Raw genomic sequence first — 55,984 nt, 5'->3', positions numbered from 1 at the left:
GAATACAGAATCGCAACACCTAGCTTTGGGTTACGGTGTCTACATGATTGCGCTGCACGGGATTTGGTTTTCTATGGTTGCCATCTTGTTTACCTCACCGCGATTACAGAGCTTATTACTGCGCATGAAACATAGGTTGAATCAAGCTTGTGGCGCTGGCTTACTGGTGTTTGGTACCATGTTAGGATTGAAGTCATAACACGCTGAATTACGACATTTCGACCAATGCCACATCGAAGTTTGATAATCACACGTATAATTCTCGTCAATACTGTTTAGGGTAATTGACCTTGAGGAAAGGAACTCAATGAAAAAACTACTACCGATTGTATTCACTTGTTTAAGCTTAGCTTTCACCGCGCCATCGGTATTGGCTTCTGAACGTGCAGAGCAGGGTTGGCAATGGATTGAGCAAGGCGCAATGGTTGTCGATGTGCGCACACCACAAGAGTTTGCCGATGATCACTTGGACAATGCGATTAACTTTCCGCTTTCTGAGTTGGATAAACACTTTGCTAATGTCGATAAAGATACGCAAATCGTGCTCTACTGCCGCAGTGGTAATCGCTCAGGGCAAGCGTATCAGTACCTACAATCGCAAGGATTTACCAACCTTCATAACGCAGGTGGCTTGATTGAGATGCAACAAGCGAAGTAATGCCACTTAGCACCTGCCTAGACTATGGAATGGAAAAGCACACCTCTCGTGTGCTTTTTTTGTTTTCTCGACGCCGAAAACTAAAGTTGGTACTGCAGCACCAATTCGTGTTTCTCTTGGTAGGTTTGAATCAGTTCGGCTTTACTCTTAGCGGCATTTTGATAAAACAACGCACCACCTTCAACCAACAAACCATAATGTTGCTGCAGCATATCTAAAACAAACTGCACACGTTTAATTGTGGTTGGCGTGCAACTTTTACCATCCAAATCATCTTCAATATCGAGCACATGCGAACGAAACATCTCAAGCGTAAAAAGATGTTCCAACTCAGCATCAGACTTTAGCGCTGTTTGTATCTTTTCCATAGACGTTTGCACTCGCTCTACGATTTCTGGCACGGCATCGTTTTGAACTAAGCAGTCCCGCTTGTATTCAAGCATCTTAAAGCCTTGTTGTTTCACGTTTTTGAATAGCTGCATTGCCTCTTTTCGGGAATAATCTTGCTCCAATAACCAACCAGAGAGGAAGCGTGTTTCAAACCGCTCACAAGCATCAAACATAGGGTCATGCATACCATTGCTGTTGAACTCTCTTAACGGGTCAAACCGATACATATAACCAAAATCGAACAACTTTAGCTGACCTTGTTTATCCACCAGCAAGTTCCCTGAACACAAATCCCACTCAAACAACCCACTTCGCTCACAGACAAATAGAGTCGAGAATAACTGCCTTAGTAAGTCCTCAGTTAGGGCTTGAATTGGCGAACCTTCAATCCAATCTGAAACAATGATTCCTAAACGATAATCAGCATAAACAGTCTCAACAATGTGTTTAAAATCCTCAGTTAAATTCGGATTGTCTTTTTGAGTTTGAAAATCAAGACGGCGTTGAACTTCATTCAGAAAGGAGTACTGACCATCAGGGTTTTGCACTTTCGCCTGTGGGCGTTTTTTCTTGAGCGTATAGTCTCGTCCGCCGACACGAATATGAAATACCTGCGCCGTCAAACCACTTTCAAACGTTTCGACAACATACTCTGAGTTCGCTGTCGTAAACGCCAAGATTTCTGGTGGCAATGGACATTGATCCACATTGCCGACAATTAAGTTTTGATCACTTAAGTCAAATACTTGCTGCTGTAATTGGCGTTGGTTCATGAAGTGCTCCCTGCTAACGATTCAGACATTGTTTACTTTATCGACAATGAAGCACATGACCTCCCCCTTTCTAACCAAAGTCATGGTTGAGTACTTGGGTGGAGTCCCGTTTAAATCGATGAATTGATTCAGATGTTGTCTTCTTCAGAGAGCTTGCGAAAGTAGTCTTCCAGTCGATGATGACCATAAGTCGGTGCGATATTGTCACCGCCTAACATGGTCAGGAAGAACTCAGCAGAACCGCCCCATTTCTCCGGCAAGTGACGTACTATCAATAACCCTGCTGCGCGCAGGAAGTCTGGTAGGTGCGTATTTTTCTCCACTTTGTTTTGAGATTTGAACGCGAGCCAAGCAATATTATTGACTGACAAAACATCTGGACCACCGACATCTAATTCTGTGTCATTTCGTTCAATCGCTTCTAAGCAAAATCTCGCCAAGTCTTTTCCGTGAATGGGGTTAAGCAAGTTTTCACCATCGCCAAAAGTAAACACTCGACCCGACTTCGCCATGTTGTACACCTCGGTAATATCAGAGAAAAAGCCGTTCGGGCGAATCACACAAGGGGTTAATTTTGTTGATTTTAGAAGCCGGCTCGCAAAGCGCTCTTTCGCCTCTAGCAGACGAACTTGAGGATATTTCTGAGCATTAAACGCAGAGATGTAGATGAATTTACCGACACCAGCTCGCTCTGCTTCTTCAAGCAAGTTCAAATTTGCTTGGTAGTCGACATCCAAATAACCTAATCCATCTTGCTGACGAGTAATGCCCAAGCATGAGATAACAACGTCCACACCTTCGCAAACGCCTTTAAGCTCATCGGGCTGAGTTACTTGAACTTCTATTACCTGCGACTCTTGTAGACCCATCGCAAGGAGCTTGGTTTTGTTTCTTGCCAACGCTTTAAATTCGGCTTGCTGCTCCATCAGGGATTCAACAATATTCGAGCCTAAGTACCCCGTTGAGCCCGCAATTAAAATTCGAGGGTGCGTTTTCATAATATGATGTCCTATTCTTGTTCTGGTCGGTATGGTTCTTCACGCAATACGTGGCTCACCAATAACTTTAGGTAGAACAGTGGTAAAAACCATTCCAAACCTTGTGGTGCTTGTGCCCAGTAAATCGAAATAATCACACTCAGAGAATACAGAGTTAGCGCCACAGGGCGTTGTAAATACAACGGTGTTTTCATGACTAGGCTACATGCCAGAACCATGTAACCACCGATCACAACAATCCACATGATATCGAAGTTCAAGAACGCCCAGCTGTAGAGAGAAAGCTGCACGAAATGAGTCAGAATAAAGCTCATGTGCTGCTTAAAGCCTTGCCCTTCACGATGAAACCAGCGCTTTGCCGTAGACGTCGCATTGGTAATAATGCCGCCGATAATATCCACTGTGAGCAAACCCGCGATGACATATTGAGTCGCAGACCAACCTAGTTGTGCAAAGTACGCATAAACCACCATGAAAAAGCCAGCAGCATAAGGCACATACAGCTGCAAATTCTTTTCTGCTTTCGTTGCGCCCGGGCCAATCAGCTTGTCAACTCCACCCCAGAAACCCGCTCTTGCTTGAGGAACACTCCAATCAATTTTCATACTAAAACCTTATTTCGACCATCCGGTCTTTTTAAATTAGTACGCTTTGAGCACCAGGTAAAGATCTTTTTTGTCCAGTTGGTCTAAATAAAAGATCTTGTGTTATACTGCGAGGCATTGCGGTAACAAAAACTGAGAAGAAAACCATGCCGAAGATCGTCGATCATGAAAGCAGACGTAGAGAAATTGCCTTAAAAGCAACCGAAGTGTTCCTTGAGTTCGGTTACAAAAATATTGGTATGAGACAGCTGTGCGAACAGTTAGGAATGAGCAAAAGTGCAGTTTATCACTATTACAAAAGTAAGGATGAACTGTTCAAAGCCGCAACAGAGGCCATCGTCAACTTTGACGCAGAAGTGCTCGCAGACAGACCAAACTCAAGTGAAGCGAGTACAGAGCAACAAGTCGAAAACTTCGTATTGATCTTCCAACAAATGGCTCCGCGTTTCTTCCAAGAGATGAAGCTTGTCTCTGATTACATTGATGTGATTGGACAAGAAAACATTGCCACCGACCCATGCATGTTGCTTGCGAATCAAAAGTACATAACGATGCTAGAAAACTACGTTTCAGCGAAGCACAAAGAATCGCTTTATACCCTAATACTAGGGCTGCTGAACCATCAGTTGATGTTGGGTAAAGCGCTAGAAGTGGCTTATGTTATTGAGCAGGTCGAACGTATCTTACACTAGCTCTCTGGCAAGAGTATTCCTTGATACATTTTGATTATCATGTGCCTAGCTTAACACTTCCGTCCAGCACTAGAAACTGCCCGCCCCCCCTCTCCTACATTAATAACCCAAGGTTATGACTTGAATAACAACTGGTGCTTAGATAAGCGCCAGTTGATTCGATATATTTTCCCCATCGAATAGTGTCACGCTCTCCCACAGACTTACGGATCAGACTAGCGCGAGAACGGTCATGTAAACCTTATTCCAGAGGAAAAACTGATGAAAAAATATATCGCAATTGCTATCTCTTCCGCTCTGCTCATGGGGTGCTCCTCTTCGGGCTCGTCAGGAGGAAACTCGCCAGAAGCTAGCATCCCAGATAATGAATTACCCATCGTTGATGGCGAATGGGGAATAATGCCACCACCAGATAACGATCTACCTATCGTAGATGGTGGCTGGGACAACCCTATCTGCATTCAATGTGACAACCCAAATGTAAAGTGGGAAGTCCAAGTTGTAGCTGATAACTATGTCATCATCAGTGAAATCAATGGTGAAGCCATGTATCAAATTAGCTATGTCGAAGGCAGCGAACGTAATTCAGTCCAGATTCAAGGCCCTGATGGCAACATTATTCAAGTACCCGATGTGAAATGGGGTAATGGTGCGGCAGCCGTTCCAATGAGAGATAAAGTACGATCTCTGAGTAAAGAACAACGTCAGAATATACGCCAAGCGATTAAAACTCGCCGTAATGGGTAAAGTTGATTATTGAGCAGTTCAGCGGATACATGGACAGTGTTCTCCGATCTAATCCATGTCGCTTGTGAATTAGCTAGAAGAGCGTCGCATATTCAGATTTGTTGCTGGTAAATACGCCTCACTTCATCTACCAATAGAGTTTTATAAATTCTTAAGGAAGGGTGATTATGAGATGTATTGTCGTTCTTTTGGCTCTGTTTTCATTTTTCTCTAACTCTGCAACAAAAGAGTCTTTCATTGATAAAGGACAGTTTAAGTATGTGCTTTATTCTGGCGTAGATGATTCCATTGTCGAACATATTAATCATCAACTTACGAGTAAAACTCCTCAGCTGATTACTGATTTTAAAGTAAAAGAAATGCCACCGATTACGGTAAGGATTTGGAAAGACCGAAACCAATATTTAGCCTATCAAAAACACCTTTTAGGTCAGAGTTACCCTTGGTCTACGGGCTATATAAGCGAGAATGAAATATTACTCCGCGATACAGGTTCCCAAAGTACAATGGACACCGCATACCATGAATATGTACATCTAGTAACGACTGCAATAAACCCTAATATTATCAACAATCCAAGATGGCTCTGGGAAGCGATCGCTTGTTATGAAGCCGAAAAAGAATATGGCTGGCGTAAACCATCAACAAAAGAGGAATTTAGACAATACGCAAAAATTCTTAAAGAAGGTAACGGTTGGGATAGCCAAGGAGCCGTGTACCGTATCGGTTATAGCATTGGTGAGTTTATCCAGCAAAGTTATGGTTCGGATGGGTTAATCACCCTTATTCAAACCAATGGTGACATCTCTAAAGTGACCGATAAACCGCTGGAACAAGTGTTTGATGAGTGGATTGAGTTTACCGAGAATAAGTACTACTAATGCTCTCTACTTCCCTCGCCCGTACATCTTGTCGAAGTTTGGGATGTTCTTCTCCCAAATGGGCGTCTCTTCTCCCACAATGGATTTGAGTGTGTCGATAAATAACTTAGTTTTGATCGGCGCATCACGGTGTGGATAGACTGCATAGAAGGTGCCGAAATCATCAATGTTCAAGTGCGTCATGATTGGCACTAGCTTGCCTTGCTTGATTTCGTCTTGAACCATTTGTGCAGTCACCACAGCAAGGGTATTTCCTCCTGCTGCGCTTCTTGCCAACATTTCCACATCATTCACTTTATAAGCGACATTAAGCTGAAAGTGCTGTTGTTTGCCTTGGTCATCGTGATAGCCGAATTTATCGAATAACAGACCTGGGGCGGCGTAAATAGTGGCGGGTAAAGATTCCAATTTCTCTAAACTGTTCACCTCACCATGCTTTTCTAAAAACGCTGGGGCGGCAACAATCAACAGGCGACTTCGCGCAATCTTTCGAGTAATCAAGCTCGAGTTTTTAGGTCGTCCGATGCGGAAGCCAATATCAAACCCCTCTTGCACCATATCAACCATGCGATCTTCTAAGCGCAGTTCAAACTCCACATCTGGGTATTGTTGTTGAAACACCGAAATCGCATCTTGAACATATTGACGTCCGAACATGGTCGAACTGGTAATGCGCAAGACACCACGAGGCTCTTCGTGATAATTCTGCGCCAAACGGTGAGTATCACTGAGAAGTGACCGAAGAGATTTGGCTTGGTTGACCATTTCATTCCCAGCAGCCGTTAACGATAAAGAGCGCGTGGTTCGGTTGAGCAATCGAACGCCCAACTCCTCTTCCAGACGGCTGATCTGTTTTGAGATCACCGAACGATCCACATTCTTCTGTTCTGATACCTTGGTGAACGAGCCAAGCTCGACCACTTCAAGTAACAGCAATAAACGACTAGAGAAATCCATAACGCCTTACCTAAAAAACCATTGTTGCTATTAAAGCACCAATTATGTGCCATTTAGCTTATTTTTCTCATCTTATAACAAATCTATAGTAGCTGTACACAACGGGAGAGAGACAAACCTCCTCAATACCAAACCAATAAATTCGCGTTACTGAGGTCTGCTGATCTTACTAACGCTGAGGAAACAGTTATGAAAACTCTATCAATCACACAACAAAACGGCATCGCTACTGTTGAAATCAACAACCCACCGGTGAACGTACTGACGATCGATTTGATTAATGAAATCAACGAATTTGTCCTATCACTTAAAGATGACCGCGATACGAAAGTGGTGGTCTTCAAATCGCTTCATGAGTCTTTCTTCTTGGCGCATTTAGATTTGAACGTTATTAACGGCACACAAGGTGGTCAGGCAGCATCAATTGAATTCAATCACATGATTGCCAATATCAAAGCGATGAAACAAGTATCGGTTGCTGTGGTTGATGGTGTGGCTCGTGGCGGCGGTAATGAGTTTGTGATGGCGTGTGACTTGGCTTACGGCACTGAAAACGCAGCATTTGCTCAGCCAGAGATTCACGTCAACATCCCAACGGGTGGTCAAGGTGCGGTACAATTCGCTCGTCGCATGGGCAAAAACAAAGCGCTTCAAGCACTGCTACTTGGTAACGACTTTACGGCACAACAAGCAGAGCAGTTAAACATCATTACTCAGTTTGTTCCTAAAGCAGAGTTAGATGGGTTCTTAGCGGCAACATTGGGCGTGATTAGCCAACTAGAAGTGCGTGACATTGTAATGTACAAAGAGATCATCGCAACCTCTATCAAAGATGAAGACGCAGGTGCAGAGCTAGAATTGCGTTACTTCTTAGAGCGCGCAAAAGAGCAAAAAACCGCAGCAATCATCGACGCGTTCCTAAAACACGGTGGTCAAACAGAGCGTGAAGCGAAAGACATCCAAGGCATCTTTGTGGATACCGCGGCTGAGCTAAACAAACAATAGAGCTTGGTTCGCCATAGACCTAAGGCACCGACAATCCGTTGGTGCCTTGTCTATTTGCAAACTCTGAGGAATCTTATTGCATGAAAAACGATTACATCGGTCGTTTATTGCAAATTTAACTTTTCGAAAGCAATGTTAGAAACAAAATTGCGCGTGCGAGGAAATACAATGGAGGCAGTTAAACAATAGCCAGATCATTAGAGAAACGAGGTCCTCCATGAATCAACTTCCCGACGAAAACCAAAAACGATTTGTTGCCGTAATCAGTAAAAAAGTCGAAGTGGGACGCGCCGTTAACGTATTAGGACATTTGAGCGTAAGCCTTGCGAATCAACTTTCTGATGGCGACGCAGTCTACACCGACTATCACGACCTTGATGGTAGTCTTCATCCAAATATCTCCCACTATCCGTTTATCGTCTTGAGAGCGGACAACTCCAACAAAATCAGAAAGCTTCGCCAAGAAGCACTCGACAGAAGCATCCCCTTCTCCGACTTTACTCACACCATGGTAGAAGGCGGCTCTGAAATACAACAGCAAACCACCAAAAACACACCAGAAGCCGAGTTAGAATACTTGGGTATTTGCTTGTTCGGCGAGACTGAAACACTTCGAGAATTGACCAAGAAGTTCAGCTTATATCGTTAAAAGCGCGTGATACATTGGTGATCCTCTCATCATTTTTTCATCAAGCTATCTGTACATTGCCACTTTTAGGGTTAGAATCTAGCGCATCTATCAACCAAAAGTGGCAACACTTACAACGAAATTAAGGAGGAATTTATGTCTTTGTGGTGTTCAATCAACCCACGTTTTTATGGCATGAAGGACCGCTCAAGAGTTTCAGATTTCGCGCTGCGATAATCTCGACTTGAGCGAATAATTACCTTTCGACGAAAACACGTCACCCGAGTACTTTCCCTCAAGCTCGAAGAATTATTGTCAGCTATGACAATGGCGTCTTACGCCCAAAATTCTTGAGAACACTATGAGTACTTTCTTAACTGCACAATCATTAACCCTTTCTCACACAGCAACACCAATCTTCAAAGATCTAACGTTTACGATTCATCGTGGTGACAAAATTGGTCTTATCGGTCATAACGGCTGTGGTAAAAGCTCCCTACTCAAACTGCTTAGCGGTCAATTTAAACCAAACCAAGGCACGGTTGCCAAAGCCAGTTCATGTTTGATGCGTTATGTTGAGCAGCATTTACCTAAGTCTTTAAGTACACATTCCGTATTGGACGCGTTAGCAGAATCCTTATCAGAGGATGAGATTTGGCGCGCCGAACTCTTATTGGATGAACTCGGATTTTCAACCACAGAACGACACATGCCGGTTGAAAATTGCAGTGGTGGTCAGCAAATGCGACTCCTGCTTGCTCGTGCGATTATCCATCAACCTGACTTACTGCTTCTGGATGAACCAAGCAACCACTTGGACTTGCCATCGCTCCTTTGGTTAGAGCAATTCTTATCAAACTGGAAAGGCTCATTCGTATTGGTATCTCACGATCAAACCTTACTCGATCGCGTCACCAACACCACTTGGGTCATGCGAGATCGCTCTCTGCATCATTTCTCTCTGCCTTGTTCTCAAGCAAGACAAGCATTGAAAGAGAAAGATGAAACCGATCAACTTCGCCATGCCAGCGAGCAGAAAGAGATCGACCGAATCGAGAAAAGCGCCAAGCGTTTAGCCACTTGGGGCAAAGTCTACGACAACGAGGATCTTGCTCGAAAAGCCAAGACGATGTTTGCGCGCAAAGAACGTTTGGAGGAAGAACAAACCGAACTGACAGAAGGCACACCGTGGGCGCTACAACTTCAAGGTGAGTCAATGCCAGCAAATCGACTGTTAGAGGTTCTGCCTTTCTCAGTAACGCCGCCAAACAGTAATTATCACTTGTTTGATATGGCAGAAATGCGCGTGAAAAGTGGCGACCGAATTGCCGTTCTAGGCAGTAATGGTTGCGGTAAATCGACTTTGTTGAATCTGCTTTATCGTCAGTATGAAGCCAATCAAACCGACCTAGGCAACCAACATGAGAGTGTAACTTTCCACGATCGCTGTCGCATGGGTTACTACGATCAATCCCTAAAGCAACTCGACGATCATCAATCCATCACAGATGCGTTGCAGTCGTTTGCCAGCATCAGCAGTGAACAGGCAAAACGTTCGCTAATTGGTGCAGGATTCGAGTACGCAAGACACGAGCAGAAAGTCGTCAGTCTAAGTGGTGGGGAACGAGCAAGGCTGCTGTTTGTTGGCTTAACCCTCGCTCGTTATCACATGTTGTTTTTAGATGAACCGACCAACCATTTGGATATGGAAGGCAAAGAAGAGCTGATTGAAACTCTGCAAAACTTCGAAGGTGCCGCCCTATTGGTGAGTCATGACCGAAGCCTGATAGAACAAAGCTGTAATCGATTCTGGTTTATTGAAAATGGCTTACTGACGGAGTATTTAAGCGCGGAAGAGGTGTATCAACGCGTAACTGATACTGCTCCCAAATCTGCCATATCGCATCATTGCAATGAAGTAATATCGATGGAAACAAACACCGCGCCTGATGAGCAATCCGAAGAGCAAATGCTGGAAAGACTGTTGGAGCTAGAAAGCTTGCTGGAAGCTGATTTAGGGCGGAAACCCAAACATCAAAAACCAGCGATGCAAAAGCAATGGCAGCAAGAGATAGAGGAAATTACGGCGCAGCTATAAAAACAAAAGGCACCATTAATTGGTGCCTTTCTTCTATTTTCTATTTTCTATTTTCTATTTTCTATTTTCTATTTTCTATTTTCTAAGAAGGATCTTATTAGTCTTTTTCGAACGTCGCTACGGTCTTAATCACGCCAGACATCATTTCGTTAGCGTCTGATTTCTTAGCCGAACTTTGCATGGTTTGAGTATTTTGACGCAAGCGTTCACGCAATGCTTCTAGTTCCTTTTGTGTATCCGATAATTCCGCAGATTGGTGGTTACTCATCTTATTCTCTACTTGTACTTAACGATTAATGGAGCGATTGTCATCTAAACTTTTTATAAGATATAGTTAGATACCATCTAAAAATTAGATACATCGTTATGTTCAACCTTCAACAACTTGAAACGTTAGTCATGTGCGTGGAGTGTGGTTCGTTTTCTGCGGCGGCAAGAAAACTTGGTAAAGCACAGTCTGCGGTCAGTACTACGATTTCAAACTTGGAAATCGACACAGGACTGACCATCTTTGATCGTACTTCTCGATTGCCTACCTTAACGGCACAAGGCGAGCGACTGCATGCTCAAGCCATCTCCTTGTTAGAGCATGCACAACACATACAAAATATTCTGCAAACGTTCAATGTAGGAGTAGAAGATAGGATCTCGATAGGAATTAATGCGCTTTTACTAACACCGCAGTTTTTTGGCGTCATTGATGAGTTTTATCAGCAATTTCCGCACACCGAGCTCAATCTCAATGTCTTGAAAAACAATGACATTGCTGATGCTGTCGCGAGTAATGAAGTGGATATCGGTTTTATGCTGTGGAGCAGTACACAGCCTAAGAACGTGATTCTAGGTTCGATTGGCTATGTGCCGTTTTCTATCGCTGTACATCAGTCACACCCGTTATTGGCTGAGGAATCCGTTTCTTTTGAAGCGCTTAAGGCGTATCGGCAAATCGTATTAAAAGACCACCCTGCTCACTACAACGCAAACTTATCTAATTCACTAACCAAAGTGAATGATTTAGAAAGCCTAGTAGAGTTGATTAAACTGAATAATAACTGGAGCTTGATACCTGACCACCTGTTTCAAAAGCACTTAGATATCGTTCCCCTTAAGCTACAAGGGGAAGAAAAAGATTGGCTTTTACAAATTGACCGTGTGACAGGCAAAGCAAAAGAATTAGGTCCTGTTATGCAGTGGCTTACAGAGCGTTGTTTGGATTTCTATCCTAGCGTACAGCCCAAGTAACAACATTAGTGATAAAAAGAGAATATCCATAACTAGATATTTACTTCAATAATCACTTTAAAATCGTTACCAATAAAAACTAGTAATTAAAATTGATAGTTGTATTCAATACGATGATCACCATCATTAAAATCAACGTTTTCATTCCAGTTTGCATAATAACGAATATTCGATCTTTTATTTAATTGATAAGAGAGCGTAAACTCATGGGTTAGAATATCCTTCTCTTCTGCATAATAATTATCTTTATACTCACTCGAACCAGATAATGTATGCATGTACATTGGGTTATAATTAATCCAGATTTTATCTGTGATGTCGATTTTAGAGTACATGCCAACCACCATAAACGTGCCCGGAATTTCGTAACCATTATCTTCTCCGCTATAATCGTTCGCGACAGTCACGCCGACACCACCTAGAGGAAAAAGCTGCACTATGCCAAACTTGGGAAGCGATTGAACATAACTGTAAGAAGCGTCAAGTCTGTCGTTATCAACGTCATAATTGATATCAATTTGGCGGCCTCGACCTGTTGTTAAGTCAGATTGAAAGTTACGAAGACGAAGTGAGTCAATGCTATCGTCTACACTTTTGTAGAGTGGTTCATCGTTGTCTCTTATACCTAATAAGTCACCACCGATCCCCTTCACTTCAATAACATTCATAGCAAGCGTATTTGGCTTATTTGAATCATAGGCTTGGCCGACTTTAATATTAATGCCTTTATCACTGATGCCAAAACCAGCTTGTGTATATACCGCAAGTGGATCAGACATATCTTGCAGTTTTTCATCTTTATTTTCTTGAGAGACAGCAGGAAGAGAGGCAAAAACACTTAGCAATAATATGGGATATTTAATAGTACTCATAATATAAACCTTTATATTATTTTTATATTCACAGACAACAAAACACAACTTACTATAAATTTACAGTAAGATTTAATTTCGCAATTAAAAAGCAATAATTGTAAGGAATGACCTAGTTGTTATTAAAAATTAACTAGCAACTAGGTTAGTGATTTAATAGTTTGTATAGAAATATAATCAAACTAATTAATAGCATGTTCGAAAGAGGCCATTAGCTCACTCAATTCCGCCGAGGTCGCTGTATCAAATTCACCCTCTTGGAACTTGTCGTAGAAACCGCCCAAGCTGTAAGTGCCTTTTACATCACCGCCCCACCAAGGCATCAACTCAGCCATGGTTTTGATATTTGTCGCGCCGCCGTTTGCACCTGGAGATGTGCTCACTAGCAGAACTGGTTTCTTAGTGTCGCCAAAGAAAGACGTACCTTGAGGCGCAACGCGTGATAGCCAATCGATCGCATTTTTCAGGAATGCTGGCATTGAGCCGTTGTGCTCTGGTGATGCAATGATGATCGCATCGTATTCGTTTAACGTCGCACGCAGTTTGTGTGCGTTTTCTGGGATGCCCTGACCTTCAACGTCCAAACCGTACATTGGCAATTCAAAGTCGTTTAGGTCAATCGTGTTTACTTCTGTTTGGGTAGCTTGGTTTGCTAATGCTTGAACCAATAGACTGTGGATTGAGTGACTGTTGTTGCTACCAGTAAATGCGACGATCTTTTTCATAGTGGAATCCTAGTTACACTTGCCCCTACTCAGCGGGCACTCATTGAATGAGGTGATATTAATTAACTCCAAACAGTGAATAAACTCTATAATAGTGTCTATATAGTTCACCAATAGTGAACAATAATAAGTTCAAGGTAGCAATTACATGGATAAGATCAGAGCATTAACCGTATTTCGTCGAGTCGTGGAGCTAGGCAGCTTCGTCGCAGCTGCAGAAGATTTAAACCTCTCAAAAGCCGCAATAAGTAAGAACATCAATGAATTAGAGAGCTATTTGAAAAGCCCTTTGATTAACCGCACTACCCGCAATTTACACATTACCGATAATGGTCAGCTCTATTATCAGCAAGTGTGTCAGGTTCTCGATGCACTCAACAATGCCGATCGTTCAGTGATTGAGTCTTCGCACACATTAAAGGGCACGCTAAAAGTCAGCATGCCGATGTCATTAGGGTTGATTGAACTAAACCCTATCATTTGCGAGTTTATGAAGCTGCATCCAGAACTTTCCATAGAGGCAATCATGAGCGACGAGCACCTCGATTTGATTGAACAAGGGGTTGATATCGCCATTCGTGGTGGAGAAGAGCTTGGAAATTCAACTTTACGTTCGAGAAAGCTGTTAGACATTCGGCGTGTGCTTTGTGCCTCTCCTAATTACTTGGAAGCATCTGCGCCCTTCCTCTCGCCTAGTGATGTGGTAAATCATCGCCTACTGAGTTACAGCCTGTCATCGGCATCACGTCGTTGGACTTTTAATAACGGCAATCAGATTTTAGATGTTGCGATTCCGCCTTGTGTTTATATGGTCAACAGTGGTCTTGCGCTTACCCAAGCGGCATGCGCCGGACTCGGTGTCGCATTACTACCAGATTTCTTTGTCGAGCCTCAGTTAGCTTCAGGTGAATTGATCGAGATTACCCCTGAGTGGCAGATGGAAAAGCACGCGCTGTACATCGTTTACCCTTACCACAAAGAGCAATCGCAAAAATTACGAGCCTTTATTGATTATGTGGTGGAGAGCTTCCAAGCGCGATTCAACCGTCAGTCAGATCCGCAGCAGATGTACTCTTCGATTATCAAGCTAGGGTCTTGAGCAAAATATTTAGCCAAAGAAAAGGCAATAAAAAAGCCAAACTAAATAGTTTGGCTTTTCATCAAAATCATTCTTGTACCTGATGACTACAGAACAAGAGAACTGAAAGTTTATCGACGGCGGTTGTTAAAACGAGCGCGATCTGTACGCTGTTTAGACGAACGCTCTTTGTGCGCAGACGCAGCCTTTGCTTGTGAAGCTAGAATCGATTCAACCGTCAGTTCCATTGGTTCACGTGGTTCTAATCCATGACGGAAAGTACGTGCACGTGGCGGTAGATTGTATTCGTATTCAGATGCCTTTGGCATGCGCTTGTAACGGTATAGGTAAAAGTTCTCTACACGCTCGCGAGCCCATTCTGTTTTCTTCAGGTATTTAACACTGCTCGCAATGCTTGGCTTAGTGTTGAAACAGTTCATACGCATTGCTGTGTCGAGGATTTCCCAACCGTAATGGTCAACAAGCTGCTGCAACATGTCTTCTAATTTAAGACCGTGCAGAGGGTTGTTCTTCTGCAGTTCAATACGTTCTTCGTCGGTCATAAATTCATGGCTCATGAACGGCTCCTTAATTGTGGGTGGCGAGCGTAGTACTCACCACCGTACCTCTATTAGGTTTAGATTAAATCACTATTACGAATAATCTGTTGTTTGCTTCGTCTCAAAGACGAACTTTACATCCAAGTATTCGCAATGATCGACGCTGGCGCTTGGTTACGCAGCGCTAAGCACCTTTTGTTGGTGTGCCATGTACTCTTCAAATGTACCTTGGAAATTCACCAACTGTTTGTCTTTTACATCAATGATTGAAGTCGCCAATGACGATACGAACTCACGGTCATGACTGACAAAAATCAAAGTGCCAGTGTAGTCTTTTAATGCGCTATTTAACGCTTCAATCGCTTCCATATCCATGTGGTTGGTTGGCTCATCCATCACCAGAACGTTGATGTCTTGCATCATTAGCTTACCAAACAGCAGGCGGTTCTTCTCACCACCCGAGCAGTTTTTCGCTTTTTTGTTGGCGTCGTCAGCGGTAAATAACAAACGGCCTAGAATGCCACGCACCATTAAGTCATTGTGCTTCACGGTACGCCACTGAGAGATCCACTCAAAGATGGTCAGATCATTATCGAAGTCTGCACTGCTGTCCTGTGGACAGTAACCAATCGAAGCGTTTTCAGACCATTTTACTACGCCCTGAGTTTGCTCTAACTCGTTCACTAGGCAACGCAGCAAGGTCGTTTTACCCACACCGTTTTCACCGATGATCGCAAGGCGAGTGCCCGCTTCAAGTAACAAATTGCCTTTTTCAAACAACAACTCATCACCAAACGAGTGACCAAGGTCTTGCAGTTCCAAGGCTAAACGATGCAGTTTTTTACCCTCACCGAAATCAATCGATGGGCTAACACGGCTACTTGCTTTCACTTCGTCGAGTTGGATTTTATCCATCTTTTTAGCGCGCGAACTGGCTTGTTTCGCCTTCGATGCGTTCGCACCAAAACGGTTTACGAAATCTTGAAGTTCGTTGATTTCAGCGGTTTTCTTCGCGTTAGAAGCCAATAGCTGTTCACGACGAAGACCAGATGCCTCAAGGAAGTATTCATAGTTACCAGGGTAAATTCGCAATTCGCCGTAATCGATATCTGCCATGTGAGTACACACAGAGTTTAGGAAGTGACGGTCGTGCGAGATGATGATCATCGTACACTTACGTTGGTTCAACTCTTCTGCCAACCAGTTGATGGTATGAATGTCCAAGTTGTTGGTTGGTTCGTCGAGCAACAAAATATCCGGGTTAGCAAACAGGGCTTGTGCCAAAAGCACGCGCAGTTTCCAGCCCGGAGCAACTTGTTGCATCAAACCAAAATGCAGCTCTTCTTCAATACCTGCTTGCAGCAAAATATCGCCAGCACGACTTTCTGCTGTATAGCCGTCCATTTCTGCGAACTCGCTTTCAAGCTCAGCGACTTTCATGCCGTCTTCTTCACTCATTTCTGGTAATGAGTAGATGCGGTCACGTTCTTGTTTCACTTCCCACAATTTGCGATCACCCATGATCACGGCGTCAATCACGCTGTATTGTTCAAACGCAAACTGATCTTGGCTCAATACGCCAAGTTTTAATCCTGGAGTAATAGAAACGTTGCCTGAACTTGGCATGAGCGCGCCACTCAGGATTTTCATGAACGTAGATTTGCCACAACCGTTCGCGCCAATCAGGCCATAACGGTTACCGTTGCCAAATTTAGCGGAAATGTTTTCGAACAATGGCTCGGCACCAAATTGCATGGTGATGTTGTTTGTACTAATGATAGCAGTGCCCTCGAAGTAAATTTCTTTTAATAACAAGCTCTTAATTTACTTTCGAGATACTGTTAAAAAAGGTCATATTGAATGTGGCCGCCATTCTATATGATTCATTCATAAGGTGATATAGGTCACATTCATATTGCGCCGAATTTTTCGAAAAACAAAAAGCGCGACATTTGCCGCGCTTTCGTTTTTTCTACTCGTCACTATTAAAAGTCGAGGTGGTAATTATTGTTGGACTGATTTAATGATACGACCCAATTCTTCTCTGATTCATTCGCACTCATGGGTATCCACTGAGCATACAACTGGCTCCAGTTACCATTTACCTCTAACTCCACTTCGCTGGTTCGTGTTGGATAAATGGTGGTGATGCGCGACATTGGATCGGCCACGACCACACCGTTTTCTGTGGTAAATGCCGCTTTGGTGTAAAGGTGTAAAGCACCATCCGCAGAACCTTGATAGTTCATCGATATAGTAATGGTTTCTCCGACATCAAATGAAAAATCACGTTCCGCCACAATATCTTGAGTGTTATCGATGGTTTCAACAGTGGGCGTTGGTGCAGGCGTTGAAGAACCACCACCACCGCCGCCTCCACCACCACAAGCGACAATAAACGCAGGAACGAACATGATGGTCAGCAGTTTTGTTGAAATTTTCATGTGAAGCTCCTTATTATTCCGCTACTGAAATGGTTTTTCCGCTTACTGGCGTGCTATACCAACTGGTATCCGTTTCACCATTGCTCGATACCCACGCTGGAAAACCGGTATAAGCATGGCTGATGTCCATAAGTTCGATAGGATGTTCCCACTCAGCACGAATGTTGATCGCCCAAGGCATATTGTTATCGGTCAGGAAGTATTCCGAACCACCCGTATCGTCATCATGCATATTGAATATTGCATTGTTCATCTCAGCAGTACCGGAGAACGACTTAAAGTGCGTTTGCCATGTCATACCAGGGAATGTCGCCACAAAGTCGCCATGGTAGGTATTTTCAGCCGCAAAAATGAAAGAGTCATAAGGTGGATAGCCAACCAAATCTCTCTCCACAGGAGTGGTTAACTCAACAACAAGTTGGTATGCAAGGAGCTCAGCAGCTTGTTGGTTCAAACAACCGCTTTGCGTTCGGTAATAAGTACAAGTCTCACTGAGCACGCCAAGCGATTCCAACTCTGCTCGTAGATCTTCTGAAACCACAAGAATCGTTTCACTACCAGATTGTAAGACCGTATGTTCAACCGCCTGCCCATTTTTCGTGAGCGTAACAGAAGCAACGTTTGCCGGGTCAACATTCGGCAGTTTTACAGCAAAGCCGTTTGAAAACCCTGCTCCCATTGCCTGTAAGGTGTAATCCACGGTGATGGTTTTCAGTTCACGTTGACCATTCAACAGTTCAGTCACGCGGTAGCGCCACACCACATCGTTAAAATCGTAATCGCCCATTAATGGCCAGCGATCTTCAAAGGCCATGGTCGCATAAGAATTAGAACTTGGATAAACAGAAGTAACGGTAACATCTGGGTCGTTTTCTTGTACCAGCACTTCGTATTTAGAATCCGTCGTTCCATCCGGGTTTACACCGTCTACTGCGGAGAATGGTGAAACATCGACGGTAAACAGTAAGTCGTTAAAGTCATTGTCACCGTAGGGGCGAAGAAGATCCTCGAACCCCAACACAAGAAACTCGTTTTGCGTATCGATAAACGCAACATTATGTCTACGATAGAGCGCTGTTGATTCAGGGTTAAGGTTCGAATAACTATAGAAAGGCGTGTTCCAAGGACCTAAATTCAAAATATTGTTGTAAGTACTGGCTCCCCACCCATTTGGGATAACGAAAAATGCCAGCGTTTGACCTGCTGTCAACTGCACATTAAGGTCAATCGTATCACCTTCAGCCATCTCACCATCTGGTGCCTTGGAAGCATTAGGGAATACAATCACATGTGCGTTAACTTCGTCTTTGTTTGACGGTGGATTATCAGTGTCGTAAACGAAGTACCCCAATGCATTTCTATAACCAGCCCCTTCATTCAGAAACGTAATTGAGGCGGTCGCATAAGGGGCTCCATCGAGTTCATCGTCAATATCGATGTTCGAGTAACGCTCTGGTGCGATAAAGGCATTGTTGACGGCTGTACCCTCTGGCAGCATTGAATAAACATTACTGAGAGTGTCTTGTGGCAATGTCCCGGAAATAGAATACATATTATTCGGCTTGCCTTTTAGCGAGTAGTTTGAGCTATCGCTGCCAGATTCATATGTCAAATCACTGGTAGTAAGTGCGTATGCTGACGCAGATGCACAACAACACGTTAGCACGATCATTTTCCTTGTTTTCATATTATTCCCCTCGTCAACTGAATCGTTGGTTGTAAGGGGGATAACGCAAATATAGTGCCGAGTTTAAACCCTTAAAAAACATAATCTTATTTAGATTTTTTTATCATTATCATTTTGAGAATGAAGCTGATAGGCAAAGTGAAGCGAAATAGGAGAAGAAGAAAGAAATGCAAGAGGCGGACATCTGAAACAAAAAGAGCGCCCCGAAAGACGCTGTTAATATCAATTAGTATGAATCTATGAACGCGAAGCCATTGGGTGGCTTGGGCTCATCTCTAACAAGTCCCACAGGTTGCCATAGAGATCTTCAAATACTGCGACTGTGCCGTAGTCTTGCTCCGCAGGCGGGCGAACAAACTTAATGCCCTGCTCTACCATTCGGTTGTAGTCACGCCAGAAGTCATCGGTATTCAAAAATAGGAACACACGTCCACCGGTTTGGTTACCGATAAAATCATGCTGTTCTGGCTTAGACGCTTTGGCTAGCAATAATGTCACACCATTAGAACCCGGTGGAGAAACCACAACCCAGCGCTTATCTTGCTCTGGTTGGTAAGTATCTTCCACCAGCTCAAACTTCAGCTTATTCACATAAAAATCAATCGCTTCATCGTAATCTTTTACGACCAAAGCAATATGGATAATGGATTGTTTCATCGCGTTATACCTTTAGTTTTCCGCTGATTACCGTCTTTGCAGAGCCAATCAGTTTAATACGTCCGTTTTCAAGCAGTTCGGTTTGTAAATGACCACCGCGGGCTGAGGCTTGATAGGCACGGAACTGATTTTGACCGAGTTTTTGCGACCAAAACTGAGTCAGTGCGCAGTGGGCTGAGCCTGTTACAGGATCTTCGTTCACGCCCACCCAAGGGGCGAAGTAACGCGAGATGAAGTCGAGATCCGGGGAATTCGATTGAGCAGTTACCACCACGCCGCGCCCTTTAATATTTTTTAATGCGTCAAAGTTAGGCTTGAGTTCCAACGCGGTTTGTTCATTGTCGACTTCAATAAAGCCTTTGCTGTCAAACTGAGCGTAAGAAAGCACTTGCTCCGCTTTCAATCCAAGCGCCGCTAACAACGCAGCGTCTTGTTCAACATCCATTTCAAGCTGAGTCGAAGGAAAGTCGAGCTCAATAGTCGACTCATTCACTTTTGCATGAAGCTCACCAGAGAGGGTTTGAAAGGCGATGATATCGCCAACCTTCGCTAACCCTTGCTCTTTTAAGATTTGCGCTGTCGCTAATGTGCCATGACCACATAGCGCCACTTCTACTTTAGGTGTGAACCAGCGCAGTCGCATGTCTTTCAAACAGAGAAAAGCGGTTTCTGATACCGCCATTTCTTCAGCGATAGAAAACATCAATGCTTCTGGTAACGGTTCTTGTGAAAGGCAAACTCCAGCAGGGTTTCCTTTGAAAGGTTCGGTGGTGAAAGAGTCCACTTGGTAAATATCGAGATCCATGATGCACTTCCTAATACTGCTATTTTGGCAAGATGCCAAACAGCTTATCGGTTTCATGCTAAAGCGACAATGCATGCCCTGATTGTTCTTGCAAAACATAAACAAAAGGCACCCTTCGCGGTGCCTTTTTACATTCTGATGCTTGTTCAGCTCAAACCAATAACGTTCAATTTACCTGAACGAAACTTTAAAATTACTAGATATAATTAACCATTCATATTGGATATCTTATTCCCGTGCTTTGACGGACATCAAAAACAAATCGTTTTTCCTGCCTCTTCAACACTTCTTTGGATGCTCACCCAAAGAAAATAAATAAGAAAAATCAAACTCATAGGTATTCAATATGAAACAGCCTTTAAAAGCGTTAGTGCTGGCTCTAGGGTTATCCTTAGGTGCAGCTAACTGTTACGCATTAACTGTCGAACCGCTCGAAAAAGATTTTACTTTGCAGCTACTCGGCTCCGGCGGACCAATCTCTGATGACCTTCGTGCATCGTCTGGTGAACTGGTTTGGTGGAAAGGAAAATCACGCGTGATGATCGATGCCGGTGGCGGTGTTTATCTGCGTTTTGGTCAAGCGGGCGGCAAACTGGAAGACTTAGACTTCCTTGGTTTAAGCCACTTTCACACTGACCACGTCGCTGACGTTCCTGCCTTATTAAAAGGTGGTTACTTCTTTGACCGTCAAGATCCCCTCGATATCGCGGGCCCAGAAGCAGGCTCTGCATTTCCTAGCTTAACCGGTTACATGAAAGCGCTTTTCGACGGTGATGAAGGCGCGTACGCATATCTGAACGGTTTGTTTGATGGCAGCGATGGCTTGTTCCCAGTCACCATTACTGATGTGCCATACAAAACTTCCCAAGGCACCAAGGTGTACGAGCAAGATGGGTTAACCATTTACGCTCTCGGCATCCCACACGGTGACGTACCTTGTCTCGCTTTCCGAATCGAAAGTGCCGAAGGCGTAATGGTGATTTCCGCCGACCAAAACGGCAGTAACCCTGACTTCATCGACTTCGCTAAAGGTGCCGACATTTTATTGATGCCATTGGCAATTCACGAAGAAGCAGACGAAGTCTCGTCATTTATGCACGCTAAGCCATCGGTTGTCGGCAAGATCGCCGCAGAAGTAAATCCAAAACTCTTGGTGCTTAACCACTGGATGGGCTTAGGTCTAAAACTCAAACCCGCTTCCATCAAGATCGTCAAAGAGTACTACCACGGTCAAGTTATCGCTGGTCACGACTTATCTAGCTACCCAATGAGCGCAGCGAAGGAGATGTCTCATGAACAATAAACTCGCTCTATCTATCGCGATGACGTCTGTCATTACTTTGAACTCAGGTATGGCGTTTGCCGATGCACCAACCGAGGCTCCTGTTGAAGCTCAATCCAGCTCTCAACATGGCGGTAAGTGTGCCGCTGGTAAATGTGGTACGGAGAAACGCTTCGAGAAACAAGAGTTAAAAGATGATCCGCAAGGCCGTTTGGTACGCGCCCGAGACGGTAAATGTGGTGTGACAGGTGAAGGCATCAACCCTTCGGCTGAAACCATCAAATTAACCAAAAGCAAAATCACAGGTGGGGTATGCGGACAATAACCGTTACATCAAAAGGGATTGGGCTGCGCAGCGAACACGTTGATTTGCTGTGTCAGTTGCCCGAGCACCCAGATATCGATTTCCTCGAATTGGCACCGGAAAACTGGATGAATATTGGCGGCTTGAAACGTGAACAACTGCAAGACATTGCTCAATATTATCCGCTTGTCGCTCATGGCTTGAGCTTATCGATTGGTGATTGCCAACCGTTAAACGAGTCTTTTGTACGAGACGTCGCACGCTTTCTCGATGAATTTAATATCGACATCTATAGCGAACATCTGAGTTTCTCTAGAGACAATCAGGGCTATTTGTATGAACTGCTTCCGCTCCCTCGACATAAAGAGAACATTCCGTATTTGGTCGAACGCATTCAACGCGTGCAAGACATTATTCAGCGTCCATTGGCGTTAGAGAATATCTCTTACTACCACGATTACGGACATGAAATGCCAGAGGGCGAGTTTATCGCTGAAGTGAGTGACCGCAGTGGATGTGAGCTGCTTATCGACATCAACAATGTGTTCGTCAACAGCCGAAATCATCATTTCTGCCCTTACGACATGCTGAGCACTTTACCAAGCGATGCGATTCGCTATTACCACATTGCGGGTCACTTGAAAGAGCGTGACGACTTCTTGCTCGATACCCATGGTAAACCAGTGCCTGATGAAGTGATTGATCTGGCTCGTTACACCTACTCGGTGCATGGCAGTAAGCCTTTGCTTCTTGAGCGCGACCACAATGTGCCGTCGCTGCTTGTTCTGGCTGAAGAGCTTCGCAGCATTCATGGCGAGATCTTGGATTTCAGCCAAACCCTCGAAGTTTTATGTAAGGAGGTGCTCAATGCTTAATCCTCCGAGCAAAATGCGCGCGCAAACCGAGTCCCTAACGGCTCTGATTCGCACACCTATGAATCAGCATGCGCTGTGTCGATATAGCGAATTTATCCGCGACAACATCTTGGGTGTCGTTGCGAATACGTTCCCTCTATTTTCTTCGCAGTTCGCTGATGAACAACTTGAGCGCATGGTGGATGACTTTGTGGTGATGCATGGTGCATCCGAGCCTGAGTTTCATCATATTGCCACCGAGTTTGTTCAGTTTTTGCAGCAGAAAGCGCATCAAGATTCCAGCTTCATCTCTGCCGATCAGAAGGCGTTGTTGGAATATGAATGGGTGGCGTTCAATGTAGAAATTGACACCTTAGTCGCGGCATTCACTTCTTCACCGAATCCTATATTCGAAGAACACCAAGTGCTGCAACTCAACCCAACATTAAAGCTGCTCGAAGTGCCTTTCTTGTTGCATCAAGACTCCGTGACTTTCCTAACTGACAGGCGTCACCCTGTGTTTTATGGCGTGTTTCGGAACTCACAGCATCATGTGATATCGCAAAAGCTCAGAGAAGTGGATGTCGCATTGATTCAGCTATTACAACAGCAACCAAACCTGACTCTGGCGCAACTACAACAAATGGTTGCTCAGCAACTCGCCAGATTCAGTTTCATGGAGTGGGCTCAACACTTCAGTGAACTAGGACTCGTCAGCGTCCGCCCTTCAGGAGAAAAATTATGATTAAGTCAGCCCTCAATTGGTTCGACGGTCTCGTCGAGAAATGCAAAAGATACGATTACTTAGCGTTACTTGCGATTCGTCTCTACCTCATTCCGGTCATTTTTGTTGGCGCTCGCTCTAAGGTGCTGGGTTTCTCTGGCACCGTCGCGTGGTTTGGCGCGTCCACCGCAGATGGTGGTTTGAACTTACCATTTCCCGAGTTGTTAGCGTTTCTTGCCGCAGGTACGGAAGTGCTTGGCTGTATTTGTATCGCATTGGGTTTGTTTACCCGAGTGATGTCGATTCCGATGATTTTCTTGATGAGTGTTGCGAGCGCAATGGTGCACTGGAAACACGGTTGGGATGCCATCGCCACTGGCGGCATGGAAGCAACGGTACGTTTGAACGGCTTTATTGAATGGTTAGCAACCAACTTCCCAGGTCGATACAACTACATCACCGAATTGGGTGACCCAGTAATGCTCAACAACGGTATGGAGTTCGCTGCCACCTACTTTGTGATGTTGCTGGTGCTGTTCTTCTACGGCGGTGGGCGCTACGTAAGCTTGGATTACTGGTTGAGAAAACCTTTCTCTCGCACACCAGCAAAAGCGTAACTCAAGTGTCTCAAGCTTTAACGCTTAATTAAACAGACTAATAATAACCTTATCTAACCCGCTACTCTGGTAGCGGGAAGGAGTCCTTATGTTTGCAGATGTCGTTGATCTGTCGCGGTTTCAGTTCGCTAGTACCGCACTCTACCACTTTATATTCGTCCCACTGACCATAGGTTTGTCTTTCTTGCTGGCGGTTATGGAGTCTTTGTACGTCATGACGGGAAAAACCATCTACAAAGACATGACCAAGTTCTGGGGTAAGTTATTCGGGATTAACTTCGCCGTAGGCGTCGCGACCGGTCTTACCATGGAGTTTCAATTTGGTACCAACTGGGCGTATTACTCTCACTATGTGGGCGATATTTTCGGGGCGCCGCTTGCCATCGAAGCCTTGATTGCCTTCTTCCTCGAATCCACCTTAGTCGGCATGTTCTTCTTCGGTTGGGATCGATTGTCAAAACGCCAACACTTGTCGGTCACTTGGCTGACAGCGCTAGGTTCTAACTTCTCTGGGTTGTGGATTTTGATGGCGAATGGCTGGATGCAAAACCCAGTCGGCGCAGAATTCAACTACCAAACCATGCGAATGGAGATGATCAACTTTGCTGATGTGGTGTTTAACCCCGTCACGCAAGTGAAGTTTGTTCATACCGTGGCTGCCGGTTACACCACAGGTGCTCTGTTTGTGATGGGCATCAGTGCTTACTACTTACTCAAAGGTCGAGATATCTCTTTCGCTCGCCGTTCGTTTGCGGTGGCGTCTGCATTTGGCATGGCTGCGATTGTGTCGACATTGATGCTGGGTGATGAATCGGGTTACGAGCTTGGTGACGTGCAACAGGTAAAACTGGCGGCAATTGAGTCCGAATGGCACACCGAAGAAGCACCCGCCTCGTTCACGCTATTTGGCTTACCAAACCAAGAAACCATGGAAACCGACTACGCCATTAAGATTCCATATTTAATGGGGATCATCGCAACTCGCTCGCTGGATGAACCAGTGATGGGCTTACGCGATCTGATGGCACAGAACGAAGATCGTATCCGCGATGGTATCCAAGCTTACGGCATGCTAGAGGAACTTCGCGCAGGTAACGACAGCCCTGAAAACATCGCTCAATTCGATGAGATGAAGAAAGACCTCGGCTACGGTTTGCTCTTGAAGAAATACACCGAGAACGTCACCGACGCGACTGAAAGCCAAATAAAGCAAGCGGCGCAAGACACGATTCCTCAAGTGGCACCTCTGTTCTGGAGCTTCCGAATCATGGTGGCTTGTGGGGTATTAATGTTTGCCATTATCGGTTTGTCTTTCGTCCAAGTCTGCCGTAGAAAATTGGGTTCGAGCCCTTGGTTATTGAGAGCGGCACTATGGGCGATTCCATTGCCTTTCATTGCTTGTGAAGCAGGTTGGTTCGTTGCCGAATATGGACGTCAGCCATGGGCAATTGGTGAGGTGCTTCCCGTCAATATGGCGGTATCTAACCTCGCACCAAGTGACATTTGGATTTCGCTCGGCTTTATTTATGTGCTCTACACAGCGTTCTTGATTGTAGAAATGTTCTTGATGGTGAAGTTTGCCAAACGTGGACCAAGCGTGCTTAAAACGGGTCGCTATCACCATGAAGAGAACAACGAAAAAGACAAACAATCCGACACATTCAAACTGATTGATCAGCACTAAGGAGGCACTATGTTTGATTACGAAAACCTACGCCTATTTACTTGGGCGATCGTTGGTGTGCTGTTGATTGGTTTCACCATCACTGACGGATTCGATATGGGGGTGGCCGCGCTGCTCCCAGTTATGGGGAAAAAGAACCTAGAACGTCGTGTAATGCTTAACGCTATCGCACCACACTGGGACGGCAACCAAGTTTGGCTAATTACCGCAGGCGGTGCCATCTTCGCGATATGGCCCTTGGTATACGCCGCAGCGTTCTCCGGATTCTATATTGCCATGCTGTTGGTGCTCGCATCCCTTTGGTTGCGTCCTATTGGTATGGATTACCGAGCTAAAATCGATAATCCGCAATGGCGCAACGCATGTGATATCGCCTTGTTCATCAGCGGTGTGATTCCACCGATTATCTTTGGGGTTGGCTTCGGTAACTTGTTAGTCGGTGTACAGTTCGAGTTAAACAACTTGCTGATGCTCGATTATCAAGGTGGGTTCTTTGACTTGCTTACTCCATTCCCAATTCTGTGTGGCTTGGTGAGCTTGACCATGGTGGTGACACAAGGTGCTGCTTTCCTTCAAATGAAAACCAAACATGAGCTACGCACTCGAGCACAAAACATCACGCTGTGGGGCGCGGGTGCAACCATGTTGCTGTTTATGTTTGGCGGTTTGTTCGCGGCATCTCAATCTGGTTACATCATCATCGGCGCGATGCTTAAAGATGGCATTTCAAACCCACTCAACAAACAAGTGGTGAGCATCGCGGGTGATTTATTGCATAACTTCAGCGAAATGCCGCAACTTTGGCTGATTCCATTCACTGCGGTAACGAGCTTACTCGTGTGCTTTTGGGCAACGGTCTCTCGCCGTGCTGGGGTGGCGTTTACTATGTCGAGCATTGCGATTGCTTGCATCATCTTAACCGCGGGCGTCACCTTGTTCCCGATGATCATGCCATCAAGCATCAACCCATCGCACAGCTTAACGCTATGGGACGCGACATCGAGTGAGAAAACGCTCGGCATTATCTCTATCGTTGCCATCATCGTTGTACCTGTGATTCTGGGCTACACCGCATGGTGTTACTACAAAATGTTCGGACGTTTGGATAACAACTACATCCGCAGCAACAGCTCATCGCTCTATTAAGGAGGCAAGTATGTGGTACATGTGTTGGGTACTTGGCGTGTTACTCGCCTGCGCCTTTGGTGTCATCAATGGTTTATGGCTAGAGAACACAGGACGCTTTGAAGAGGAAGAGTTCTAATTTCTCACTTCAGAATGGAACATTACCAATAACAAACGCCCTCAATCACGAGGGCGTTTGTTCATCTCAATGAATTTACTCTGCCGACAATCGATAGCGGCGCACTTCGTATTGGTCTTGTTCTGAATAAAATGTATTGAGGAACTCGCCACCCGCTTTTTCGATCACGCGTCTTGATGCGATATTGTTCACGTCACAAGTGACGATTGCGCTGCCTTCAAGAACCTCAGCTTTCACCCAGTTCAACATAAATGTGGCGATGCCTTTGCCTTGAGCATCTGGCGCGGTTTCGTAACCAATGTGCCCAATCACATTTTCAAGGTAGTCGTTATTACCGTTACGAACTCGAATCGAACCAAGTATCATCCCCTCCTTGATACAAAAGTAAGTCGAAGACGGCGTCCAACCTTCCGGCAAACCTTCGCCTTTCGCGTATCCAATTCGTTTTTTCAGCAGCGCTTCGCTGTCGCTTTGGGCGGCGACGTACATTTCCATTCCCGCCTGAGCACACTTTTCAACATACTGTTCAAACGCTTCTAAATGGCTGAGATTGGCTTTAGCTATTTGCATTTTCTTCCCTGTGTTAGTTTGAGTGAGCATCCGTTACGAAACCAATGGCTCGATGTTTTCTGCAAATAAGCACTCAAGAGGATAAGGCAAAGCAAGTGTCGGCATATCTGTTTTCGAGAACCAAGCCAGCTCGCTAGTCTCGTCATCTAGTTGTTCTTCAAAGTGCCCCGTTTGCAGACACTTTAACAAGACAACGGTGTATTCGACTTGGTCGCCGTTTGGATAAGTAAAACCAAATCCCTCTCCACCGAAAACACCGAGAACACGTTCAACTTTAACCTTGAGTCCAGTTTCTTCTCTGACTTCTCGAATCACAGCTTGTGAAGGTGATTCGGCTGGCTCAATCATGCCTGCAGGTAAACTCCAACTGCCATCAGATTTCTTTTGCAATAGAAGCTGGTTGCTTTGATTGAGGATCACCGCAGCAACGCCCGGAATCATTAACACTTGATTACCTACTTTGCTGCGTAGCTCTTTCATGTAGTGACTGGCACTCATTTATCTTCCTTGAACTTAAATGTTTTAGTTTCTCACCAGACATTCATTTTGAAATACAACAAAAAGCAGGTAATAAAAATTAAGCCGCACCATGCGAAAAAGATCTTCGCTTTTTGCTCTGCACTGGCTTCTTCTGGATCAGGTTGCAGGATGAAGTAATAACAAACGATGGGAATGAGTTCGTAGGTTTTAGCAATGTATTGATGCCCCATTTCAAGAAATGGCGGGACGTACAAATACACCACGGTGTAAGCAATGAAATAAAGTGTACCAAGAATGCGGTGCAAACCGATGGATTGGCCTTCTCGGAAAAACCAAACTAATGCTGCCAAACCAGCGAAGACTGCGACGAGTAAAAACATCCGTTCTTCTACCCTTCTTTTTGAAACTGTCTCCTACCCTATTGAAACCACTCCATTAATCAAATGGTTATGTTGCCAAACACGATAAAGCTCAAACAGAAAAGGCACCAATTGGTGCCTTTGTGACGCTCTGACGCGTTTAATGGTATGTCACTTTCAGTGCTTCGCGTGCTTTTAGGTTTTGCGCGGCATGCTTAGGTGCTTCTGCCAAGACGTATAAACTTCTCAAACTAGTGCACTTACAGTTCGTGTTCAGTACGAGCGATGATGTCGTCTTGCGCATCTGGTGATAGTGCAGTGAAGAAGGCCGAGTAGCCTGCAACTCGCACAACAAGGTCACGATATTGTTCAGGGTTCTTCTTCGCAGCTAACAAGGTCTCACGAGAGACGATATTGTACTGAACATGCCAGCCTTTGTGGTGGTTGAAGAAGGTACGAATCAACATAGAAAGCTTGAGCTTATCCCCTTCAGACTCAACCGCTGCCGGGCTTAACTTCTGGTTAAGCAGCACGCCACCAAGGATCTTATTCGCTTGGATCTTACCGACCGAGTTGTATACCGCTGTTGGACCTAAACGGTCTGAGCCAGATGACGGGCTTGCACCTTCTGCCAGTGGTGTTTTCGCTTTACGACCGTCCGGCGTTGCCATGGTTGAGGCGCCGAATGGGACGTTTGCCGAGATGCTTGATGTACCTGCGTAGTAACCTCCGCCAATTGGACCACGCCCATGACGCGTATTTACGAACTGCTCTAGCTCATCAATGTACACTTGGTAAGCGTCTGCCAGTAGTTGGTCTACTGCGTCATCATCGTTACCGTATTTTGGTGCAAAGTTGATAAGACGTTGGCGAAGCTGCTCGTTCTCCATGCCGTCGAAATCTTCTGCTAATGCTTTTGCCAGCTCTGGTTGGGTGATTTGCGCATCATCGAAAACAAGGTGCTTGATGGCAGCTAGGCTGTTACCCAAGTTTGCGATACCGACTTGCAAGCCAGATACCCAATCGTATTTCGCGCCACCTTCTTTCACGGTTTTACCGCGAGCCAAACAGTCATCCACCAGCGTTGAACAGAATATGTCTTGTGCCTGCTGTTCAAGCACACTGTCGACTACCGTATCAATCTCAATCGATTTACGGGTGTAGTAGCGGATTTGCTCTGCCCAAGAAGCCGTCACTTGCTCAAAGTTCTCAAAGTTACCTTTTGCTAATGACTTATCGTGCGGCAAGAAGGCTTTACCCGTTGTTCCATCCACACCTTCGTTCAATGAAGCGAGCAGGATACGAGCGAAGTTAATGAAGCTCATGCCCGTACAACGGTAACCCCATTTGCCGGGAACCGCCGTCTCGATACAGCCGATAGATGCGTAGTTGTAAGCGTCTTCTTTCTCTACGCCAAGCTTGATGAATTCAGGAATAACAATCTCATCGTTGTTAAAAGCTGGCATGCCGAAGCCGCACTTAATCACTTCGATACAACCCATTAAGAACTCTTGGTTCAAACCTTCGTGGTAGCGCACACTCAAGTTAGGTTGCGTCGAACGTAACTGACCACAAGATTCGAGAATCGCCCAAGAAAGTGGATTCACTGCGTCTTCAGGCTCACCCTTTTCATTCAACTTCTGACCGCCGATACACACGTTTTGGTACAGCGGAGAACCTGCGGATGCTTTCGAGTGCGCGCCAGAGCGAATCTTGTTAACTTCAAGCAGCTTCAACCAGCAGCTTTGTAAAAGCTCTAGTGCAAAGTCTTTTTCAATCGCGCCGTTTTCGATATCACGAACATAAAATTCGTTTAGGAACTGGTCCATACGACCGAAAGAAACCGAGTGACCATTCGATTCGATTTGTAGCATCAACTGAACGAAGTAGCTCAACTGCAGCGCTTGCCAGAAGTTTTCTGGTGCGTGGCTCGCGACATGACGACAGTTTGCCGCAATGCTTTCTAACTCAGCTTTGCGCTGCGGGCGTGTCTCTTCTAACGCCATTTTTGCCGCCAATTCAGCGTAGTTCACCATGTGATCTTGAATCGCAAGCAGTACGATTTCGACCGATTTGTAGAACTGCTCTTTCTTCAAGCCTTCAAAGGTCGAAACATCATTGTTAGCACGGTGCTGACGAACATCCTCTAGCAAGCCGTTCATGCCTAGCTTCAAGATTTTTTCGTTATCCACCGCAAGGTGCGCGTCACCCGAAGTCATGTTGCCTTCGGCTTTAATGATGGTGCTGGCTAAGATTTCTTGCTGCTCATCAGTGAACAAGCCATAACAACGGTCTTGAACTGTTTTACCACGCCAATACGGTGTGATGCTGTAGATGCTTTGCTTATCTTCTTCAGTAACAGCAAAGCCGGCACCAGGACGGTCGGCTAGCTCATCAATTTCCGCTTCAATCCAACGCACTGTGTATTCTGGGAAAATAGGCGCAGCGCGCACTTTGCTCGCTTGGTTACCGACGATTAACTCATCGTGTTTAATCCAAATCGTACGAGTGCTTAAGTGCTCTTGCAGTGCTAGCGCACGTTGGACAATCACAGGTTTGTCTTCGTTTGCTTGATAAGCACGAGTGTATGCCTCTGCACGCTCGGTACAGACAGGTGGCGTTACGATATTTACCAGTGCCGATTTGTGCGCTTTGATACGCTCAGGAAGGTAATTCAGGTCCATAGTTAACCTCTTACAATCACGTTAAGTTGGGTGTTTTCGCTTGCGTATTGCATGGCGCTTTCTAGCAGTTCTGGTTTGTTTAATGGCTTGTCAGAACACTCGTAAGGCATATCGAGCAAACGGTATTTATTGATGCCGAGCGTGTGGTACGGCAGCAAGTGAAGTTCTTGGCAGCTTTCTAGTGAAGCCGCAAAATCGATGATGTCTTTCAACTCTTCGATGGTGTCATTGAACCCCGGCACAACGGGAACACGAATCACAATGCGCTTCGCTATAGGTGCCAGTTTTCGGAAATTATCTTTGATGCGTTTTAGTGAACCTTTCGCCCAACTAAGAAACTTTTCTTCATCGGTGTGTTTTAAATCTGCCAACCAACAATCGATATGCGGCGCGGCTTTTTCGACGTTCTTCCACGGCACATGCATGCACGATTCAATAGCGGTAGAGACTTGGTTGTAATGCAGACGCTGCGCGAGCTCTGCCACCAAATCTGCTTGCATGAGTGGCTCACCACCGGAGAAGGTCACGCCACCTTGGCTTTGGTCGTAGAAAGGTTTGTCCTTCATCAAGGTGTCGAACAGCATGTCTGATTTCGCCTCTTCACCGCAAACGGTCAGTGCTTGCGTAGGGCAGACGTTTCGCAGCGCGATCAGTTGGTCTTCTTTGATGGCTTTGCGATTGATGATGATTTGGTTGTCGATGCGTTGAATACCATCGCTCACCGTTTCACTACCCGCCGTGGTTTGAGTTGTAGCTTGATACGCAGAAACGCACAGCTGGCAATCTTCCATGCAGCTTCGCTGATCAAACAACAGTGAATGCTTTTCGCTGCGGCTTTCTGGGTTTTGACACCAAGGGCAAGACAAGCTGCATCCTTTAAGAAAAAGAATGGAACGAATGCCATCGCCATCATGGGTAGAGAATCGTTGGATATTGAAATACATCTCTGCTTGCCTCTTGGTCTGTGCTACCGCTGTGCACTTAATCCGTTTCTTGCTGGTTAAGTCTTATGAGCGGCTTTTCTTTGTTCGAACTGAAAGCTTCATTTGACCCTTTACAAGTTTCACTTAACTTTCATTTAATGAAATTATTATAGTTTCAAATGAAATTTCAATTGATCAAAATCAAGATCTCGTTCGATTGTCAGATCTATAGTGATCCCATCATCAAAACGAAGATTTTGTTTAAGGTAGAAACCATGATTGAACTTTATTTAGATACTGCTGATGTGGCAGAAGTAAAACGCTTTAACCAGTGCCTACCGCTAAAAGGCGTGACGACAAACCCAAGCATTTTGGCGAAGTCAAAACAGGGACTGAATGAAACCCTAGCAGGCATGCAAGAAGCACTTAGCGGTACACCTCGCTTTCACGCTCAAGTCGTGAGTTCAACCGTCGAAGGCATGGTGGCAGAAGCGCGCCAACTGAATGAATTGCCTTACGATATGGTGGTAAAAGTACCAGCAACAGAAACTGGCTTAGCAGCAATTAAGCTAATGAAAAAAGAAGGAATTCAGGTTCTTGCTACCGCTATCTATTCAGCTCAACAAGGTTTCCTAGCGGCACTGTGCGGTGCAGACTACCTAGCGCCTTACGTAAACCGCATTGATGCGATGAACGGCAACGGTGTTGAAGTGGTCGCGGATCTTCAATTGTTGCTCGATCAAAACCAACTACCAGCGAAGATTTTGGCAGCCAGCTTCAAGAATACTCAACAAGCGATGGATGTGATGAAACTGGGCATCGAAGCCATTACATTGCCAACCGATGTGGCAGCACAAATGTTCGCACATCCAGCAGTAAAACCGGCGGTTGAGCAGTTCGATAAAGACTGGAAAGAGACGTTTGGCGATAAACTTTCATTTGAAAGCTAATTAAAAGTAGCAGCTAGACGTCTCAGTTAATAATAAAGGGAATCTTAACTCACCCTGTGCGCCGATGAGTTTAAGATTCCCTTTTGTATTTCATATAAAGAGGTGAGGTTTACAGCAGTTCTCTATTGGTCAGTGACCAAAGGTACACGCGCTTGAGTAAACTGATTTTGAACCTCTTACGAATACCTCGTTTGGAATGGCGGAATCGGTTTGGTAGCGCAATGGCTTTCATCTCGGTTTTCATTTCTTTTCCATCCACCAACACAGTAGACCTCCGATGCAGTAAGCCAGCAGATCTTTCCAATCAAATGTGGCGCCCAAAATTACAGCCAGAGGCGATGAAGATTCGATACCAAGCCAAACCGCAACCTGTAACAATTGCCCTAACTCAACAGCAAACGCAATCAACACCACCAATGAAACCAGCCAGTTAACGGGCATAGAGAACATACTTGCAAGAAAGTAGTAGAGCCAAACCACAACGAGAACATCACCAACTGTCGGACGAATAAAGCTGTCTCGAACATAGAGCGCAATAACGACCAATGCGATAAAACACACCAAGCTTTTCAGTCCATTTTTTGCAGAAAATCGCAGGTGGATAGCAGACGTCTCTTCCACTATATCGCTTGGCTGACCAGTGAGAATTGCTCGTTTAACCATCTTCATGATTCGCCTTTGCGCTTTCTTCTGCTTTCTTATTTCGTGCGTACCAATCGATGTTGCGTGTAATGACCATAGTGAAGCTCAAAATCGCGAAACACAGTAATGTCCCCATCACCAATGCGTAGCTTTCTGCTTGTAGCAAGCCAAACAGTAATCCGTAGAGAGTAAGTAAACACGCTCCGAATATCGCGCCGTGTTTGGTGTTGCTCAACATACCGCTCACGTACACACTTAAAAGCCCCGTCGATGCGACTGCTGACACCACATACGCCCAGTTAAAGCCCAGATGTTCACTCATCGAAATCAGCAATAGATAAAAAAGCGCTAAAGCCAGACCAATAAAGCCGTATTGCACTGGGTGAACCGGACGCGCTTGGAACAGCTCCAGTAAGAAGAAACTCGCAAATACTAATGTGATAACCAACAGTGAATAGTTCACAGCTCGGTGAGATTTCAAATAGTGGTCCACGGGATCAATCAAATCTACGCCCATTTGTCGCTGTTCAAGCTCGTGACAAGCGTGATTCGATGACAAACAGCTTTGGAACAACTGCGCGATATTGGTAGAGAAGTTGTTGCTCGCCCATTGTGCGTTAAATCCATCTTCAGAGACTTCTGATGACACCGGTAAGTAATCACCAATAAAGCTCGGGTGTGCCCAAGTTGAAGAGAGTTCAACTGTTGTTTGACTGCCGATTGGGGTGACTTGAAGCTGCCCCATCCCTTGCAGCAAGAAGTTAAGATCGAAAGCCAAAGGTTGTGCTGGGTTTAGGTCTGCAAGTGTCAGATCACTGTGGAAGCCTTGTGGTAACGGATTTAACCCTGTTCCCGGTGCGACTTCGATGTCAGCGCTCGCCAGTGTCATGTCATCCAAACGAATTAATCCGCGGCTGTCTTCAATGCCAACCACTAGGCTCATGTTGTCAATATCAAGCCCCTGTAACGCCGCGAGATCGTCTGCATCAAAAGTGCCTTTCAGTGCCACTTGTGCTTTGTATAAACGCGCACGGTAAATGCCTCGGTACTTTTCAAAACTGTCCAGATTCGCGCTCATATCAAAAGTGCTAGGTAAAAGAAATTTACGACGCTCTTTAATCTGTACTTTGTCATCTCGGTAACTGGTTTCGGTGTAGTTAACCATGATGAATGGACCAATGATGCGCTGTTCGCCGCTGCTGCTGCGTGCGATGTCGTTTCTAACTTCATCTTGGCGATATGAGCGTTCTGAGATCAGCCCTGTGACCATTGAAAGCGGGATTTGCAGTAAGACAAACAAAAACAGTACGAAGGCGAACTTCGTACCGAGTTGGTTATTGAGGATCTTTTTCATATTTCATTCTCCATTTGCTGATGGAAGTAATCTAAATCAGCAATTTGGAGAACGAATGGAGCTAATGTGGAGTTTCTATGGAGTTGGTAAAATCAAGGTCACTTTCACACCAGCATCGACGTTTTCGACTTGCAACTGACCTTTGTGCAGCTTGATCACTTGCTCAACAAAATTCAGCCCAAGCCCAGTGCTCTTAACGCCATTTTCCCGAGCGAGGGAATAAAAGCGCTCGGTCAAACGAGGCATCGCATAGTCAGGAATGTGAGGACCTGAATTGAAAATCGACAAGCACACCTTCTCTTTTGTGATCTCGGCTTTCCATTCAATGCGTCCCTCTGAATCAACAAAATCCAGCGCATTGTCCATCAGGTTAAAAGCGGCCTGTTTCAGTAAGAAGGCATCACCAAGTACGGAGAGATGGTCATCAATTTGGATTTTGGCAGTGACCGACTTAGCACTCAAACGCGCATCCGCCGATTCAACCACTTCATTGACCATTTGTTTTAGCGAAATAGCTTCGACTTGTTCTAGCTCGGGGCGCTTTTCAAGACGAGCCAGTTCGAGCAACTTATCAATCAATGACTGCATGCGGTCGCTTTCTCGCTCAATGTTGCCAGCAAAGCGCGTGACCTTTTCTTCAGGCAACGGCATTTGCAATATTTCACTCGCGCCTTTAATCGCTGATAATGGGCTTTTCAGCTCATGAGTCAGCGTCTGTACGTACTCTTCCACATACTGCTTACCATCGAGCTGATTGCGCATTTTCTCTAATGCGTCGCTTAGCGTGCCGTACTCATAGAAGATACGAAATGTCGGCTTAGAGACCTTTTCGCCCTCACCCATTTTGGTCGCGTAGTCTTCTAGCTTGTTCAGTGCCGAGTGAATTCGCCAAGCAAACAATGCCCCAGCCAACAGCACTAAACCACTCATCCACACCATCCAAAACAGCACATTGCGTTTAGAAAGATCGATGAAGGGTTGTACGGAGCGATTGGATTTTGCCACCGTCACGCTGCCAATGATTTCGCCTTTGTGGTAAATGGGCGCAGCCACGTGCATAACGGTTGAGAGCGGATCTTTCGGGTCTTCGATGGTACTGCGCGCGCCGTATTGACCACGCACCGTGAGATACACATCGTTCCATTGCGAGTAGTCTTTGCCTACGTCTTGCTGCCAAGAATCCGCAATCACAATGCCTTGTTTATCGGTGATGTAAATTCGATGGTTAATCGCTTTTTTGCCAATTTCCCAAATGCGCGCTTGGGGTTCTCGCTGCCCATAAGCCGCTAGTAGTTTGGAGAAGCGACTCTCAGACAACTTTCCGTTTGCAACGTCTTCTTCCGCCAATACCGCAAGCAAGTTCGCCATATCCACCAGCGTCTCTTCGGTGGTTTGACGCACGGTTGGCTTAAGTTCTTGGACAACGGTTTTGCTCACCATGTAAGCCGTCATCCCGACTAAGATGAAGTAGAGAAAAAACAGTCTGAGTCCAAGTGGGATCTTCGGCCAGCGATTCATCATTCACCTTTAATGCAGTAAAAGTAACCAAAGCCACGTTTGGTACAGATGCGTTCAGACATCTCAAACGGCTTCAACTTATGGCGAATGGCTTTGATGTGGGTATCGATATTGCGCTCGTATGCAGCCTCTGGCGCCATGTCTGCCGCGACCATCAGCTGCTCTCGACTCAATACATTGGAAGAGACGGAAATCAGTTTATCGAGGATCTTGAACTCCACCGCGGTCAGCCCAAGCATTTGCCCGCCAACACCGTAGTCGAAGTTCTGCGCAACTAAATCATGGTTCAAATGAGGTTGTTCTGGAACAGCCACAGGCTCTGGTTTGCGCTCCATCATTGGCGCTTTAGCTTTGATTCGAAGTTTAATGCGCGCCAGCATTTCGCGCGGGCTAAATGGCTTAGTCACGTAATCATCCGCGCCAATCTCCAAGCCTACCACGCGGTCAATTTCATCGCTTCTTGCGGTGAGAAAGATAATGGGAATATCAGAAAACTCACGAATGGTTTTGCACAATTCAAAACCATTACCATCCGGTAAGCCTACGTCCAACACAAGTAACGCTGCAGAGTTATGCTGCAAAAAGGCTAAGCCCTCTCCTGCCGTTGCAAACCACTCTGCGTGGTAGCCATCCATCTCTAATACATGAATCAGGTTCTCTGCAATGGCAGATTCATCCTCAATAATGACGACGGTTGATTGGTCGCTCAATGTTCTAACCTCACTGACGATACTTGTTTAGATGCACATCTTGTTCACTTACTTTGGCGCAAAGGCTATCGAATTGATACCACAAAGGCAAAATCCGTGAATAATATTAATCAAACACCCTCTCATTCAGCGTAGTGAACTTATCACTCACACTGATGAGTCACTACAATTGTGAATACAATGATTTCAACCATTGATATGAACAGTGTTCATTTTACACTCGAGTTATCAATTCGATTTTGTTTAAAGGACAGTAACTGATGAAAAGAGCGCTAATCCCCCTAGCTTTACTCACTTTGCTCTCTGGTTGCGCCAGCATGTCTCCGGATGAGTGCAAGACGGCGAACTGGTACAAGGTAGGTTATCAAGATGGCCGAGACGGCAACGATCCAAACGTTATTAATAGTTATACCGAAGACTGTGGTGAGGCGGGTGTGACACCAGACCGAGCGAAATGGAAAGAAGGCTTTGATAAAGGCACTATCCAGTATTGCTCACCAGACAATGGTTACACTGTCGGTATCGAAGGCAAAGAATATTACGGCGTGTGCAGCAGCAAAGAATTCATTGAAAACTACCAGTTAGGTCATCAAGAATATCAACGCCAGCAACGCATCCAAGAGATCGATACTGAAATCTCGGTCATCGATAATCAACTTGATGGCAACCCAGACAAAGACAATGCCAAACGTCTGAAAGAGAAGAGAAAGCGATTGGCTGACGAGCGTTCAGACCTGTTGTCGCCAACCATCAACTTGAATCTAAATTTCTAAATCGATTGGATTTAGCTAACTAAAAATTAATGGCCCTAGCTCAGTTCTAGGGTCATGAATTGACTGTTCGGATCGAGTTCGTAATCCCCGAACGGCTCGCAGTACACAAAGCCATGCTTTTCATACAACAGGCGCGCAGGTTTAAAAAATTCCATCGAGCCCGTTTCTAAACTCAAGCGCTGCAAGCCTTTTTGCTTCGCTTGCTCAATCACATGAATCAATAATTGAGACGCCACTCCTTGGTTTCTTGCCGCTGGAGTGGTGCGCATGGATTTCAGCTCCGCGTGTTGGCCATCCAACTCTTTAATCGCAGCACACTCTCTGGTGGCGACGTGGCGTACATGTCTTGCAAATGTTCTTCTTGCAATGCAATGACTGCTGTTCTTTCTAAATTGTCGACTTCTATCTTCACGACTCTTCCTTGATCACCAATGGCCTTTCTGGAATTTATGTGAAAACAGCCACATAAACAACTGTCTTCAACATCAAAGATATCAAGAGTCATCGTAATTAAAAATCTGTGTCTACACTCTTAAAGTCATTTCCCCACCTAACTGATCATTGAGGACATACTATGGATTTCTTGATTGAGGATATTCTGGCGCGCGAAATTTTGGATTCACGCGGAAATCCGACTGTGGAAGTCGAAGTCACACTCGGCTGTGGCATTGCAGCAAGAGCATCGGTGCCCTCGGGCGCCAGTACTGGTTCACGAGAAGCTGTAGAACTGCGAGATGGTGACGACACCCGCTTTGGTGGCAAAGGTGTACTCAATGCCGTTCAACTGATCAACACCGAAGTGCTTGAAGCCATTGTTGGTTTGGACTCGCGCGATCAAGCATTAATTGACCGCATTATGATCGAGTTAGATGGCACCGAAAACAAATCCCGTCTCGGCGCGAATGGCATTCTTGGTGTCTCCCTTGCTGTTGCTCGCGCAGCTGCACTGACCGCTGACGTACCTTTGTATCAGTATCTTGGCGGTGTGGGCGCTAATCTATTACCTGTGCCTTGTATGAACATCCTCAACGGCGGCGTGCATGCTCGCTGGCAAGGTCCGGATTTTCAGGAATACATGATTGCGCCATACGGTGCTGAGAACTTTAGACAAGCGGTGCAATGGGGTAGCGAGGTGTATCATGCATTGCGCCAAGTTCTGTTGGAGTCTAATCACTCGGTTGGCGTCGGTGATGAAGGTGGCTTTGCGCCAGCTGTGAAGTCCAACCGCGAACCATTAGAGTTGATTGTCAAAGGCATTGAGAGAGCTGGATTAAAACCTGGAGTCGATGTCGGTATCTGTATGGACCCAGCCTCTAGTGAGTTCTATGAGAATGGTAAATACAAGCTACGCTCAGAGAACCGTGAACTGACCTCTGCAGAGATGATTGAATACTACGAGAAGTTGGTAGAAGACTTCCCTGTGGTTCTTCTCGAAGATGGACTTGCTGAAGACGACTGGGATAACTGGCCGCTATTGAATGAGAAGCTTGGCGGTAAGATCGAAATCGTTGGTGATGATCTTCTGGTTACTAACACCAAATACATCCAAAAAGCGATCGACATGAATGCTGCTAACTCAGCATTGATCAAACTGAATCAGATTGGCTCGCTAACCGAGACCATTGAAGCGATTCAAATGTGTCATCACGCTGCATGGGGCGCGTTTGTTTCTCACCGTTCGGGTGAAACCACAGACAGCTTTATTGCCGATATGACCGTTGCACTTCGCACAGGTCACCTTAAAACAGGTGCGCCATGTCGCGGTGAACGTGTCGAAAAATACAATCAGCTAATGCGCATTGAAGACGAGTTAGGCTCAATGGCGGTGTTCGCTGGTCGCAAAGCCTTCGTTCGCTAATTTCTCAATACATCTAAAAGAAAGCCGCCCAGTGCAGAACTGGGCGGCTTTTTAGTGTCTGGAAAACTAATTACAAGGCTTGTCGCATGATGTGCTGAGGCCCAACCGGACCATCATGATACAGCTCATTAGTATCTTCAAAACCTGCTTTCAAATAGCACTGATAAGCCGGTACATTGCGGCAATTAACCGTCAAGTAGAGAAAATCAAAGCTCGGAAAACGCAATTTAGCGTAATCAGCAAACTGGCTGATGGCTCGCTTGGCAATGCCTTTACCTTGATGACGATGATCCAACAACAACCAACGCACGCCTAAGCTCTTTTCCGGACAGAAGTCGTAATTCTCACTGTATCCCGCATCGAAGACAAAAAAGCCAACCACTCGATCATCCAATAAGATCAAATGCGCTAGCTCTGTCGGTTTAAGACTTCCCAATAACTCTGGAATGTTCGCTACTGTGTATTGGACTTGATCCTCTAAGACTTGCAGCTCAAGGGTTTGCTCATGACGGCATGGCGTGTACTTTTCAATGGTAATCATAATCATCCTTGCTGTTTTTATACCCATTTCATACAGGGTATGTCGTAAATGGAAAAACCTGCTGTCGTATTTCCCACTCGCAGGCAAACGTTTAGCACACTATTATCCTCATCAACTGTTAGTGAGGTTGTCATGTTTCGTTTTCTGCTTTGTAGTTTCTCTCTTGTTTTACTCTATCCTACCGCCATTGATCTTTATCTTGTAGGGTTGCCTCAAATTGCCGCGGATTTAAACGCCAGTGAATCACAACTACACATCGCGTTTTCTATTTACCTTGCTGGTATGGCAACCACCATGCTGTTTGCAGGAAAAATCGCCGACTCCGTTGGGCGTAAACCGGTGGCGATGGTAGGTGCAGCCATTTTTATTGCAGCATCATTGCTTGGCGGAATGGCAGAACAATCCAATACATTTTTAATCGCACGTTTTGCCCAAGGTATTGGGGCTGGCTCTTGCTATGTGGTTGCTTTTGCTATTTTGCGCGACACATTGGATGACAAACGCCGCGCTAAGGTGCTGTCGATGCTAAACGGCATTACCTGCATCATTCCTGTCATCGCCCCCGTTGTCGGCCATCTCATTATGCTCAAATTCCCTTGGCCAAGCCTATTCACCACAATGGCAGGCATGGGTGTGGTGGTTTGTTTGCTTTCGACCTCGGTGCTGAAAGAATCAAAGCCTAGTGCATTGCCACAACAAAACACCACTTCAGCTTCTACCCAAGAAACGTTCGCGGAGCGCTTTTTCATCAGCCGACTCATCATTACGGCCATCGGCGTGACCACCATTCTTACCTACGTGAATGTCTCTCCAATGCTGGTGATGGGCGAACTTGGTTTTGATCGTGGTGGCTATTCTTCTGTCATGGCAGGCACTGCATTAGTCAGTATGATCACTTCTTTCTCTGCGCCATTGGCTTTGTCTTACTTTAAGCAACGTACTCTGATGCTGACTTCGCAAACCTTGCTTGTCAGTGCAGCGATGGTGATTGGTTTTGCTCATCTAAACCAATGGGGAATCCCATTTTACTTATTCGGATTTGGGCTGATTTGCGCTGGCTTCTCGATTGGCTTTGGCGTGGCCATGAGTCAAGCGCTCAGCCCTTTCTCTCTGCGTGCTGGTGTAGCAAGCTCACTGTTGGGCATCGCTCAAGTGTGTTGCTCTGCCCTCTACATCTGGTTTATGGGGGTCATCGGCGTTAATGCGCTGAATATGCTGGTGTTTGTGTTAGCTATAGGTGGCGCAATCAGCTTGGCTCTAATACTATTTATTCCTAAGCCTGCTCATGAAAGCCACTATGAAGAAATCACTAGCCCGTCTTGATCTCAACTTGTTGTTCACTCTGCAATTGCTGCTGCAAGAGCAGAGTGTTTCCAAAGCATCGAAGAAATTGAACGTCACGCCGTCAACGGTAAGTAAATCGCTCAATAAGCTTCGTGACTGGTTTGATGATCCTCTGTTTGTGAAAACACCAAAAGGATTAGCACCCACTCCATTAGCACAAAGCATGGAGCAAGATCTGGCGGAGTGGCTACAAATTGGTAGCCAAATTGCAGAGAAGCGCAGCGATATAGCCCCCAAAGGCGTGCGCTTTGATCTGACCATTGAGTCACCTTTAGTGCTGACGATTCTTGATGATCTTCTTGTTGCAATCCACCAGCGCTACCCAGATGCGAAAGTCAAAACCAGTAACTGGGATTACGATTCACTCGACGCGATTGTGCGTGGAGAGGCAGACATCGGCTTCACCGGCAGAGAGAGTCATCCCCGCTCAAAAGAGTCACTCGACCTGCTTCCTTACTTTCTTGATTTCGAAGTGCTGTTCTCAGATTTACCTATGGTGTACCTACACAAAGATCACCCCGCTTTGGAGCAGGAATGGAACCTTGAAACCTTTTTGAGTTACCAACACATCAATATTGTTTGGGAAAAGAGTGAGACGTGGGCACTGGATGAAGTATTGAGTGAACTTGGCTTACAGCGCTCCATTGGCTTAACCATGTCGAGCTTCGAACAGTCTCTATTTATGGCTGCGCAACCACACCACAATATGCTGACCACAGCACCGCAGTACTGTGAGAGTTACACCAAGAAGCTGCATCCAGATTTGGTGTGCTTACCCATTCCTTTAGAGCAACCACAACAAGAAAAATTGCTGATCCCGTTCACCATGATTTGGCACAAACGTAATGCGTACAATCCCAAACTGGTGTGGTTACGAAATACCATTAAGTCACTTTATGGTTGTTCCAGTGACATCGATTAATGGCAAAAGGGGCGATGTTCTCGCCCCTTTTTCTTCTAATGGTGTGATTAGCTAAAAAACTCGATGATCTGCTCGACTGCTTGATCAACATATTCGTCTTCATCATACAGCCCAATGTGATTTGCACCTTCAATTCGAATCAGCTGTTTAGGCTGCGAAGCCGCATCAAACATTTGCTCGCTTTCGTATGCGGAATCCGCTTCTGTACCGACAATCATCAGTAGTGGTGTCGGCGTCAAGTTTGCAGCAATATCCAAAGCTGAAAAGTTAGCCAACGCTTCATAAGACCAAGGCAAAAACTTGCTCTCGTATAAGCCTTTTGCTCCGCGCTCTGTCATGTAGTACTGGTAGAACTCTCGGAACAGACGTGGCATTTCCTCACTGTCTTCAGTTGGTGCATGAGGCAGAAAATCAATCTGCCCAGTAGCCAGATAACGTTCTCTCGCTTCATTACCTTTAAGCAGTAAATCTAACAAACCCTCTCGACCAATTACGTTGTGATAAAAGCCTCGGTGGTCAAAGTAAGCACTCACGGTCGCAAGTGATTTTACGCGTCGATCTGTCGCAACGGCATGAGCTAAATACCCACCGCCAGAACAAACACCTAACCCATGGATTTGCTCACTGTTCACGTATGCTAAGGAACGTAAATATGTCACCCCGTTGCGGCAATCTTCCGCTTTATTGTATGGGTTCTCATGAAATCTTGGCGCACCTTCACTCGCGCCAAAACTGGCATGGTCAAACGTTAATACCACAAATCCCTTGGCAGCAATTTTCTCGGCGTAGATTCTTACCGTCTGCTCTTTCACACCCGCCTGTGGCGCAGCAATCAAAACCGCTGGTAAAGGGTTTTCCACTACGGATGGACGATGAATTTCCGCTGCAAGTCGGTTGCCATTGCTGAAAAATGAAGCCTCATATCTTGTTACTGTCACTCGATTCACTCTCTATGTTTAACGGTTTTTAGACGATAAAGACGAGCATTCACAAACATTTGCACTCTGCTCCTCTCTTTTAAACAAGTATAAGGAGCGCTATTATTCGGATATATATAGCCATTATGAAAACACTGTTAGGTTTATATGAACAATCTATCTTGGCGCGGTATTCGAGCGTTTATTTATGTAGCGGAATGTGGAAGCTTCACCTCCGCAGCCGAAACGATGGGCGCATCAAAGGCAAACGTAAGTCAGCTCGTGAGTGAATTAGAGTCCTCGCTAGGTGTTCAGTTACTCTATAGAACCACACGTCAGCTCCGTCTTACTGAGATTGGCGATGGTTACTTTCGTAAATGCAAAGAAGCGATGCTACAACTGGATGCCGCCGCAGAATGGGCACAGCAAGCCACCAGCGAAATTAAGGGTCGGATTCACATGAATTCTGTTGGAGGTCCGATTGGTGAAGAGCTTATTGCACCATTGGTGATGAGTTTTCAAGCCGCCTACCCGAACGTTGAAGTAGAGCTCGATTTCTCAAAACATCGCGTCGATCTGATTGAAGATAGCTACGACTTGGTGCTACGTGTTGGTGAGATGCCAGACTCGACTCTCATTGCGCGCCGTCTCACCATACTTCGCACACACTATGTCGCAAGCCCGGATTTTCTCGAACGGCACCCGAAGCTCCTCGTCCCAGAAGATCTTAAAGCCTTGCCTTTGATTCATGGCAGTGTTGATCATTGGATCATGAAGAATCATAAAGAACAGCGCATTATCAACGTAGGGCAAGGTATTAAAGCGGCTACTGGCAGAACCATGCGCCACGCGGCGATTTCTGGGCTAGGGGTAACGCGACTAACCGATGTGTACTGCCATGCTGATTTAACATCAGGGAGACTTATCGAAGTGCTCCCTGAATGGTCAGAAAAAACCTTACTTTCGCTCGTCTGTCCGCCAGTCAAATATCAACTGCCAAGAATCAAAATGCTTATGGACTGGATAAGTGACCGATTTGAAGAGCACTATAAACAGTTCAAGATTGAGGGTGAGCATTCCAGCTAAGCTCGGTTTCAATCACTCCGCGCTCACAACCTTTTTCTCAGCAAGTGCCATAGCGATATTGGCTTTGCTGTATGCACTCTCATTGATGAAGTGCGGATAGATATCTTGTTTACCTTCCCAGAAGATATCGTAACCAAAGAAAGTCGCGAGTAATGGCTCTCCCGGCTTTACCACTTCGAAATCACGCCCGCAGATCATTGGGTGTACCGTCGCAACGCGCATACCATCTTGGCCGAGAGGAATCATGACCTCTTCGGTGTAAAAATAAGCGTCATAGTCACTCAGTTCGCCAACTTGTCCAAGGTTATGCACTTCAACGTAGTCCAGAACCATGGTCAACATTTTCTTCATCAGCTCCAAGGTTTCATATTTCAACGAACCATGAGCTTGAGCACCAACTTCAATCATCACACCATACTTCCCTGTGGTGCATAAATAAGGTTGGTCGTCCCACTCTTTTCTGTCTTCAAACAAGATGTTGGCTTCTGGCATACGTTGCTTCACATACGCCCCCATCTTTCGATAAAACGCGTTGTTCGACACCAAGATCAGGGTTGCGCCCATATTACTAGTAGTGTTGTGCAGATCGACTATCAATTGATTCTCTTGGCGAGCATGTACTTGCGTGAATTGCTGCGCGACTTCGGTTTCTTGTTGAGTCGCAGGCGATGATTGATTCACCAAAGCAAATTCACGATTGAGATCCGTCTCAACATAACGAACGTTTTGCTTAACCGCTTCAGGGTTGCCAAGTACACACTGAGTATTGAACGTCGAACGGTCGGCAACATAAAGACGGTCTTTGATGAGCTTTTGAAGGTAAATACCAGAAAGCTCATTGCCATGTGTACCTGCCACGAGCAGAACACGATTGAGTTTGTCCATAAAAGTGATATTCCAAAAATTAAGTAAAAGTTAGCTTTGATTGACAATGGGCGACGCTATTTTAACGAAACGCCATCGCTCCTTTCCCTACGCCTTCATAAGCGATGACTTGTAACGACTGCCCTTTAGCCAATGAAGGGGCAATGTCATTGGCAATAAATACAGCCAGTAGCTCTACCGTCGTATCCGTATCTAATACTTCAGTTTCGCTATGTGCGATAGCAAGTTGGAAGTCACCTTGTGAAGTGGTATACCGGAAGCCAAAATGCGTGTCGCAGTTGATAAGGCTTGCATGTTCACTCAGCTCCAGATGACCAATCTCGACTAGGTCTTCGATGGACGCGAGGTAGATGTCTTGCCAACGCTGTGCAAAAGCGTGTTCACGAACGGTATCACGTTCACCATCAGTCAAGATTTCAATCGGTGAACGATGCCCGTGTGCAATGCGTTGGCAGTTGCCGTCGTGTTTTTTTAAACCATGGGTATAGTGGTAATACGCACCATTAATCTGTTCATGGCGTAAGGTAACGTCGATTGAAGCCACGTTGCTTGGCAAATGACCGATCAACACCTTGTGAATATGCTCAGTCACACTTTCAATCGAGATAGCTTCGGTTTCAATAAAGCAGAATGCTTCGTCGGGGCAGTTCAAATGAATACTTTTTTCACCGCGAATGAGATCAACTTGGGAATAACCCGCTTTCACATGCGCAGAATGCACTGCTGAGTTCTTTGACGGTACAAGCAGTCGATGGTCGACGTGTTCATCAACCAATTGTTTAATTTGCTTTTTCACTTTAGAGAAATCCAGCACCATGCTCATCTCGTTGAGATCACCATGCATTACGACATCAAGAATCCAACTCTCTCCGACCATTCCTCGTGTTGCGCACAAGTAAGAAGCATCAATAACAGTGAGGTCCTTAACAAATAAATTCAAACTGAATTCCTCATTCATCTAGTTTAGGGATTTAAAATTATTGTTATATTATAACAATTGCAATTTCTACTCAATTTAACCTAACGTTGTCTGTTCTCATTCCAGCTTGAGCGATGTTTTCCGCTATAACTAATCACTTTATCAACTAGTCCGTACTTGATATTTGGCGCTACACTGCCAGCTCTTACGATAAATAAGGATAAGGAATGTCGACATTTTTACTGACTGCGATTGCCATGATGGCATTTGCTGCCAATTCACTGCTCTGTCGTTTGGCATTGGCAGAAGGATTGATTGATGCTGGCAATTTTACCCTTATCCGCTTGCTCTCAGGCACAGTCATATTAGTTTTCATTCTTCTCATTCGTGGAAACTGGCATAGCCAACGACCGACAACCAAGTTCAGCGTACTCGCAGGGTTAGCGCTCTTTGGTTACGCCACACTCTTCTCCTTTGCCTATATAAAACTAGCAGCAGGCACGGGGGCTCTGTTACTTTTTGGTGCCGTCCAGCTCACATTGCTCGCGCTGTATTGGTGGCAAGGACAACAATTTAGAACGCTCGAGTTGATCGGTATTGCGGTATCTTTAATTGGCTTTACATGGTTGATGCTGCCATCTGCGACTCGTCCTGATATCTGGTCAGCAATATTAATGGTCGCTTCTGGTATATGTTGGGCAGGTTTTACCGCACTTGGTAAACAAGCACCGACACCAAGTAGTGGCATTACGTGGGGGTTTATCACCGCTTCTTTATTCGGTCTTATGCTCTCTCCTCTCTTATCAGCTCCCGCTCACTTTACAATACAAGGTATATTGTTGGCTGTAGCATCGGGTGCCATTGCTTCCGGTTTCGGCTACGTGCTCTGGTATCAAGTAATGCGAAAGCTGTCATTGTTACAAGCTGCAGTCAGCCAGCTCTCGGTTCCTGCTATCGCCTTGCTGCTTGGCTCGCTGTTACTCGGTGAAACATTGACATTCCACTCAGTCATGACCAGCCTAATCATCCTCAGCGGTATTGCGTTAGTATTTTTATCTCGCGCTCAAAAACCTAATATCGATCTCAAAAAGTAGCACTGCTCTCGGCAAGCCAATAAAAAATAAAAACTTTCCTATCTACTTAGCTATCATCATCTATGCTTTTCTATAGGCAGTCAGTCTCACAAATTTGGACGTGAACGCTGCCGATAACGCACTGGCTCTATGTATTGATTGAAAACTTGGCTTGGTAATTCCTGCAAATCTGTATCACTAATGAGATTTTCTAGTTAAACGTTTTCTTTCTCATTTTCCTCTCGCGCCAGCAGCAGTAAGGCGTAAGGAACGATTGTGGCGTCTAACCCTAATTTGGTTTTGACAAAGGATTTACAAACCACCTCTTTTCACTCGCTATATTCCGCCTCCGCATTTTATTCAGAACGAAATTCGGATTATTGACCGAGTAAATTCATTTACTTACAACTATAAGCCTGAGCAAACTTTGACACTATGAACGATAAAATCAAATTCGCCACAAAAGTCGCGCTTAGCCTAACTCTGGCTTATCTGATCCCATTTGCTATGGGTTGGCCGCAAGCTTCAACCGCAGCAACGACTGTCATGCTGATTGCTTCTACAGGCAGCCGTCGCGAATCATTAGCAAAAGGGACACTACGTGTACTTGGTACACTAGTCGGTGCCGTCATTGGCTTATTGTTGGTAGGCATGTTCGCGCAAGATCGCTTAATGTACATGTTTAGTGTTTCAGTGGTTGTGTCTTTTATCTTCTACTTCCGCAATGCCTACCAAAAAGACCCGACATTATTAGCTCTAACCGGCGTAATGGTTTTGATGATGTCTAATGGCGGAGATGCCGAGGGCGCATTCATGTACGGTGTTGATCGTGCCCACATGACTATTTTTGGTGTCGTCATTTATACCTTGGTTGGTACTTTTTTGTGGCCGACCAAAACAGAACAGAATTTGCGCCAGATGATCGAGCAGCTTAACCAAGCTCAGCAAACTTTGTTCGCAGCGATCTTGCAAAATTTCGAAGAAAAGACAACGCCACACCACGTTAACGCCTCTTCCTCTGAACAAAAAGAAGGGGATGAAGATGAAGAACCGACTCCCACGATTGATGAGTTATTAGATAAGGTTTTCACTGCTCAGAATGCGCTAGAACAGCGCTTCGCCATGATCAGTGTTGAATGCAGTGATGTCTCGGCTTACATGAAAGAATGGCAACTCGCTGTTCACTTCAATAAACAAATCACTCAAGAACTCAGTGTCGCGGCACACAGCCACTTTAGCCATCAGCAAGACCGTGATTGCATCAACAACTTTGATCAAGTGGTTAAAGAGATCCAGACCCTATTTCAAACCTGCCAAGAAATGTGGGAGCACGAAGGTCCAGCTTATCGTGCGCAAGAACTCAGCATTGATTATAACCAAGAAGCACTATCGAATGCCTCCCACCTAACCAAAGGCTCCGCTCTTACTCTTGGTCACTTGCTAAAGTTAATGCATCAAAGCTTATCTCGCCTATCAGAAAGCATCAGCTGTATTGATTCCGTCACGAACAATGTGTCTTTCAAGCAAGAGCTGCCGAAACAAAAAAGTAAGTTCCTTTGGTGGGATGCTGAGAACTTTAAAACAGCAGTGAAAACCTTTACGACTTATTGGGTAGCAGGGTTGATTTGGATTTACTTCAATCCTCCTGGTGGTTACTCATTCGTTACCTTCTCGACCATCTTTATGTCATTGCTGTCATTCGTACCCGTTCACCCATTTATGCTGCTGATTTTGTTTACGTTTGGCTTCCTATTTGCGGTGCCTTCGTACGTATTCATCTTACCGGGATTAGAGCTCGGCGGTGAGCTCGGCTTGTTCATCTTCATCTACACCTTTATCGGCTTCTATCTGTTTAAAGGACCGGTAACGATCTTCTACATGATTGGCCTGTTTGTGCTCGGACTCGACAACAACATGACCTATCACTTCGGGATTCTAATGACGATCATGACCCTGTTCTACATGGTGGTGTTTATGATCATTTTTGCACATTACTTTCCATTCAGCTCTCGCCCTGAGCATTTGTTCCTGACTTTGAAAGAGCGGTATTTCCGACACGTTGGCGACCTGTTTAGCAGTTATCATCAGCCATCAAACTCCAGCTTCAAATCCGTCAAGCGCTCACTGCACTTGGTCACTCTGAATGTGTCTTCGAAAAAACTCAAAGTGTGGGGCTCAAAGGTCAATCACAAACTGTTTGACAAAACGACACCAGAGGCGATCGGCGCATTCAGTAAATCCTGCGATGCGTTGAGTAACCACGTCAACATCCTGATTGCAGCGGAACAAAAGTTATTAAGTAACCCACTTATCAAACAGTTACGCAGCAAGCATACCGATTCCATATTACCCCTGATGGCAGGCGCATTAGCAAGCCATCAGCCAACAACTGAACTCGATACTGTCTTCGAACAATACAGCCAAGATTACCAATCCTTTGAAAATAAACTGGAAGATTTCTTTAGTGAGTTGGATTTATCTGACTACGCTTATTCAGAGATTGCCGGTTTTTATATCTTGCTGAATTTAAAACGGAACGTGTTCGAAGCGATCAACCAATGCAAGCAAACCTATGAGGATATCGATTGGGTGAACTTACGTCAGAAGCGGTTTTAAAGGTGAGGATATGATGCTTCTAAAACTAACTAAACCAAGCCTCGCCATACTCTCTGTACTCGGATTAAGTGCGTGTACGACTTTGGGTCCGGATTATGTCCACCCAGAGCAAACCGCCTTGCCAAGTGACTGGTCGGTAGAAAAAGCCGCCGCCACGCAAGACGCAGAGCAGTCAGAGCAAAAATTGCAGCAGTGGTGGCAGCAATTTAACGACCCGACCCTTAACCTGTTGGTTGAGATGGCCAGCCAACAAAACCTTGACCTTGAGGCAGCTGGCCTGCGCATCGTTCAAGCACGTTCACTACTGGGCATATCGACTGGGTTGCAGTACCCACAAGTACAAACCGTCTCCGGTAACTTAGCGCGAGCTTATGTGAACGACCAAGGTGTCAATAACGCCGCGTTGTCATTTGATGCGGGGTGGGAGATGGACATTTGGGGCAAATACGCACGTGGAATTGAGTCTGCCGAAGCAGGCTATTACGCGTCGATTGCGTCTTATCACGACATTATGGTCACCATCACTGCGGAAGTCGCTCGCAACTACATTAACTACCGTACTTTCCAAGAACGTATTCTGCTTTCTCGCCGAAATATCGAGATCCAAGAACGTGTGGTGAACATCACTCAAGTCCAGTTTGATTCTGGCAACGTTACGGAACTCGACGTTCAACAAGCAAAAAACCAGCTCTTCAACACCAAAGCAGCGCAACCTTCGTTAGAAATCGCGATGAAGCAATCCCGAACCGCGTTAGCGTTGTTGCTTGGTGTCTTGCCAGAAGAGGTTGAAGGATTGTTGAAATCCGCGGGCTTTGCACAGCGAATGGCGGATTACGAGGCCCAATTTAAATCCTCAGGAAGAAAGCCAGCGCTCTCCGGTAATGATGAACGTTCAATCGTGCCTCGCCCTCCTCTGCTTGATAACCAAGTGGATGCGAACTTAGTGATGCGTCGTCCTGACTTGCAAGTATCTGAAATGCAAGCACGTGCGCAAAGTGCGCAAATCGGTGTTGCTGAAACGGCTCTCTATCCTAGCTTCTCCCTTTTTGGTTCTATCGGCATAGACAGCACAGTGCCAGATGGCAGCAGCTTTAGCTTCAGTGACTCGCTCACCATGGTGATAGGTCCGACATTCAGTTGGAACATATTCCAGTACGGCCGTGTGAAAAATAACATTCGATTTGAAGATGCGAAGTTCCAAGAAACGCTCACTAACTACAACAAGAAAGTTCTGCAAGCAGTCAATGAAGTGACCAATGCGCTGGAGGCTTATGATCTTTACTTGGAGCAAAAGTCATTGCGTCTGCAATCGGTGAACTCCTCTATTCGTGCATTCAATATCTCGATGACTCAGTATGAGAATGGCCAAATTTCGTTTGAACGTCTACTCAACTCAGTAGAGAAAATGACGCGTGCGGAAGACAGCTACGCCACCATCAAAGGCAATGTTGCTAACCAAGTTGTCGCCTTATACAAAGCGCTCGGTGGTGGCTGGGAGGCCCAAACGGGCAAACCTTTCTTGTCGGAAGGTGTAGCGAAGCAAATGCAAGAACGCAGCGATTGGGACGGCTACTTGGATGAAGAAGCACGTGTGCTGCCGCCTTATCGTAGCGAGGACTCAGCCTCGAAAGATCAAGCAGAAAGCAATAACGCACCACAAGAAGGGGAGGCTCAATAATGCCACATGAACTCTCTTGGGGTGACGTGTACTTCTCACCATTGTTGCTAGTGCTGTTTTTATCGGTTACTGCCACTTGGATTACCGTGATCATTTTAAACAAAACACGTCTGTCTCGTTTTATTGCGTTTCCGTCCCTGACATTCCTTGCCATCATGGTGTTTTACGTGGTGGCCATCGACAGTTTTTATATACAGTTTTAGGTGCCCAACAAGATGAAAAAACTACTCGTTATTGCACTCAATCTTGTCATTCTTGGTGGCGCGGCTTGGTTCGGCTATCAGAAGTTCGAAGAGTATTTTAATAACCCTTGGACCCGAGATGGCCAAGTTCGTGCCAATGTCATTAAGGTGGCGCCAAGAGTCTCTGGCCCTATCGTCAATGTCACCGTGCAAGATAACCAAGAAGTAAAGAAAGGCGATCTGCTATTTGAGATCGACCCTACTACTTACGAAGTTGCCCTCTCACAAGCAGAAGTGGCATTGCAAAAGTCTATCGTCAGTTCACGCGGCAAGAAGATAGAGTACGATCGTTTGAAAGACATTCGTGCTAAAGACCGCGGCGCAGTTTCTCACAAAGACTTAATCCGCCGTGAGATCACCTACGAAGAGTCACTGCTGCAAATCAAATCCGCTGAAGAGCAATTGAAATCAGCTCGTTTGAACCTTAGCTACACCAAGATTTATGCCTCGGTTGACGGTTTTGTCTCTAACCTTGATATCCGCGACGGTACACAAGCCGTTGCGAACCAACCTTTGGTTGCCCTTATCGATAAAGACAGTTTCTGGGTATTTGGTTTCTTCCGTGAAAACCAATTAGCGCAAATTGCTCCGGGCAGTGATGCGCGCGTTACTCTGATGTCACACCCAGACACACCAATCGATGCCACCGTCGATTCTATCGGTTGGGGTATCGCCCCAAAAGACGGCACCGTGGGCTATAACCTTCTGCCTAACGTGAACCCGGTATTCCAATGGATTCGCCTAGCACAACGTATTCCTGTTCGAGTGTCATTGCATGAATTGCCGGAAGGCGTTGATCTGAGATTCGGGCTTTCCGCTTCCATCATAGTGATGAAGGACTCATCACAAGAACAAGAATAGGAGTTAAACAGGCAAACCATGGCTATTGGAAAAAAACTCAAAAACATCAATGAAGAAAACAACTTCTTCTACCTGACGTTAGCGCTTATCGGTCTGTTGATCGGTGGTGCGTTTGTACAAGTCGTAGGGGAAGGTGCAATGGAGCATCTTCTGCAAGGCTTCACCATTCTGACTTTCATCGTTTGTATGGCGAGTCTGCGTTTTGATAAGAACTGGTCACGCTTCCTTTATACCTTGTTAGGTACGTGGATCGTGGTCATTGCCATCAAAGCAGTATTAGGCATCAAAGAGATGGACGTAGTGATGCTCGCCCTAACCTTCGCCTTCTTCTTTGGTACGTTTAAATCGATTGCAAGACAGATTCTTTTCACTGGACATGTGAACACCAACAAGGTGATTGGATCTGTTGCACTCTTCTTGCTGCTCGGTCTGATGTGGGCAATTGCTTACCTCATTCTGCTGGAGTTTTCCCCAAACTCATTCACTGGGATGGAAGCCATCTCATGGGGCCAAAACTTCTCTAACGCAGCGTATTTCAGTTTCGTCACTCTAACCACTCTCGGTTATGGCGACATCAGCCCTCTAACACCTTTGGCGCAAGTCGTCGTGTATCTAGAGGCCATCGTAGGCGTGTTTTATATGGCGATTGTTGTTTCAAGTCTCGTCAGTTCCAACATTGAACATCAGGTAAACAAAAATGGATAAACAATCGGTAAAAATCGAAAGTAAGGTTTTCATCAGTAACATGGTGGAATCTGCAATACGAATCGGCTTGATCTTGATCTTGCTGATGTTTACATACGACATCATCAAACCTTTCATCCTTCCGGTGATTTGGGGTGCCATCATTGCCGTCGCTCTGATGCCAATCTGTAAAAAGCTGGCAAAAGTGTATGGTGGTAAACGTGGCCTCGCTGCAACGACCATCGCCTTGCTGGGTATCGCGCTATTGGTTACACCTTTAGTCATGGTATCGGGTTCTATTGTCGATGGCGCAACGCATGCGCTGGACGTACTGCAAAGTGGTGACATTAAGATCCCAGGTCCAAAAGCATCGGTAGCAGATTGGCCTTTGGTCGGTGACAAGCTTTACGAAGTATGGACACTGTTTGCAACCAACCTAGAAAAAGCAATCCAAACCTTTATGCCTCAAATTAAGGCAGGTCTGACTTCTCTGCTTGGTATGGTCGGTGGTGCACTGGGTAGCTTACTACTATCAATCATCTCTCTAGCGATTGCTGCTGGCTTTATGACTTACTCTGAGTCTCTAGCATCTGGCTTGAAAACCATCGCGGTTCGTACTGCGGGTGATAATGCGAAGAGCTGGACAACGCTTATTGCAGCGACCATCAAGAGTGTGTTGCTTGGCGTTGTTGGTGTAGCAGCCATTCAGGCTCTATTAATTGGTGCGGGGTTCTTCATCTTTGGCGTTCCGGCTGCGGGCTTACTAACACTAGTACTGATGATTCTTTGTATCGCACAGCTACCTGCTCTATTGGCAGTACTGCCAGTCGTTGGTTACATGTACATGACGCAAGACACCAGCACAGCAACCATGTTTACGGTTTGGGTTGTGGTTGCAGCGCTATCTGAAAACCTATTCAAACCAATGTTGATGGGTCGTGGTGTGGATGTACCAATGCCCGTAATTCTACTGGGTGCAATCGGCGGTATGTTGTTCTACGGCATTGTCGGCCTATTCTTAGGTGCGGTTATTCTAGCGATTTGGTACGAGCTGTTCGTGTGGTGGTTGAACATTGAAAAAGCGCAACAGCAGCAAGAAGCGTTAGAGGAAAATGCCGAGCGAGATTCCAGACAAAACGAAGCCGGACACGGCGCTGGTATCTAATCGTTCTATCAATTGAAACAAACCGCTGCTTGCAGCGGTTTGAGCTATTTGGCTCACAGTTTCATCGACGCGAATAAGATTAAAATGACGTTCTTGTTAAATTTTCATACTTCTTACATTCGAGAGTTGCAATAAAGCACTTTACGATGCACTCTCGGTGACCACAAATGACAGTGCTTAGGATAAAAACAATGAAATTGATCAAGCCTTTAACTTGCGCGCTTGCTCTTGCTATGAGCGGAATGGCATTCGCGGATGTAACCGTAAATGTTCCTGACGACGTTTCAGTTTTGGCCGCAAACGGCGAAAAAGTAAAACTATCTGGTGGCTTCTTTGCTTCGGAAAAGAGCTTCACTCTACCTGACGGCGTAAACCAAGTTGTGTTCCGTTACGCGCCATATTTCAGCCAAGGTAATGACCGCCTAAGTGTTGAGAGTGACGTGATCGTAACGCGTTTCGACGCGACAGATGCAGAGCTGACTCTACAACTGCCGGAATACCGCGACCTTCGTGAAGCTGAAAACAAAATCAAAGATCTAGATTGGAAACTGGTTGACGCTTCTGGCAACGCTATCGCAGTTGAGCAAGACAAGCTTATGAAGCCTGGCATGCAAATCGGTCGTGACTACGTTCGTGAAGTGGAAGATTACAACAAAGCTGGCGGTGTTGCGGCAGTTGGCGTTGTAAGTGCTGCAGTAATTCAACCAGCAACACTTCCTGCAAAGATCCCAGCGGACATGAAGCAAACTAAACCTGCGACCATGAAAGCCGATTCAACAGCTGAAGAGATGCTGCACTTCTGGTACCAAAAAGCAGACGCAGAAACACAAGCGCGCTTTAAAGCGTACATCAACCAGCAATAAGCACGTTGATTTAGTCACGTATAGCTAAATGCAAAAAGCCACACTCGAATGAAGTGACCCCGTAAAGTTGGACATTTCTGTTAAGCGGCTTTCAAGGCCTGAGTTCGATACTCTATCGGAGTCAGGCCTTTTAGCT

The 55,984-nt window shown here is 45.5% G+C and carries 59 protein-coding genes and 1 pseudogene (1 of these 60 cut by a window edge); 32 read left to right on the top strand and 28 right to left on the bottom strand.

Annotated elements, in window-relative coordinates; genetic code table 11:
* On the top strand, nt 1-199 hold the 3' end of the coding sequence (locus VJL_RS16565) for a LysE family translocator (RefSeq protein ID WP_038879580.1). Its footprint begins 413 nt before the window's first position; only the last 199 of its 612 coding nucleotides appear in the window; the start codon falls outside the window, past its left edge; the stop codon is at nt 197-199.
* 108 nt (nt 200-307) lie between these two features.
* Nucleotides 308-658 (top strand): rhodanese-like domain-containing protein, encoded by a 351-nt coding sequence (locus VJL_RS16560; RefSeq protein ID WP_038879577.1) that lies wholly within the window; start codon nt 308-310, stop codon nt 656-658.
* Between the two features lie 80 nt (nt 659-738).
* Here VJL_RS16560 and VJL_RS16555 read toward each other — a convergent pair whose 3' ends face one another.
* The 3 genes from VJL_RS16555 to VJL_RS16545 all read right to left on the bottom strand — a co-directional run bounded on the left by VJL_RS16555 (nt 739) and on the right by VJL_RS16545 (nt 3,424).
* The gene (locus VJL_RS16555) at nt 739-1,821 is read right to left on the bottom strand and encodes an AarF/UbiB family protein (protein ID WP_038879574.1); all 1,083 of its coding nucleotides are present in this window, start codon (nt 1,819-1,821) and stop codon (nt 739-741) included.
* Nucleotides 1,822-1,949: 128 nt separating this feature from the next.
* A complete protein-coding gene (locus VJL_RS16550) occupies nt 1,950-2,819 on the bottom strand; it encodes an SDR family oxidoreductase (protein WP_038879571.1) in 870 nt (289 codons plus the stop codon).
* An 11-nt stretch (nt 2,820-2,830) separates the two neighbouring features.
* Complete coding sequence (locus VJL_RS16545; protein ID WP_038879569.1) at nt 2,831-3,424, bottom strand: hypothetical protein; 594 nt, start codon at nt 3,422-3,424, stop codon at nt 2,831-2,833.
* Between the two features lie 146 nt (nt 3,425-3,570).
* On the opposite strand from VJL_RS16545, the gene VJL_RS16540 reads away from it, so the two are divergent.
* The 3 genes from VJL_RS16540 to VJL_RS16530 all read left to right on the top strand — a co-directional run bounded on the left by VJL_RS16540 (nt 3,571) and on the right by VJL_RS16530 (nt 5,744).
* Nucleotides 3,571-4,116, top strand: a complete 546-nt coding sequence (locus VJL_RS16540; RefSeq protein ID WP_038879566.1) for a TetR/AcrR family transcriptional regulator — start codon at nt 3,571-3,573, stop codon at nt 4,114-4,116.
* Between the two features lie 261 nt (nt 4,117-4,377).
* Complete coding sequence (locus tag VJL_RS16535) at nt 4,378-4,863, top strand: hypothetical protein (protein WP_038879563.1); 486 nt, start codon at nt 4,378-4,380, stop codon at nt 4,861-4,863.
* Between the two features lie 167 nt (nt 4,864-5,030).
* The gene (locus VJL_RS16530; protein ID WP_050568854.1) at nt 5,031-5,744 is read left to right on the top strand and encodes a hypothetical protein; all 714 of its coding nucleotides are present in this window, start codon (nt 5,031-5,033) and stop codon (nt 5,742-5,744) included.
* Between the two features lie 6 nt (nt 5,745-5,750).
* Here the strand turns inward: VJL_RS16530 and VJL_RS16525 are convergent, their stop codons facing one another.
* Nucleotides 5,751-6,701: a LysR family transcriptional regulator gene (locus VJL_RS16525; RefSeq protein WP_038879560.1), complete on the bottom strand. Its 951-nt coding sequence runs from the start codon at nt 6,699-6,701 to the stop codon at nt 5,751-5,753.
* Between the two features lie 189 nt (nt 6,702-6,890).
* Between VJL_RS16525 and VJL_RS16520 the strand changes: the two genes are divergently transcribed.
* The 3 genes from VJL_RS16520 to VJL_RS16510 all read left to right on the top strand — a co-directional run bounded on the left by VJL_RS16520 (nt 6,891) and on the right by VJL_RS16510 (nt 10,432).
* On the top strand, nt 6,891-7,706 hold the full coding sequence (locus tag VJL_RS16520; RefSeq protein ID WP_009700909.1) for an enoyl-CoA hydratase/isomerase family protein: 816 nt from the start codon (nt 6,891-6,893) through the stop codon (nt 7,704-7,706).
* A 217-nt stretch (nt 7,707-7,923) separates the two neighbouring features.
* Entirely contained in the window at nt 7,924-8,355 is a 432-nt protein-coding gene (locus tag VJL_RS16515) for a DUF2000 domain-containing protein (RefSeq protein ID WP_038879557.1), read from the top strand.
* Between the two features lie 340 nt (nt 8,356-8,695).
* Entirely contained in the window at nt 8,696-10,432 is a 1,737-nt protein-coding gene (locus VJL_RS16510; RefSeq protein WP_038879554.1) for an ABC-F family ATP-binding cassette domain-containing protein, read from the top strand.
* A gap of 97 nt (nt 10,433-10,529) precedes the next feature.
* Here VJL_RS16510 and VJL_RS29665 read toward each other — a convergent pair whose 3' ends face one another.
* Entirely contained in the window at nt 10,530-10,700 is a 171-nt protein-coding gene (locus tag VJL_RS29665) for a hypothetical protein (protein ID WP_164492041.1), read from the bottom strand.
* A 98-nt stretch (nt 10,701-10,798) separates the two neighbouring features.
* Here VJL_RS29665 and VJL_RS16505 point away from each other — a divergent pair, with 98 nt between their 5' ends.
* Nucleotides 10,799-11,674: a LysR family transcriptional regulator gene (locus VJL_RS16505; RefSeq protein ID WP_038879552.1), complete on the top strand. Its 876-nt coding sequence runs from the start codon at nt 10,799-10,801 to the stop codon at nt 11,672-11,674.
* Between the two features lie 86 nt (nt 11,675-11,760).
* Here VJL_RS16505 and VJL_RS16500 read toward each other — a convergent pair whose 3' ends face one another.
* Entirely contained in the window at nt 11,761-12,546 is a 786-nt protein-coding gene (locus VJL_RS16500) for a hypothetical protein (protein WP_038879549.1), read from the bottom strand.
* A gap of 182 nt (nt 12,547-12,728) precedes the next feature.
* Entirely contained in the window at nt 12,729-13,271 is a 543-nt protein-coding gene (locus VJL_RS16495) for an NADPH-dependent FMN reductase (protein ID WP_038869100.1), read from the bottom strand.
* Nucleotides 13,272-13,419: 148 nt separating this feature from the next.
* Between VJL_RS16495 and VJL_RS16490 the strand changes: the two genes are divergently transcribed.
* Nucleotides 13,420-14,370, top strand: a complete 951-nt coding sequence (locus tag VJL_RS16490; protein WP_038879546.1) for a LysR family transcriptional regulator — start codon at nt 13,420-13,422, stop codon at nt 14,368-14,370.
* Between the two features lie 110 nt (nt 14,371-14,480).
* Here VJL_RS16490 and VJL_RS16485 read toward each other — a convergent pair whose 3' ends face one another.
* The 6 genes from VJL_RS16485 to VJL_RS16460 all read right to left on the bottom strand — a co-directional run bounded on the left by VJL_RS16485 (nt 14,481) and on the right by VJL_RS16460 (nt 20,502).
* On the bottom strand, nt 14,481-14,912 hold the full coding sequence (locus VJL_RS16485) for a VF530 family protein (protein WP_038869186.1): 432 nt from the start codon (nt 14,910-14,912) through the stop codon (nt 14,481-14,483).
* 171 nt (nt 14,913-15,083) lie between these two features.
* Nucleotides 15,084-16,688, bottom strand: a complete 1,605-nt coding sequence (locus VJL_RS16480; protein WP_081634991.1) for an ABC-F family ATPase — start codon at nt 16,686-16,688, stop codon at nt 15,084-15,086.
* Between the two features lie 206 nt (nt 16,689-16,894).
* Nucleotides 16,895-17,353, bottom strand: coding sequence for a hypothetical protein (locus tag VJL_RS16475; RefSeq protein WP_038879543.1), 459 nt, complete (start codon nt 17,351-17,353; stop codon nt 16,895-16,897).
* Nucleotides 17,354-17,366: 13 nt separating this feature from the next.
* Nucleotides 17,367-19,040, bottom strand: coding sequence for an LruC domain-containing protein (locus VJL_RS16470; RefSeq protein ID WP_038879540.1), 1,674 nt, complete (start codon nt 19,038-19,040; stop codon nt 17,367-17,369).
* Between the two features lie 237 nt (nt 19,041-19,277).
* Nucleotides 19,278-19,697 carry a VOC family protein gene (locus VJL_RS16465; protein ID WP_009706429.1) on the bottom strand — a complete coding sequence of 140 codons (420 nt, stop codon included), beginning with the start codon at nt 19,695-19,697 and terminating at the stop codon, nt 19,278-19,280.
* A gap of 4 nt (nt 19,698-19,701) precedes the next feature.
* Entirely contained in the window at nt 19,702-20,502 is an 801-nt protein-coding gene (locus VJL_RS16460; protein WP_038879537.1) for a PhzF family phenazine biosynthesis protein, read from the bottom strand.
* Between the two features lie 346 nt (nt 20,503-20,848).
* Here VJL_RS16460 and VJL_RS16455 point away from each other — a divergent pair, with 346 nt between their 5' ends.
* From VJL_RS16455 to cydX, 8 genes are all read left to right on the top strand, one after another.
* Entirely contained in the window at nt 20,849-21,805 is a 957-nt protein-coding gene (locus VJL_RS16455; RefSeq protein ID WP_038879534.1) for an MBL fold metallo-hydrolase, read from the top strand.
* On the top strand, nt 21,795-22,109 hold the full coding sequence (locus tag VJL_RS16450; RefSeq protein WP_005436274.1) for a hypothetical protein: 315 nt from the start codon (nt 21,795-21,797) through the stop codon (nt 22,107-22,109). The genes VJL_RS16455 and VJL_RS16450 overlap by 11 nt, the downstream gene beginning before the upstream one ends.
* Nucleotides 22,097-22,963 carry an MbnB/TglH/ChrH family RiPP precursor modification enzyme gene (locus VJL_RS16445; RefSeq protein WP_038879533.1) on the top strand — a complete coding sequence of 289 codons (867 nt, stop codon included), beginning with the start codon at nt 22,097-22,099 and terminating at the stop codon, nt 22,961-22,963. Before VJL_RS16450 ends, VJL_RS16445 begins: the two co-directional genes overlap by 13 nt.
* Complete coding sequence (locus tag VJL_RS16440) at nt 22,956-23,687, top strand: HvfC/BufC family peptide modification chaperone (RefSeq protein WP_038879530.1); 732 nt, start codon at nt 22,956-22,958, stop codon at nt 23,685-23,687. The genes VJL_RS16445 and VJL_RS16440 overlap by 8 nt, the downstream gene beginning before the upstream one ends.
* Complete coding sequence (locus VJL_RS16435; protein WP_005429408.1) at nt 23,684-24,283, top strand: HvfX family Cu-binding RiPP maturation protein; 600 nt, start codon at nt 23,684-23,686, stop codon at nt 24,281-24,283. Before VJL_RS16440 ends, VJL_RS16435 begins: the two co-directional genes overlap by 4 nt.
* An 88-nt stretch (nt 24,284-24,371) precedes the next feature.
* Entirely contained in the window at nt 24,372-25,967 is a 1,596-nt protein-coding gene (locus VJL_RS16430; protein ID WP_038879527.1) for a cytochrome ubiquinol oxidase subunit I, read from the top strand.
* 9 nt (nt 25,968-25,976) lie between these two features.
* Nucleotides 25,977-27,113 (top strand): cytochrome d ubiquinol oxidase subunit II, encoded by a 1,137-nt coding sequence (cydB, locus tag VJL_RS16425; protein WP_038879524.1) that lies wholly within the window; start codon nt 25,977-25,979, stop codon nt 27,111-27,113.
* 10 nt (nt 27,114-27,123) lie between these two features.
* A complete protein-coding gene (gene cydX / locus VJL_RS27985; RefSeq protein WP_010453186.1) occupies nt 27,124-27,231 on the top strand; it encodes a cytochrome bd-I oxidase subunit CydX in 108 nt (35 codons plus the stop codon).
* A 75-nt stretch (nt 27,232-27,306) separates the two neighbouring features.
* Here the strand turns inward: cydX and VJL_RS16420 are convergent, their stop codons facing one another.
* The 5 genes from VJL_RS16420 to VJL_RS16400 form a co-directional block, all read right to left on the bottom strand.
* Nucleotides 27,307-27,801 carry a GNAT family N-acetyltransferase gene (locus VJL_RS16420; protein WP_038879521.1) on the bottom strand — a complete coding sequence of 165 codons (495 nt, stop codon included), beginning with the start codon at nt 27,799-27,801 and terminating at the stop codon, nt 27,307-27,309.
* Nucleotides 27,802-27,834: 33 nt separating this feature from the next.
* A complete protein-coding gene (locus tag VJL_RS16415) occupies nt 27,835-28,299 on the bottom strand; it encodes an NUDIX hydrolase (RefSeq protein WP_038879519.1) in 465 nt (154 codons plus the stop codon).
* A 32-nt stretch (nt 28,300-28,331) separates the two neighbouring features.
* The gene (locus VJL_RS16410) at nt 28,332-28,661 is read right to left on the bottom strand and encodes a hypothetical protein (RefSeq protein WP_005436267.1); all 330 of its coding nucleotides are present in this window, start codon (nt 28,659-28,661) and stop codon (nt 28,332-28,334) included.
* 239 nt (nt 28,662-28,900) lie between these two features.
* Nucleotides 28,901-31,324 (bottom strand): formate C-acetyltransferase/glycerol dehydratase family glycyl radical enzyme, encoded by a 2,424-nt coding sequence (locus tag VJL_RS16405; protein WP_038879516.1) that lies wholly within the window; start codon nt 31,322-31,324, stop codon nt 28,901-28,903.
* Between the two features lie 2 nt (nt 31,325-31,326).
* Nucleotides 31,327-32,268, bottom strand: coding sequence for a glycyl-radical enzyme activating protein (locus VJL_RS16400; RefSeq protein WP_038879513.1), 942 nt, complete (start codon nt 32,266-32,268; stop codon nt 31,327-31,329).
* Between the two features lie 254 nt (nt 32,269-32,522).
* Between VJL_RS16400 and VJL_RS16395 the strand changes: the two genes are divergently transcribed.
* Nucleotides 32,523-33,197, top strand: a complete 675-nt coding sequence (locus VJL_RS16395) for a fructose-6-phosphate aldolase (protein ID WP_038879638.1) — start codon at nt 32,523-32,525, stop codon at nt 33,195-33,197.
* 109 nt (nt 33,198-33,306) lie between these two features.
* Here the strand turns inward: VJL_RS16395 and VJL_RS30215 are convergent, their stop codons facing one another.
* The 5 genes from VJL_RS30215 to VJL_RS16375 all read right to left on the bottom strand — a co-directional run bounded on the left by VJL_RS30215 (nt 33,307) and on the right by VJL_RS16375 (nt 37,421).
* Nucleotides 33,307-33,441, bottom strand: coding sequence for a hypothetical protein (locus tag VJL_RS30215; RefSeq protein WP_258644613.1), 135 nt, complete (start codon nt 33,439-33,441; stop codon nt 33,307-33,309).
* Nucleotides 33,438-33,866: a ribosomal maturation YjgA family protein gene (locus VJL_RS16390; RefSeq protein ID WP_038879510.1), complete on the bottom strand. Its 429-nt coding sequence runs from the start codon at nt 33,864-33,866 to the stop codon at nt 33,438-33,440. The genes VJL_RS30215 and VJL_RS16390 overlap by 4 nt, the downstream gene beginning before the upstream one ends.
* Nucleotides 33,853-35,193 (bottom strand): cell envelope integrity protein CreD, encoded by a 1,341-nt coding sequence (gene creD / locus VJL_RS16385; protein ID WP_038879507.1) that lies wholly within the window; start codon nt 35,191-35,193, stop codon nt 33,853-33,855. Before creD ends, VJL_RS16390 begins: the two co-directional genes overlap by 14 nt.
* Before the next feature lie 75 nt (nt 35,194-35,268).
* Nucleotides 35,269-36,711 carry a two-component system sensor histidine kinase CreC gene (creC, locus tag VJL_RS16380; protein ID WP_038879505.1) on the bottom strand — a complete coding sequence of 481 codons (1,443 nt, stop codon included), beginning with the start codon at nt 36,709-36,711 and terminating at the stop codon, nt 35,269-35,271.
* The gene (locus VJL_RS16375) at nt 36,711-37,421 is read right to left on the bottom strand and encodes a response regulator (protein ID WP_038879502.1); all 711 of its coding nucleotides are present in this window, start codon (nt 37,419-37,421) and stop codon (nt 36,711-36,713) included. Before VJL_RS16375 ends, creC begins: the two co-directional genes overlap by 1 nt.
* A gap of 260 nt (nt 37,422-37,681) precedes the next feature.
* Here VJL_RS16375 and VJL_RS16370 point away from each other — a divergent pair, with 260 nt between their 5' ends.
* On the top strand, nt 37,682-38,194 hold the full coding sequence (locus tag VJL_RS16370; protein ID WP_009706451.1) for a DUF2799 domain-containing protein: 513 nt from the start codon (nt 37,682-37,684) through the stop codon (nt 38,192-38,194).
* A gap of 35 nt (nt 38,195-38,229) precedes the next feature.
* On the opposite strand, the pseudogene VJL_RS16365 reads toward VJL_RS16370, so the two are convergent.
* Nucleotides 38,230-38,606 (bottom strand): annotated as a pseudogene (locus VJL_RS16365) (GNAT family N-acetyltransferase).
* A gap of 162 nt (nt 38,607-38,768) precedes the next feature.
* Here VJL_RS16365 and eno point away from each other — a divergent pair.
* Nucleotides 38,769-40,052, top strand: a complete 1,284-nt coding sequence (gene eno, locus VJL_RS16360; RefSeq protein WP_038879500.1) for a phosphopyruvate hydratase — start codon at nt 38,769-38,771, stop codon at nt 40,050-40,052.
* A gap of 70 nt (nt 40,053-40,122) precedes the next feature.
* Here eno and VJL_RS16355 read toward each other — a convergent pair whose 3' ends face one another.
* Nucleotides 40,123-40,593, bottom strand: coding sequence for a GNAT family N-acetyltransferase (locus VJL_RS16355; RefSeq protein ID WP_038879498.1), 471 nt, complete (start codon nt 40,591-40,593; stop codon nt 40,123-40,125).
* 132 nt (nt 40,594-40,725) lie between these two features.
* Between VJL_RS16355 and VJL_RS16350 the strand changes: the two genes are divergently transcribed.
* Both VJL_RS16350 and yidZ read left to right on the top strand, forming a co-directional pair.
* Nucleotides 40,726-41,916, top strand: a complete 1,191-nt coding sequence (locus VJL_RS16350) for an MFS transporter (protein ID WP_038879495.1) — start codon at nt 40,726-40,728, stop codon at nt 41,914-41,916.
* Nucleotides 41,891-42,859, top strand: coding sequence for an HTH-type transcriptional regulator YidZ (gene yidZ / locus VJL_RS16345; protein ID WP_038869058.1), 969 nt, complete (start codon nt 41,891-41,893; stop codon nt 42,857-42,859). The genes VJL_RS16350 and yidZ overlap by 26 nt, the downstream gene beginning before the upstream one ends.
* A gap of 47 nt (nt 42,860-42,906) precedes the next feature.
* Here yidZ and VJL_RS16340 read toward each other — a convergent pair whose 3' ends face one another.
* On the bottom strand, nt 42,907-43,797 hold the full coding sequence (locus VJL_RS16340; protein WP_038879492.1) for an alpha/beta hydrolase: 891 nt from the start codon (nt 43,795-43,797) through the stop codon (nt 42,907-42,909).
* Between the two features lie 147 nt (nt 43,798-43,944).
* Between VJL_RS16340 and VJL_RS16335 the strand changes: the two genes are divergently transcribed.
* Nucleotides 43,945-44,862 (top strand): LysR family transcriptional regulator, encoded by a 918-nt coding sequence (locus VJL_RS16335; RefSeq protein WP_038879489.1) that lies wholly within the window; start codon nt 43,945-43,947, stop codon nt 44,860-44,862.
* 12 nt (nt 44,863-44,874) lie between these two features.
* Here the strand turns inward: VJL_RS16335 and VJL_RS16330 are convergent, their stop codons facing one another.
* Together VJL_RS16330 and VJL_RS16325 are read right to left on the bottom strand one after the other, a co-directional pair.
* Nucleotides 44,875-45,747, bottom strand: a complete 873-nt coding sequence (locus VJL_RS16330; RefSeq protein ID WP_038879486.1) for an aspartoacylase — start codon at nt 45,745-45,747, stop codon at nt 44,875-44,877.
* 61 nt (nt 45,748-45,808) lie between these two features.
* Entirely contained in the window at nt 45,809-46,687 is an 879-nt protein-coding gene (locus tag VJL_RS16325) for a 6-carboxytetrahydropterin synthase (RefSeq protein WP_038879483.1), read from the bottom strand.
* A gap of 206 nt (nt 46,688-46,893) precedes the next feature.
* Between VJL_RS16325 and VJL_RS16320 the strand changes: the two genes are divergently transcribed.
* From VJL_RS16320 to VJL_RS16285, 8 genes are all read left to right on the top strand, one after another.
* On the top strand, nt 46,894-47,760 hold the full coding sequence (locus tag VJL_RS16320; RefSeq protein ID WP_038869048.1) for a DMT family transporter: 867 nt from the start codon (nt 46,894-46,896) through the stop codon (nt 47,758-47,760).
* A 414-nt stretch (nt 47,761-48,174) separates the two neighbouring features.
* Nucleotides 48,175-50,355 carry an FUSC family protein gene (locus tag VJL_RS16315; RefSeq protein ID WP_038879480.1) on the top strand — a complete coding sequence of 727 codons (2,181 nt, stop codon included), beginning with the start codon at nt 48,175-48,177 and terminating at the stop codon, nt 50,353-50,355.
* 10 nt (nt 50,356-50,365) lie between these two features.
* Complete coding sequence (locus tag VJL_RS16310; protein WP_038879478.1) at nt 50,366-52,033, top strand: TolC family protein; 1,668 nt, start codon at nt 50,366-50,368, stop codon at nt 52,031-52,033.
* Nucleotides 52,033-52,236, top strand: coding sequence for a DUF1656 domain-containing protein (locus VJL_RS16305; RefSeq protein WP_019821560.1), 204 nt, complete (start codon nt 52,033-52,035; stop codon nt 52,234-52,236). The genes VJL_RS16310 and VJL_RS16305 overlap by 1 nt, the downstream gene beginning before the upstream one ends.
* A gap of 12 nt (nt 52,237-52,248) precedes the next feature.
* The gene (locus tag VJL_RS16300; RefSeq protein ID WP_038879475.1) at nt 52,249-53,136 is read left to right on the top strand and encodes an HlyD family secretion protein; all 888 of its coding nucleotides are present in this window, start codon (nt 52,249-52,251) and stop codon (nt 53,134-53,136) included.
* A gap of 18 nt (nt 53,137-53,154) precedes the next feature.
* A complete protein-coding gene (locus tag VJL_RS16295; protein ID WP_038869040.1) occupies nt 53,155-53,841 on the top strand; it encodes a potassium channel family protein in 687 nt (228 codons plus the stop codon).
* Nucleotides 53,834-54,985, top strand: a complete 1,152-nt coding sequence (locus tag VJL_RS16290) for an AI-2E family transporter (RefSeq protein WP_038869038.1) — start codon at nt 53,834-53,836, stop codon at nt 54,983-54,985. The genes VJL_RS16295 and VJL_RS16290 overlap by 8 nt, the downstream gene beginning before the upstream one ends.
* 191 nt (nt 54,986-55,176) lie before the next feature.
* Nucleotides 55,177-55,848 (top strand): DUF2057 domain-containing protein, encoded by a 672-nt coding sequence (locus tag VJL_RS16285; protein ID WP_038879472.1) that lies wholly within the window; start codon nt 55,177-55,179, stop codon nt 55,846-55,848.
* The last annotated feature ends 136 nt before the right edge of the window (nt 55,849-55,984 follow it).

This window comes from Vibrio jasicida CAIM 1864 = LMG 25398 (assembly GCF_000400365.1).
GTDB lineage: Bacteria > Pseudomonadota > Gammaproteobacteria > Enterobacterales > Vibrionaceae > Vibrio > Vibrio jasicida.
This window is presented reverse-complemented; position numbering and strand designations above follow the sequence as displayed.

Excerpts from the sequence above, each read along its gene's own strand:
- VJL_RS16355 (WP_038879498.1), bottom strand. The coding sequence starts at position 40,593 with ATGATTACCATTGAAAAGTACACGCCATGCCGTCATGAGCAAACCCTT.
- creD (WP_038879507.1), bottom strand. The coding sequence starts at position 35,193 with ATGAAAAAGATCCTCAATAACCAACTCGGTACGAAGTTCGCCTTCGTA.
- VJL_RS16290 (WP_038869038.1), top strand. The coding sequence starts at position 53,834 with ATGGATAAACAATCGGTAAAAATCGAAAGTAAGGTTTTCATCAGTAAC.
- VJL_RS16430 (WP_038879527.1), top strand. The coding sequence starts at position 24,372 with ATGTTTGCAGATGTCGTTGATCTGTCGCGGTTTCAGTTCGCTAGTACC.
- creC (WP_038879505.1), bottom strand. The coding sequence starts at position 36,711 with ATGAATCGCTGGCCGAAGATCCCACTTGGACTCAGACTGTTTTTTCTC.
- VJL_RS16560 (WP_038879577.1), top strand. The coding sequence starts at position 308 with ATGAAAAAACTACTACCGATTGTATTCACTTGTTTAAGCTTAGCTTTC.
- VJL_RS16465 (WP_009706429.1), bottom strand. The coding sequence starts at position 19,697 with ATGAAACAATCCATTATCCATATTGCTTTGGTCGTAAAAGATTACGAT.
- VJL_RS16420 (WP_038879521.1), bottom strand. The coding sequence starts at position 27,801 with ATGCAAATAGCTAAAGCCAATCTCAGCCATTTAGAAGCGTTTGAACAG.
- VJL_RS16400 (WP_038879513.1), bottom strand. The coding sequence starts at position 32,268 with ATGTATTTCAATATCCAACGATTCTCTACCCATGATGGCGATGGCATT.
- VJL_RS16415 (WP_038879519.1), bottom strand. The coding sequence starts at position 28,299 with ATGAGTGCCAGTCACTACATGAAAGAGCTACGCAGCAAAGTAGGTAAT.
- VJL_RS16390 (WP_038879510.1), bottom strand. The coding sequence starts at position 33,866 with ATGAAGATGGTTAAACGAGCAATTCTCACTGGTCAGCCAAGCGATATA.
- VJL_RS16515 (WP_038879557.1), top strand. The coding sequence starts at position 7,924 with ATGAATCAACTTCCCGACGAAAACCAAAAACGATTTGTTGCCGTAATC.
- eno (WP_038879500.1), top strand. The coding sequence starts at position 38,769 with ATGGATTTCTTGATTGAGGATATTCTGGCGCGCGAAATTTTGGATTCA.
- VJL_RS16520 (WP_009700909.1), top strand. The coding sequence starts at position 6,891 with ATGAAAACTCTATCAATCACACAACAAAACGGCATCGCTACTGTTGAA.
- VJL_RS16530 (WP_050568854.1), top strand. The coding sequence starts at position 5,031 with ATGAGATGTATTGTCGTTCTTTTGGCTCTGTTTTCATTTTTCTCTAAC.
- VJL_RS16535 (WP_038879563.1), top strand. The coding sequence starts at position 4,378 with ATGAAAAAATATATCGCAATTGCTATCTCTTCCGCTCTGCTCATGGGG.
- VJL_RS16285 (WP_038879472.1), top strand. The coding sequence starts at position 55,177 with ATGAAATTGATCAAGCCTTTAACTTGCGCGCTTGCTCTTGCTATGAGC.
- VJL_RS16310 (WP_038879478.1), top strand. The coding sequence starts at position 50,366 with ATGATGCTTCTAAAACTAACTAAACCAAGCCTCGCCATACTCTCTGTA.
- VJL_RS16500 (WP_038879549.1), bottom strand. The coding sequence starts at position 12,546 with ATGAGTACTATTAAATATCCCATATTATTGCTAAGTGTTTTTGCCTCT.
- yidZ (WP_038869058.1), top strand. The coding sequence starts at position 41,891 with ATGAAGAAATCACTAGCCCGTCTTGATCTCAACTTGTTGTTCACTCTG.
- VJL_RS16470 (WP_038879540.1), bottom strand. The coding sequence starts at position 19,040 with ATGAAAACAAGGAAAATGATCGTGCTAACGTGTTGTTGTGCATCTGCG.
- VJL_RS16540 (WP_038879566.1), top strand. The coding sequence starts at position 3,571 with ATGCCGAAGATCGTCGATCATGAAAGCAGACGTAGAGAAATTGCCTTA.
- VJL_RS16395 (WP_038879638.1), top strand. The coding sequence starts at position 32,523 with ATGATTGAACTTTATTTAGATACTGCTGATGTGGCAGAAGTAAAACGC.
- VJL_RS16475 (WP_038879543.1), bottom strand. The coding sequence starts at position 17,353 with ATGAAAATTTCAACAAAACTGCTGACCATCATGTTCGTTCCTGCGTTT.
- VJL_RS16350 (WP_038879495.1), top strand. The coding sequence starts at position 40,726 with ATGTTTCGTTTTCTGCTTTGTAGTTTCTCTCTTGTTTTACTCTATCCT.
- VJL_RS30215 (WP_258644613.1), bottom strand. The coding sequence starts at position 33,441 with ATGAAAACCGAGATGAAAGCCATTGCGCTACCAAACCGATTCCGCCAT.
- VJL_RS16450 (WP_005436274.1), top strand. The coding sequence starts at position 21,795 with ATGAACAATAAACTCGCTCTATCTATCGCGATGACGTCTGTCATTACT.
- VJL_RS16405 (WP_038879516.1), bottom strand. The coding sequence starts at position 31,324 with ATGGACCTGAATTACCTTCCTGAGCGTATCAAAGCGCACAAATCGGCA.
- VJL_RS16545 (WP_038879569.1), bottom strand. The coding sequence starts at position 3,424 with ATGAAAATTGATTGGAGTGTTCCTCAAGCAAGAGCGGGTTTCTGGGGT.
- VJL_RS16490 (WP_038879546.1), top strand. The coding sequence starts at position 13,420 with ATGGATAAGATCAGAGCATTAACCGTATTTCGTCGAGTCGTGGAGCTA.
- VJL_RS16335 (WP_038879489.1), top strand. The coding sequence starts at position 43,945 with ATGAACAATCTATCTTGGCGCGGTATTCGAGCGTTTATTTATGTAGCG.
- VJL_RS16315 (WP_038879480.1), top strand. The coding sequence starts at position 48,175 with ATGAACGATAAAATCAAATTCGCCACAAAAGTCGCGCTTAGCCTAACT.
- VJL_RS16330 (WP_038879486.1), bottom strand. The coding sequence starts at position 45,747 with ATGGACAAACTCAATCGTGTTCTGCTCGTGGCAGGTACACATGGCAAT.
- VJL_RS16435 (WP_005429408.1), top strand. The coding sequence starts at position 23,684 with ATGATTAAGTCAGCCCTCAATTGGTTCGACGGTCTCGTCGAGAAATGC.
- VJL_RS16460 (WP_038879537.1), bottom strand. The coding sequence starts at position 20,502 with ATGGATCTCGATATTTACCAAGTGGACTCTTTCACCACCGAACCTTTC.
- VJL_RS16485 (WP_038869186.1), bottom strand. The coding sequence starts at position 14,912 with ATGACCGACGAAGAACGTATTGAACTGCAGAAGAACAACCCTCTGCAC.
- VJL_RS16445 (WP_038879533.1), top strand. The coding sequence starts at position 22,097 with ATGCGGACAATAACCGTTACATCAAAAGGGATTGGGCTGCGCAGCGAA.
- VJL_RS16525 (WP_038879560.1), bottom strand. The coding sequence starts at position 6,701 with ATGGATTTCTCTAGTCGTTTATTGCTGTTACTTGAAGTGGTCGAGCTT.
- VJL_RS16370 (WP_009706451.1), top strand. The coding sequence starts at position 37,682 with ATGAAAAGAGCGCTAATCCCCCTAGCTTTACTCACTTTGCTCTCTGGT.
- VJL_RS16455 (WP_038879534.1), top strand. The coding sequence starts at position 20,849 with ATGAAACAGCCTTTAAAAGCGTTAGTGCTGGCTCTAGGGTTATCCTTA.
- cydX (WP_010453186.1), top strand. The coding sequence starts at position 27,124 with ATGTGGTACATGTGTTGGGTACTTGGCGTGTTACTCGCCTGCGCCTTT.
- cydB (WP_038879524.1), top strand. The coding sequence starts at position 25,977 with ATGTTTGATTACGAAAACCTACGCCTATTTACTTGGGCGATCGTTGGT.
- VJL_RS29665 (WP_164492041.1), bottom strand. The coding sequence starts at position 10,700 with ATGAGTAACCACCAATCTGCGGAATTATCGGATACACAAAAGGAACTA.
- VJL_RS16410 (WP_005436267.1), bottom strand. The coding sequence starts at position 28,661 with ATGTTTTTACTCGTCGCAGTCTTCGCTGGTTTGGCAGCATTAGTTTGG.
- VJL_RS16510 (WP_038879554.1), top strand. The coding sequence starts at position 8,696 with ATGAGTACTTTCTTAACTGCACAATCATTAACCCTTTCTCACACAGCA.
- VJL_RS16550 (WP_038879571.1), bottom strand. The coding sequence starts at position 2,819 with ATGAAAACGCACCCTCGAATTTTAATTGCGGGCTCAACGGGGTACTTA.
- VJL_RS16440 (WP_038879530.1), top strand. The coding sequence starts at position 22,956 with ATGCTTAATCCTCCGAGCAAAATGCGCGCGCAAACCGAGTCCCTAACG.
- VJL_RS16505 (WP_038879552.1), top strand. The coding sequence starts at position 10,799 with ATGTTCAACCTTCAACAACTTGAAACGTTAGTCATGTGCGTGGAGTGT.
- VJL_RS16495 (WP_038869100.1), bottom strand. The coding sequence starts at position 13,271 with ATGAAAAAGATCGTCGCATTTACTGGTAGCAACAACAGTCACTCAATC.
- VJL_RS16305 (WP_019821560.1), top strand. The coding sequence starts at position 52,033 with ATGCCACATGAACTCTCTTGGGGTGACGTGTACTTCTCACCATTGTTG.
- VJL_RS16295 (WP_038869040.1), top strand. The coding sequence starts at position 53,155 with ATGGCTATTGGAAAAAAACTCAAAAACATCAATGAAGAAAACAACTTC.
- VJL_RS16300 (WP_038879475.1), top strand. The coding sequence starts at position 52,249 with ATGAAAAAACTACTCGTTATTGCACTCAATCTTGTCATTCTTGGTGGC.
- VJL_RS16320 (WP_038869048.1), top strand. The coding sequence starts at position 46,894 with ATGTCGACATTTTTACTGACTGCGATTGCCATGATGGCATTTGCTGCC.
- VJL_RS16555 (WP_038879574.1), bottom strand. The coding sequence starts at position 1,821 with ATGAACCAACGCCAATTACAGCAGCAAGTATTTGACTTAAGTGATCAA.